This is a genomic window from Clostridium sp. FP1 (genome assembly GCF_011065975.2).
GTDB lineage: Bacteria > Bacillota > Clostridia > Clostridiales > Clostridiaceae > Clostridium_AD > Clostridium_AD tagluense.
The window spans coordinates 4,694,901-4,752,571 of sequence record NZ_JAAMNJ020000001.1; the positions used below are offsets into that span (position 1 = coordinate 4,694,901).

Annotated in this window: 60 protein-coding genes, 2 pseudogenes, 3 riboswitches and 1 other annotated feature (2 of these 66 cut by a window edge); of the genes and pseudogenes, 14 read left to right on the forward strand and 48 right to left on the reverse strand. The window is 30.9% G+C overall.

Annotation, left to right across the window (positions count from 1 at the left end; all coding sequences use genetic code 11):
- Positions 1-203, forward strand: partial view of a transposase gene (locus G9F70_RS22175; RefSeq protein WP_164946668.1) — the 3' portion only. Its footprint begins 709 nt before the window's first position; the window shows 203 of its 912 coding nt (coding positions 710-912); the start codon falls outside the window, past its left edge; the stop codon is at positions 201-203.
- A 300-nt stretch (positions 204-503) separates the two neighbouring features.
- On the opposite strand, the gene G9F70_RS22180 is transcribed toward G9F70_RS22175, so the two are convergent.
- Together G9F70_RS22180 and G9F70_RS22185 are read right to left on the reverse strand one after the other, a co-directional pair.
- Positions 504-1,877, reverse strand: coding sequence for a sensor histidine kinase (locus tag G9F70_RS22180; RefSeq protein WP_164946669.1), 1,374 nt, complete (start codon positions 1,875-1,877; stop codon positions 504-506).
- A 3-nt stretch (positions 1,878-1,880) separates the two neighbouring features.
- Entirely contained in the window at positions 1,881-2,561 is a 681-nt protein-coding gene (locus G9F70_RS22185) for a response regulator transcription factor (RefSeq protein ID WP_164946670.1), read from the reverse strand.
- Between the two features lie 154 nt (positions 2,562-2,715).
- On the opposite strand from G9F70_RS22185, the gene G9F70_RS22190 reads away from it, so the two are divergent.
- Positions 2,716-2,934, forward strand: coding sequence for a DUF1450 domain-containing protein (locus tag G9F70_RS22190; RefSeq protein ID WP_125002434.1), 219 nt, complete (start codon positions 2,716-2,718; stop codon positions 2,932-2,934).
- Between the two features lie 84 nt (positions 2,935-3,018).
- Here the strand turns inward: G9F70_RS22190 and G9F70_RS22195 are convergent, their stop codons facing one another.
- Positions 3,019-4,083 (reverse strand): NlpC/P60 family protein, encoded by a 1,065-nt coding sequence (locus G9F70_RS22195; protein WP_164946671.1) that lies wholly within the window; start codon positions 4,081-4,083, stop codon positions 3,019-3,021.
- A gap of 218 nt (positions 4,084-4,301) precedes the next feature.
- Complete coding sequence (locus G9F70_RS22200; protein WP_164946672.1) at positions 4,302-6,425, reverse strand: EAL domain-containing protein; 2,124 nt, start codon at positions 6,423-6,425, stop codon at positions 4,302-4,304.
- Positions 6,426-6,815: 390 nt separating this feature from the next.
- On the opposite strand from G9F70_RS22200, the gene G9F70_RS22205 reads away from it, so the two are divergent.
- The 3 genes from G9F70_RS22205 to thrS all read left to right on the forward strand — a co-directional run bounded on the left by G9F70_RS22205 (position 6,816) and on the right by thrS (position 10,475).
- On the forward strand, positions 6,816-7,058 hold the full coding sequence (locus G9F70_RS22205; RefSeq protein WP_125002440.1) for a hypothetical protein: 243 nt from the start codon (positions 6,816-6,818) through the stop codon (positions 7,056-7,058).
- A gap of 46 nt (positions 7,059-7,104) precedes the next feature.
- The gene (locus G9F70_RS22210) at positions 7,105-8,001 is read left to right on the forward strand and encodes a polysaccharide deacetylase family protein (protein WP_164946673.1); all 897 of its coding nucleotides are present in this window, start codon (positions 7,105-7,107) and stop codon (positions 7,999-8,001) included.
- 104 nt (positions 8,002-8,105) lie between these two features.
- Positions 8,106-8,311 (forward strand) — a binding site (T-box leader).
- A gap of 226 nt (positions 8,312-8,537) precedes the next feature.
- A complete protein-coding gene (gene thrS, locus G9F70_RS22215; protein WP_164946674.1) occupies positions 8,538-10,475 on the forward strand; it encodes a threonine--tRNA ligase in 1,938 nt (645 codons plus the stop codon).
- A 69-nt stretch (positions 10,476-10,544) separates the two neighbouring features.
- Here thrS and G9F70_RS22220 read toward each other — a convergent pair whose 3' ends face one another.
- From G9F70_RS22220 to G9F70_RS22240, 5 genes are all read right to left on the reverse strand, one after another.
- Positions 10,545-12,197: a glutamine--tRNA ligase/YqeY domain fusion protein gene (locus tag G9F70_RS22220; RefSeq protein ID WP_164946675.1), complete on the reverse strand. Its 1,653-nt coding sequence runs from the start codon at positions 12,195-12,197 to the stop codon at positions 10,545-10,547.
- A gap of 512 nt (positions 12,198-12,709) precedes the next feature.
- Positions 12,710-14,515, reverse strand: coding sequence for an ASKHA domain-containing protein (locus G9F70_RS22225; protein WP_164946676.1), 1,806 nt, complete (start codon positions 14,513-14,515; stop codon positions 12,710-12,712).
- On the reverse strand, positions 14,512-15,540 hold the full coding sequence (locus tag G9F70_RS22230) for a methylcobamide:CoM methyltransferase MtbA (RefSeq protein WP_164946677.1): 1,029 nt from the start codon (positions 15,538-15,540) through the stop codon (positions 14,512-14,514). Before G9F70_RS22230 ends, G9F70_RS22225 begins: the two co-directional genes overlap by 4 nt.
- Positions 15,537-16,208, reverse strand: coding sequence for a corrinoid protein (locus G9F70_RS22235; RefSeq protein ID WP_164946678.1), 672 nt, complete (start codon positions 16,206-16,208; stop codon positions 15,537-15,539). Before G9F70_RS22235 ends, G9F70_RS22230 begins: the two co-directional genes overlap by 4 nt.
- Before the next feature lie 97 nt (positions 16,209-16,305).
- Positions 16,306-17,361 (reverse strand): uroporphyrinogen decarboxylase family protein, encoded by a 1,056-nt coding sequence (locus G9F70_RS22240; RefSeq protein WP_224617739.1) that lies wholly within the window; start codon positions 17,359-17,361, stop codon positions 16,306-16,308.
- Between the two features lie 593 nt (positions 17,362-17,954).
- Here G9F70_RS22240 and G9F70_RS22245 point away from each other — a divergent pair.
- The 4 genes from G9F70_RS22245 (at position 17,955) to rsgA (ending at position 21,672) form a co-directional block, all read left to right on the forward strand.
- Positions 17,955-19,328 carry a sodium-dependent transporter gene (locus G9F70_RS22245; RefSeq protein WP_164946679.1) on the forward strand — a complete coding sequence of 458 codons (1,374 nt, stop codon included), beginning with the start codon at positions 17,955-17,957 and terminating at the stop codon, positions 19,326-19,328.
- 852 nt (positions 19,329-20,180) lie between these two features.
- Positions 20,181-20,471, forward strand: coding sequence for a CD3324 family protein (locus G9F70_RS22250; protein ID WP_164946680.1), 291 nt, complete (start codon positions 20,181-20,183; stop codon positions 20,469-20,471).
- Between the two features lies 1 nt (position 20,472).
- The gene (locus G9F70_RS27140) at positions 20,473-20,601 is read left to right on the forward strand and encodes a hypothetical protein (RefSeq protein ID WP_263484352.1); all 129 of its coding nucleotides are present in this window, start codon (positions 20,473-20,475) and stop codon (positions 20,599-20,601) included.
- A gap of 150 nt (positions 20,602-20,751) precedes the next feature.
- Entirely contained in the window at positions 20,752-21,672 is a 921-nt protein-coding gene (gene rsgA / locus G9F70_RS22255) for a ribosome small subunit-dependent GTPase A (protein WP_164946681.1), read from the forward strand.
- Positions 21,673-21,740: 68 nt separating this feature from the next.
- Here rsgA and G9F70_RS22260 read toward each other — a convergent pair whose 3' ends face one another.
- The 13 genes from G9F70_RS22260 to G9F70_RS22320 all read right to left on the reverse strand — a co-directional run bounded on the left by G9F70_RS22260 (position 21,741) and on the right by G9F70_RS22320 (position 34,460).
- On the reverse strand, positions 21,741-22,172 hold the full coding sequence (locus tag G9F70_RS22260) for a hypothetical protein (protein ID WP_164946682.1): 432 nt from the start codon (positions 22,170-22,172) through the stop codon (positions 21,741-21,743).
- A 342-nt stretch (positions 22,173-22,514) separates the two neighbouring features.
- A complete protein-coding gene (locus G9F70_RS22265; protein ID WP_164946683.1) occupies positions 22,515-23,717 on the reverse strand; it encodes an EAL and HDOD domain-containing protein in 1,203 nt (400 codons plus the stop codon).
- Positions 23,718-23,798: 81 nt separating this feature from the next.
- Positions 23,799-23,984, reverse strand: a complete 186-nt coding sequence (locus G9F70_RS22270; protein WP_164946684.1) for a Spo0E family sporulation regulatory protein-aspartic acid phosphatase — start codon at positions 23,982-23,984, stop codon at positions 23,799-23,801.
- A gap of 274 nt (positions 23,985-24,258) precedes the next feature.
- Positions 24,259-25,941 (reverse strand): ribonuclease J, encoded by a 1,683-nt coding sequence (locus G9F70_RS22275; RefSeq protein ID WP_263484353.1) that lies wholly within the window; start codon positions 25,939-25,941, stop codon positions 24,259-24,261.
- Positions 25,942-26,690: 749 nt separating this feature from the next.
- Complete coding sequence (locus G9F70_RS22280; RefSeq protein ID WP_164946685.1) at positions 26,691-26,936, reverse strand: hypothetical protein; 246 nt, start codon at positions 26,934-26,936, stop codon at positions 26,691-26,693.
- A 256-nt stretch (positions 26,937-27,192) separates the two neighbouring features.
- Positions 27,193-28,374 (reverse strand): cation:proton antiporter, encoded by a 1,182-nt coding sequence (locus G9F70_RS22285; protein WP_164946686.1) that lies wholly within the window; start codon positions 28,372-28,374, stop codon positions 27,193-27,195.
- Positions 28,375-28,438: 64 nt separating this feature from the next.
- A riboswitch (Fluoride riboswitch) is annotated at positions 28,439-28,504 on the reverse strand.
- A gap of 63 nt (positions 28,505-28,567) precedes the next feature.
- Entirely contained in the window at positions 28,568-30,310 is a 1,743-nt protein-coding gene (gene arsA / locus G9F70_RS22290; protein WP_164946687.1) for an arsenical pump-driving ATPase, read from the reverse strand.
- A gap of 108 nt (positions 30,311-30,418) precedes the next feature.
- Complete coding sequence (gene arsD, locus G9F70_RS22295; protein ID WP_164946688.1) at positions 30,419-30,814, reverse strand: arsenite efflux transporter metallochaperone ArsD; 396 nt, start codon at positions 30,812-30,814, stop codon at positions 30,419-30,421.
- A 61-nt stretch (positions 30,815-30,875) separates the two neighbouring features.
- A complete protein-coding gene (gene arsB, locus G9F70_RS22300; protein ID WP_164946689.1) occupies positions 30,876-31,943 on the reverse strand; it encodes an ACR3 family arsenite efflux transporter in 1,068 nt (355 codons plus the stop codon).
- A gap of 117 nt (positions 31,944-32,060) precedes the next feature.
- Entirely contained in the window at positions 32,061-32,489 is a 429-nt protein-coding gene (locus G9F70_RS22305) for an arsenate reductase ArsC (protein ID WP_164946690.1), read from the reverse strand.
- A gap of 31 nt (positions 32,490-32,520) precedes the next feature.
- Positions 32,521-32,748: a thioredoxin family protein gene (locus G9F70_RS22310; protein WP_164946691.1), complete on the reverse strand. Its 228-nt coding sequence runs from the start codon at positions 32,746-32,748 to the stop codon at positions 32,521-32,523.
- A gap of 243 nt (positions 32,749-32,991) precedes the next feature.
- Complete coding sequence (locus tag G9F70_RS22315) at positions 32,992-34,008, reverse strand: permease (protein ID WP_164946692.1); 1,017 nt, start codon at positions 34,006-34,008, stop codon at positions 32,992-32,994.
- A 92-nt stretch (positions 34,009-34,100) separates the two neighbouring features.
- Positions 34,101-34,460, reverse strand: coding sequence for an ArsR/SmtB family transcription factor (locus G9F70_RS22320; RefSeq protein ID WP_164946693.1), 360 nt, complete (start codon positions 34,458-34,460; stop codon positions 34,101-34,103).
- Between the two features lie 244 nt (positions 34,461-34,704).
- Here G9F70_RS22320 and G9F70_RS22325 point away from each other — a divergent pair, with 244 nt between their 5' ends.
- Positions 34,705-35,241, forward strand: coding sequence for a DUF1003 domain-containing protein (locus G9F70_RS22325; protein ID WP_164946694.1), 537 nt, complete (start codon positions 34,705-34,707; stop codon positions 35,239-35,241).
- Between the two features lie 150 nt (positions 35,242-35,391).
- On the opposite strand, the gene rbr is transcribed toward G9F70_RS22325, so the two are convergent.
- The 6 genes and pseudogenes from rbr to G9F70_RS22355 all read right to left on the reverse strand — a co-directional run.
- The gene (rbr, locus tag G9F70_RS22330; protein WP_164946695.1) at positions 35,392-35,976 is read right to left on the reverse strand and encodes a rubrerythrin; all 585 of its coding nucleotides are present in this window, start codon (positions 35,974-35,976) and stop codon (positions 35,392-35,394) included.
- Between the two features lie 94 nt (positions 35,977-36,070).
- Positions 36,071-36,889 carry a MetQ/NlpA family ABC transporter substrate-binding protein gene (locus G9F70_RS22335; RefSeq protein ID WP_164946696.1) on the reverse strand — a complete coding sequence of 273 codons (819 nt, stop codon included), beginning with the start codon at positions 36,887-36,889 and terminating at the stop codon, positions 36,071-36,073.
- Between the two features lie 82 nt (positions 36,890-36,971).
- Positions 36,972-37,616 carry a methionine ABC transporter permease gene (locus G9F70_RS22340; protein ID WP_164946697.1) on the reverse strand — a complete coding sequence of 215 codons (645 nt, stop codon included), beginning with the start codon at positions 37,614-37,616 and terminating at the stop codon, positions 36,972-36,974.
- On the reverse strand, positions 37,617-38,615 hold the full coding sequence (locus G9F70_RS22345; RefSeq protein WP_164946698.1) for a methionine ABC transporter ATP-binding protein: 999 nt from the start codon (positions 38,613-38,615) through the stop codon (positions 37,617-37,619).
- Positions 38,616-38,734: 119 nt separating this feature from the next.
- Positions 38,735-38,837, reverse strand: a riboswitch (SAM riboswitch).
- A gap of 93 nt (positions 38,838-38,930) precedes the next feature.
- A riboswitch (SAM riboswitch) is annotated at positions 38,931-39,051 on the reverse strand.
- A 132-nt stretch (positions 39,052-39,183) separates the two neighbouring features.
- A complete protein-coding gene (locus tag G9F70_RS22350; RefSeq protein ID WP_164946699.1) occupies positions 39,184-39,477 on the reverse strand; it encodes a MazG nucleotide pyrophosphohydrolase domain-containing protein in 294 nt (97 codons plus the stop codon).
- A gap of 32 nt (positions 39,478-39,509) precedes the next feature.
- Positions 39,510-39,874, reverse strand: a pseudogene (locus G9F70_RS22355) (N-acetyltransferase family protein); the annotation flags it as partial.
- Positions 39,875-40,156: 282 nt separating this feature from the next.
- On the opposite strand from G9F70_RS22355, the gene G9F70_RS22360 reads away from it, so the two are divergent.
- Entirely contained in the window at positions 40,157-40,564 is a 408-nt protein-coding gene (locus G9F70_RS22360; RefSeq protein WP_164946700.1) for a DUF2809 domain-containing protein, read from the forward strand.
- A gap of 165 nt (positions 40,565-40,729) precedes the next feature.
- On the opposite strand, the gene G9F70_RS22365 is transcribed toward G9F70_RS22360, so the two are convergent.
- The 13 genes from G9F70_RS22365 to G9F70_RS22430 all read right to left on the reverse strand — a co-directional run bounded on the left by G9F70_RS22365 (position 40,730) and on the right by G9F70_RS22430 (position 50,422).
- The gene (locus G9F70_RS22365; RefSeq protein WP_164946701.1) at positions 40,730-41,335 is read right to left on the reverse strand and encodes a histidine phosphatase family protein; all 606 of its coding nucleotides are present in this window, start codon (positions 41,333-41,335) and stop codon (positions 40,730-40,732) included.
- A gap of 52 nt (positions 41,336-41,387) precedes the next feature.
- Positions 41,388-41,912, reverse strand: coding sequence for an NUDIX domain-containing protein (locus tag G9F70_RS22370; RefSeq protein ID WP_164946702.1), 525 nt, complete (start codon positions 41,910-41,912; stop codon positions 41,388-41,390).
- A 180-nt stretch (positions 41,913-42,092) separates the two neighbouring features.
- Positions 42,093-42,638 carry a DNA topology modulation protein gene (locus G9F70_RS22375; RefSeq protein WP_164946703.1) on the reverse strand — a complete coding sequence of 182 codons (546 nt, stop codon included), beginning with the start codon at positions 42,636-42,638 and terminating at the stop codon, positions 42,093-42,095.
- 82 nt (positions 42,639-42,720) lie between these two features.
- Positions 42,721-43,284 carry a histidine phosphatase family protein gene (locus G9F70_RS22380; RefSeq protein WP_164946704.1) on the reverse strand — a complete coding sequence of 188 codons (564 nt, stop codon included), beginning with the start codon at positions 43,282-43,284 and terminating at the stop codon, positions 42,721-42,723.
- Between the two features lie 8 nt (positions 43,285-43,292).
- A complete protein-coding gene (locus tag G9F70_RS22385) occupies positions 43,293-43,916 on the reverse strand; it encodes an NUDIX hydrolase (RefSeq protein WP_318011007.1) in 624 nt (207 codons plus the stop codon).
- A gap of 202 nt (positions 43,917-44,118) precedes the next feature.
- On the reverse strand, positions 44,119-44,973 hold the full coding sequence (locus G9F70_RS22390; RefSeq protein WP_164946706.1) for a cell division protein: 855 nt from the start codon (positions 44,971-44,973) through the stop codon (positions 44,119-44,121).
- 605 nt (positions 44,974-45,578) lie between these two features.
- The gene (locus tag G9F70_RS22395) at positions 45,579-46,097 is read right to left on the reverse strand and encodes an HTH domain-containing protein (RefSeq protein WP_164946707.1); all 519 of its coding nucleotides are present in this window, start codon (positions 46,095-46,097) and stop codon (positions 45,579-45,581) included.
- 125 nt (positions 46,098-46,222) lie between these two features.
- Positions 46,223-47,218: an HD domain-containing protein gene (locus G9F70_RS27355; RefSeq protein WP_164946708.1), complete on the reverse strand. Its 996-nt coding sequence runs from the start codon at positions 47,216-47,218 to the stop codon at positions 46,223-46,225.
- A 72-nt stretch (positions 47,219-47,290) separates the two neighbouring features.
- A complete protein-coding gene (locus G9F70_RS22410; RefSeq protein WP_224617740.1) occupies positions 47,291-47,884 on the reverse strand; it encodes a GNAT family N-acetyltransferase in 594 nt (197 codons plus the stop codon).
- A gap of 101 nt (positions 47,885-47,985) precedes the next feature.
- The gene (locus G9F70_RS22415; RefSeq protein ID WP_164946710.1) at positions 47,986-48,531 is read right to left on the reverse strand and encodes a GNAT family N-acetyltransferase; all 546 of its coding nucleotides are present in this window, start codon (positions 48,529-48,531) and stop codon (positions 47,986-47,988) included.
- 170 nt (positions 48,532-48,701) lie between these two features.
- Positions 48,702-49,229 (reverse strand): 2'-5' RNA ligase family protein, encoded by a 528-nt coding sequence (locus G9F70_RS22420; protein ID WP_164946711.1) that lies wholly within the window; start codon positions 49,227-49,229, stop codon positions 48,702-48,704.
- Positions 49,226-49,645, reverse strand: coding sequence for an NUDIX hydrolase (locus G9F70_RS22425; RefSeq protein ID WP_164946712.1), 420 nt, complete (start codon positions 49,643-49,645; stop codon positions 49,226-49,228). The genes G9F70_RS22420 and G9F70_RS22425 overlap by 4 nt, the downstream gene beginning before the upstream one ends.
- A 258-nt stretch (positions 49,646-49,903) precedes the next feature.
- A complete protein-coding gene (locus G9F70_RS22430; protein ID WP_164946713.1) occupies positions 49,904-50,422 on the reverse strand; it encodes a hypothetical protein in 519 nt (172 codons plus the stop codon).
- A 304-nt stretch (positions 50,423-50,726) separates the two neighbouring features.
- Here G9F70_RS22430 and G9F70_RS22435 point away from each other — a divergent pair, with 304 nt between their 5' ends.
- Positions 50,727-51,188 (forward strand): transposase, encoded by a 462-nt coding sequence (locus tag G9F70_RS22435; protein ID WP_164946714.1) that lies wholly within the window; start codon positions 50,727-50,729, stop codon positions 51,186-51,188.
- 153 nt (positions 51,189-51,341) lie between these two features.
- Here the strand turns inward: G9F70_RS22435 and G9F70_RS22440 are convergent, their stop codons facing one another.
- Both G9F70_RS22440 and G9F70_RS22445 read right to left on the reverse strand, forming a co-directional pair.
- Positions 51,342-52,094 carry an AAA family ATPase gene (locus tag G9F70_RS22440; RefSeq protein ID WP_164946715.1) on the reverse strand — a complete coding sequence of 251 codons (753 nt, stop codon included), beginning with the start codon at positions 52,092-52,094 and terminating at the stop codon, positions 51,342-51,344.
- A 22-nt stretch (positions 52,095-52,116) separates the two neighbouring features.
- Positions 52,117-52,242, reverse strand: a pseudogene (locus tag G9F70_RS22445) (cytochrome C biogenesis protein); the annotation flags it as partial.
- Positions 52,243-52,385: 143 nt separating this feature from the next.
- Here G9F70_RS22445 and G9F70_RS22450 point away from each other — a divergent pair.
- Positions 52,386-53,030 (forward strand): HAD family hydrolase, encoded by a 645-nt coding sequence (locus G9F70_RS22450; protein WP_164946716.1) that lies wholly within the window; start codon positions 52,386-52,388, stop codon positions 53,028-53,030.
- Positions 53,031-53,181: 151 nt separating this feature from the next.
- Here the strand turns inward: G9F70_RS22450 and G9F70_RS22455 are convergent, their stop codons facing one another.
- The 5 genes from G9F70_RS22455 to G9F70_RS22475 all read right to left on the reverse strand — a co-directional run bounded on the left by G9F70_RS22455 (position 53,182) and on the right by G9F70_RS22475 (position 56,841).
- Entirely contained in the window at positions 53,182-53,598 is a 417-nt protein-coding gene (locus G9F70_RS22455; RefSeq protein WP_164946717.1) for a YjdF family protein, read from the reverse strand.
- Between the two features lie 213 nt (positions 53,599-53,811).
- Positions 53,812-54,132 (reverse strand): carboxymuconolactone decarboxylase family protein, encoded by a 321-nt coding sequence (locus tag G9F70_RS22460; protein ID WP_164946718.1) that lies wholly within the window; start codon positions 54,130-54,132, stop codon positions 53,812-53,814.
- Positions 54,133-54,175: 43 nt separating this feature from the next.
- On the reverse strand, positions 54,176-54,700 hold the full coding sequence (locus G9F70_RS22465) for a PadR family transcriptional regulator (RefSeq protein WP_164946719.1): 525 nt from the start codon (positions 54,698-54,700) through the stop codon (positions 54,176-54,178).
- Positions 54,701-54,850: 150 nt separating this feature from the next.
- Positions 54,851-55,498 (reverse strand): HAD family hydrolase, encoded by a 648-nt coding sequence (locus tag G9F70_RS22470; protein WP_164946720.1) that lies wholly within the window; start codon positions 55,496-55,498, stop codon positions 54,851-54,853.
- Between the two features lie 134 nt (positions 55,499-55,632).
- Positions 55,633-56,841, reverse strand: coding sequence for a hypothetical protein (locus G9F70_RS22475; RefSeq protein ID WP_164946721.1), 1,209 nt, complete (start codon positions 56,839-56,841; stop codon positions 55,633-55,635).
- 740 nt (positions 56,842-57,581) lie between these two features.
- Here G9F70_RS22475 and G9F70_RS22480 point away from each other — a divergent pair.
- Positions 57,582-57,671, forward strand: the start of a protein-coding gene (locus G9F70_RS22480) for a serine hydrolase domain-containing protein (protein ID WP_164946722.1). Its footprint extends 1,917 nt past the window's final position; 90 of the gene's 2,007 nt are visible here — the first part of the coding sequence; the start codon lies at positions 57,582-57,584; its stop codon lies off the right edge, out of view.

Sequence of the window (57,671 nt, forward strand, 5' to 3'; positions counted from 1 at the left end):
GTAGAAAGCTTGTTCATGCAAAAGCATTAACAATTGTTCTAATGAGGAACCTGGGTAATTTTAAGTCCAGTGATATATCGGGCGTGCTTGGTAATATCACACAGGCTAGAATATCAAAATTAAGTAGCATAGGTATTGAATTAATTGGCTCTGACAAAAAATATGAAAGTATTATCGAGGATTTTATTAAATCCTATGCGTAGTCAGTATTTATTTATATGCTTTTTTATAATTTAAAACATGTAATTTGATGTTAGTCATTAAAATTCTTCTTGAATATTTAAGCAAACATATCTATTCCATAATCTGTTGTATTAACTAAAAAAATTAAAAGTGTTGATACTTATTTTTAATTTATTAATAGTGGACAAGCATTCAAAATAAATATTTATCTGTACTCTTAAGATAATTAAAATAAGCTACTAATAAGTGCATTTATAAATTAAAGGGTATAAGCTTTTTTTAAAAAAATTATACCCTCTCAAAAATAGAGTAAATAATTGTTAACCGTCCCTATACCTATTAAAATAAACAGTAACCACGCAACCCTTCCCTTCTTTACTTATAACATCTATGCTTGCCTTATGAAGGTTTAAGATGTTTTTTACAATGGTTAATCCTATTCCCATACCTTCTATTTCATGTCTACTTTTATCTGCTCTATACAATCTTTCAAATATATAAGGTAAGTCTTCATCACTAATGCCAATGCCTGTATCTTCTATTTTTAATATTACTTTTCTATCAGTTTCTTTTAAAGTGATAGAAATTTCACCTTGCTCTTTAGTAAACTTAACTGCATTTGAAAGTAAATTAATAATTACCTGTTTTATTTTATCTGTGTCCCCTAAAATGTTAAATTGTTTACTGGTATTACATTCTAAAGTCATGTTAAGATTTTTATTTTCAGTTATTAATTCAAATTCCTTTACAACTGAGGTTAGAGTGTCCTTCAAAGATATTTCTTCCAGGTTTAGAACTGTCTCTTCTCCTTCTACCTCTTTCAGGGCATTTAAACTATCTAAAAGCTTTCCAAATCTAATAACTTCTTCATTAAGATAAGTTAATCTTTCATTGTCTACGGGAAATATACCATCAATCATAGCTTCAAAATTATTTTGAAGAATATTAAGAGGGGTTCTAACTTCATGAGATATATCTGATATCAGCCTTTTTCTGAGTACATCCTGATGTTGAAGCTTTTCTCCCAGTGTATTTATGCTATTTCTTAAATCTTCAAGTTCTAAAATACTACTCTTCTCCTTTGACATTTCGTGATAATTTCCATTCGAAAGATGAACAGAAATTTTTGAAACCTGCCTAAGAGGAGTAGAGAATTGCTTCGAAATAAACAGACTAATTAATATTGTTATTAAAGTTGAAAGTATAACACTTAAAATAATACTTTCGTTTATTGAAACTTTGAAATTTACATCCTCTTGGGATAATATTACCGGAGCATATTGCCCTATTTCTACGTATCCTACAATTTTGTCTACAGGTTTTATTTGAAAAGTGCTTGTAGTATAAATCCCTTCATTTTTAACATGCATATTAACATTTGGATCTTGGGCCATATCCTTTGGATTCATTCCCCAAACTATCTTTTTATTTTCATCCTTAAGTGTAAGGCAATAATTACTCATATAAGCTTCATGCATAATTTCTATTCCTGATGTTTCATTCCACTTATTAGTTCTTTTATATACCTCTTCTAAATATTTTACTATTCTAGTATTCCTCTTATTTTGTATTTCCACTAAATACTTATCAAAGGTCCTTGATATTGCTATGTTTACCAAAAGGGTGGCTATGAAAAGTACTAATATAGAGGTGCACACTAAAATAATACTTAATCTTTTTCTTATGCTTTGCATAAATTAGTCACCACCAAATTTATAACCAATTCTAGTTACGGTTACTATATATTTAGGGTTCCTACTATCCTCTTCTATCTTTTTACGTATATTTTTAATATGTACATCTATTGTTCTATCAAATCCTTGAAAATCTATTCCCATAATCCTTTCAATGAGCTGTTCCCTAGTAAATACTTTACCCACATTAGATGAAAGAATATATACTATATCAAATTCATTTGGTGTAAGTGCTATTTCTGTGCCACGTACCTTAACTATCCTTTTCTCATAATTAATTTCTAAATCTCCATTATTATAAACTTTTGTTTCAGACTCATGTACATTAAGCCTTCTAAATAATGCATTTACTCTTGCAGTTAGTTCTCGTGGACTGAAAGGCTTAATTAGATACTCATCTGCTCCAAGGTTTAATCCTTCTATCCTATCATCTAATGTACTCTTTGCTGTAAGCATAAATATGTGGACTTCGGAAATTTTTCTAAAAATACTACACACCTCTTCACCAGCTATGTCTGGTAGCATTAAATCCAATATAACTAAGCTGAATGGTATTTTCTCGAAAAGTTTTATTCCTTCCATACCCTTTGTAGTACAATAAACCCCATATCCAGCTTTTTCAAGATATGCTTTTAGTATTTCTGAAACCTTTTCCTCATCTTCAATAATTAATATATTGTCCATGTTTAATTCTCCTTTGTTTAAATTAATTGTTAACCGTCCCCAAGCTATTCATCTATAATTTTCTCTCAGGATTATATTCCCATAATATTTAGCATAGAATATGAATATATATTCTTTTCATCTTATAATTGCTAAATTTTAAGGAGTTGATCTAATGAAAGTTAAATTCTGCAAGCATAATAAATGGAATGATGCTGTTATTACTATGATAACTGAAACTCATCCTAATATAAAGATATCCATAAAAAAATGTTTTGGAAAATGTCATAAATGTAAGTCTCATCCTATAGCCATGGTGGGCAAGGAACTATTAGTGGGTGTTGATGAAGAGGATTTATATAATACTATAATCAGTAAATTATTAATCCCTTAGGTGCCTCAAAATAAATAACAAGTCAATATACTTAGCATTTTGACTTGCTATTTATTAAAATGTGCCTTAAAGAGTAGATATTTTCTAATTTAATCGTCTAGCGGTTATATAATCGCCTCTCGTCATAGGTGAAACTTTAATTACATCTCCTGTGCGAGGAGAATGAATGTAATTATTATTACCAGCGTAAATACCTGTATGCTCAGGCTTGTCTCCAATTCCAAAAAACACCAAATCACCTGGTTGAAGATCACTTTTAGATACTCCTATACCATCATTTATTTGATCATATGTGGATCTTCCCACCGATATTCCAAAATGCCTATATACGTATTGCGTAAATCCTGAGCAATCAAACCCAGTGGAAGGTGATGTACCACCCCATATATATGGTATTCCAATGAAGTTAGAAGCATAGCTTATTATAGAATCTTTTGATAAATTAGTGGCTCCCCTTGAGGACGTATATTTATCTACTGATTTTTCTATGCTTTGATTTACTAATACTTGCTCTTTACCGCTCCTAGTTATAAGGTTATTTTCCTTGATATCTAACTGAGTTATCAATTTGTTTTGTGATTCTTTATCCAAGATTATCTTGTCTAACTTTAGCTTGTTATCTACCTGCAAATTAAGTAATGCAGCCTTTGTATTATTTAGACAATGCTGCTTTTCATTTAATTTATTTTGGATTGCTTCAAACTCACCCATTACTTTTTTGTCAAACTTTATTATGATTCTTACATTCTCTACCCTTGATATAAAATCTCCAAAGCTCTCTGCATTTAGTAAAACACTAGTATATCCATCAAACCCGTTCATGTACATGGTTCGCATTCTAGCATCGAATAATTCTTGTTCCTTTTTCGCTTCATTTCCAACCTTATTTATCTCTTCTACAGCACTTTTAATTGCCTTTTCAGTTTGTAATATTTTAATTTTATTCTCCTCTGTTTTAGCCATGTTTTTTTCAATTTCATTATCATATTGTTCTATTTTTCTTTCAATTGTTTGACTTTCGGTTTGAGCTCTAGTTAGTGAATACTTCTGTGATTGTAACTTCCCATTTACTTTAACCATTAATGCATTTACATTTAAAGTGAAAATTAGAGTTGTCACAACTGCCATGTTTCTAAATACATGCTTCATTTTTACATCCCCCTCGTTCTTTTAGAATTTATAAATAAATCCTAGATAAAATGTATCAAAAACTCATATGTACTTTGTTAGCTTAACTTTATTTGCTTAATTATACATTTATGTATAATTATAGCATAATTATATTCTATTGAACATCCCTTATTATATTTATTATTTTTTTTAAAAAACAAAGAGCAGTGATTTCAAAAATCACTGCTCTTTGTTTTTTAATTATATGGTTTAATCCAATTAGTTTTTAAGAATTTTTCTTCGATTTCATCTGATGGTAGCGGTTTGCTAAAATAATAGCCTTGTATTTGATTACAGCCCATGCTTTGCAATAGTTTAATTTGTTCCTTTGTTTCTACTCCCTCTGCAATAACGTCTAAATCAATTTTTTGTGCAAGTTGTATTATCCCATCTACTATGGCTTTTTCTCTTTCATTTGTAACAATATTATCGATAAAGGACTTATCTATTTTCAGTGTATTTATAGGTAGCTGTTTTAAATAACTAAGAGAAGAATATCCTGTTCCAAAGTCATCTAAGGCAATTTTTATACCTAAGTCTCTAATTTCAGTAAGTAGTTTAACACTCTTTTCAAAATCTTTCATAAGAATACTTTCTGTAATTTCCAGTTCCACGAATCTTGTATTAACCTTTGTTTCAGTTATTATTCTTTTTAAATTTTCTTCAAATTTATCATTTTGAAGTTGAACTGCAGATAAATTTATTGCAATAGTATCATATAAGTACCCTTTACTTTTCCATAAATTATTTTGGAGGTAAACAGTTTTTATAATCCAATCACCCATAGGAATTATTAATCCACTTGCCTCTGCTACAGGTATAAACTCTGAGGGAGGTATTTTTCCAAGCTCAGTACTATTCCATCTTAAAAGCGCTTCAAATCCTTTTATTTTATTATTTATAATATCTATTTGTGGTTGATAATATATTTCAAACTCATTCTTTTCAAGTGCACGCCTTAAGCCTTTTTCTATTTCAACCCTTCTTACCACTATATCACTCATATTTTTATTAAAGAAAGAATATTTGGCTTTACCATTATATTTAGAACTATACATTGCAGTATCTGCATTTTTTAATAGTATATTGGTCTCATAACCATCATCCGGGAATACAGTAATGCCAATACTTGCTGAAGTGTATACTTGCTTACCAACTATGCTTATTTCACAATTCAATGAACTTAATAGTTTTTCGCATTGACAACTTATCTCTGAGTAATCCTCAATGTTTTTCATTAAAATAAAAAATTCATCTCCACCTACTCTTGAAACAAGATCCCCTTCTCTAATGGAAGCTTTAAGAGATATTGCAACATTTTTCAATAATTCATCTCCATAATCATGGCCTAAAGTATCATTAATTTCCTTAAAGTTATCTAAATCAATAAACAATACAGCATGTTTAGCTTCCTTATCTTTTGCTTTAATAATCTCACTCTCCAGGGTATTAATAAATAATTTCCTGTTAGGTATGTCTGTTAATATATCATAGTACTTCAATTTATTAATTTTATTTTCAAAATCCTTTTGTCCAGAAATATCTGTAACAGAGCCTGAAACTTTAGTTGCAAGACCATTTTTGTTTCTCAGACACTTGCCTCTAATTAAAACCCATTTATCTCCGCCACCATTATACTTTATTTTCAAACTGCTTTGGTAATATAATGTCTTCCCATTAATATGATTATTAAAATCATTTATTGCTATTTTTCTATCTTCATCTGCAACTAACTTAATTAAATCCCCCAGTGAAGTTATATCATCTTTGTCACATCCTGTAATATCACTAATTTTATCTGAAGAAAAAAACTCTTTAGTTATAAGGTCAACTTCAAATATAGCATCATTAGCTCCTTCTAAAGCTAGTTTATATCTTTCTTCACTTTTTTCAATTATTGCTTGTTTTTCATTTAATTCATCAAATTGTGCCCGAAGTTCCTCTTGTGCAGCTATTAATTGCTCATAGGTAGCTTGAATTTCCTGATAATTTTCTTTTATTGTATGAGATGAGGCCTTACTTTTCTTAGTAAATTCGTTAATTAAAAAATATATTATAAAAGATGATATTAAAACATAAGACCATCCTTTGATGGTTTGCATACGTACCATTAAAGATTTATTTTCAATAAGAATGTTTAAAATTCTATCTGAAAATAGTATCCAAAATCCACCAATTAAAGCATATACAATAGTTACTTTAAGTGGCATCTTTTTAAGTGCAACATCATCTTTAAACAACCAATCAATATTAAGTAACTCAATATTTGCCTTTAATTGTTTTTTTTCTATCTTATTCAAGTCAATTTTCTTTTCATTCACCTATATTCCTCCCATTAACACTTACAAAATAATTTATCCGTTTTATGTTTTATTTTAACATTATCCTTTATAATTATCGTAAAATTATGATTTTTATTAATAGTTTTTCACAATTTATATTATTTTTTTTATTCTTTCTTATATTTTCTATTTTTAATTGTCATAATACTGCAATTACTTAGTTTTACCATTAATTATGGCAAATATTATTATACAATATAAACCATAAAATTGTATATATTTATGTATAAATTATTTTTTTTAAATTTATCCTATATTTTAGTTAATATTGTTAATATTTATGTTTGTAACTTTATCGTAATGTATTATAATATAATATAGCGTATTATATTATATATCGATAAATTTTTTAACAAAGGAGCTCAAGAAATGAAAAGAAAAAATACTATTGCTACTATAATTTTCAGTATCTTATTTTTAGGTTCAATATATGTCCATTTTACAAATAATAATAGAATTAAAGATACTACAATCGAAAATAATTCTTTAAAAATTGAATTTCAGTCGCTAAAATCTGAAAATCAGACTCTAAAAAAGGTTAATAATCAGCTCCTTGAAACAAATGCTAAGGTTTCAGAAAAGGTTAATAAATTAAAACTTATTATAAATTAATATAATTAATTTAAGCAGATGAAAATAAAAAAAGGACGGTTTTACTATGAGAAATTCAAGAAAAAAGAAAAAAAGCTCATTACCACTTCTATTAGTGAAAATTTTCATTCTTACTATATTTGTTTCTTCAATTGTGAAAGCAGCTATTGGCGAAGTAACCGTTGTAAAAAGTGAAAATGAAACTACTAAATTACAACAAGAAATAACCCAAATGCAGTCCCATAATGAAAAGTTAAAATCAGAAAACAAAAATCTTCAAGACAAAATCAAAGAAAATGAACTATCTTATAAGGAAACCTCCCTTAAAGCAAAAATAGCTTATTTAACTTTTGATGACGGTCCATCAAAAAACACTTTAGAAATATTAAAAATCTTAAAACAATATGACATTAAGGCCACTTTCTTTGTAAATGGTCACCCTACTTTAAGAGATTTATATAAACAAATTGCTGATGGTGGACATGCTTTAGCTAACCATACTTATAGTCATGAATATAAAGATGTTTATACCTCCCCAGATAACTTTAATAATGATGTGAAAAAATTAGATACCTACCTTACTGAAATAACTGGCAAGGAGCCTAATCATATTTTAAGATATCCAGGTGGTTCCAATAATACTATCAGTCATAATTATGGTGGTAAAGAGATAATGACTGGTGTAATTAAAAAAATGACTATAGAAGGATATAAATATTTTGATTGGAATGTGGATTCCACTGATGCTTCTGCTTACCGTCAGGACAAAAATAAAATTGTACATGCTGTTCTAACTGAAAGTTCTCAAACAAAACATGCCATTATTTTAATGCATGATTTAGCACCAAAAACTACAACTGTACAGGCCTTACCAGAAATAATTGAAGGTCTTAAAAGTCAAGGATTTATCTTTGATGTACTTTCTAAGGATACTTATGCACCACAATTTAACGTAGTAAAATAACCAAATATAGTTATTTTTTAAAATGCATATAATAGTTTTAAACTAATATTATTGACACCTTGACATTTTTACCGCAAGTGCTATAATTACTTTAAATTAAATATTTTAACACTACGAAGAGAAAAGTAAGCCCTATCATGTTTACAGAGAGAGAATACATTAGCTGAAATTATTCTTAAATGTCCACTTTGCTGAAGACCACCTCTGAGTGACTCTAATAAAGTCCGGTAATTCCGTTATAATTAATAAGTGGTTTATTTTTATAAACAATTTGGGTGGAACCGCGGGAAATTATAATCTCGTCCCTTTTCTATAGTTAGAATTGGGATGAGGTTTTTTTGTTTTATAAAAAATATGTTTATAAAAACCTGTATAGGATTAATGAAGTGAACTTACAAGTTTAATAGTTCTCGCATAGATATATATTATCTATCACAAAAACTACTACTTAATTTAAAAGAAGGCATTCAGCCACAAGCCTAAAGGCATGCTGGTTTTCTACTAAAAATTCATAAAAAAAGAAGGGAGTAATATATATGATAAATATTAAATTAAAAGATGGGTCAATGAAATCTTATGAATCTGGAATGACTGTAATCGAAATTGCGAAAGATATTAGCGAGGGACTTGCAAGAGTTGCCTGTGCTGGAACTGTAAATGGTGAAACTGTAGACTTACGTTTCAAAATTACTGAGGACTCTGAACTTAGTATATTAACTTTTGATGATGAGGAAGGTAAAAGGGCCTTTAGACATAGCGCTACTCATATTTTAGCTCAAGCAGTAAAGAGATTATTCCCTAGTACAAAACTTGCCATCGGACCTGCTATAAATGGAGGTTTCTACTATGATTTTGATAAACAAGGTTCTTTCTCTGCAGATGAAATTAAAGAAATTGAAGTAGAAATGAAGAAAATTGTTAAGGAAGATTTACCAATAGAAAGATTTGAACTTAACCGTTCTGAAGCTATTGCTTTAATGGAAGAACAGGATGAAAATTTTAAAGTTCAATTAATCGAAGACCTGCCAGTGGATGCAGTTTTATCCTTTTATAAACATGGTGAATTTACAGATCTTTGTGCAGGTCCACATTTAATGTCTACAAAATATATAAAGGCCTTTAAACTTACTCAAGTTGCAGGAGCATACTGGAGAGGTAGCGAGAAAAATAAAATGCTCAGTCGTATATACGGAACTGCCTTCACAAAAAAATCTGATTTAGATGCTCATATACTTCAAGTGGAAGAAGCTAAAAAAAGAGACCATAACAAGCTTGGACGAGAATTAAAATTGTTTACAACGTCAGATGTTATAGGTCAAGGATTACCTCTACTTATGCCTAATGGTGCAAGGGTAATTCAACTGCTTGAACGTTTCGTTGAAGATGAAGAACAAAGAAGAGGCTACGTTATAACTAAGACTCCTCTTATGGCTAAGAGTGATTTATATAAAATGTCTGGTCACTGGGATCATTATAAAGATGGAATGTTTGTGCTTGGTGATGAATCTAAGGATGAGGACGTTATGGCACTTCGCCCAATGACATGCCCATTCCAATTTACAATTTTTAATTCTGATCAAAAGAGTTATAGAGACCTTCCAATTAGATATGCTGAAACTTCAACATTGTTTAGAAATGAGTCTTCTGGTGAAATGCATGGTCTTATCAGAGTACGTCAGTTCACTATTTCAGAGGGTCATTTAGTTGTTAGACCTGATCAATTAGAACAAGAATTTAAGGATGTTGTAGCTTTAATTAACTATTTCATGGAAACATTAGGACTCAAAGATGATATAACTTATAGATTCTCTAAAGGGGATCCAAATGATAAAGAAAAATATATCGACAACCCAAAAGCTTGGGAAGATACTGAAACTAAAATGAAGGATATATTAGACCATTTAGGAATAAACTATGAGACAGCTATTGGTGAAGCTGCATTCTACGGCCCTAAGCTTGATCTTCAAATCAAAAATGTTCATGGTAAAGAAGATACTATAATTACTGTACAAATTGACTTCGCACTACCAGAAAGATTTGACATGACTTATGTTGATAAAGATGGAGTTAAAAAGCGTCCATATGTTATCCATAGAACTTCTATTGGTTGCTACGAGCGAACACTTGCAATTTTAATAGAAAAATATGCCGGTGCTTTCCCAACTTGGCTTGCACCAATGCAAGTTAAAGTATTACCTATTTCTGAAAAGTATCATGATTATGCAGATAAGGTAGTAGCTAAGCTAAAGGCAGAGAACATTAGAGTAGAGGGAGACTATAGAGCAGAAAAAATCGGGTACAAAATCCGTGAAGCTCGCACGCAAAGAGCACCTTTCCTACTAATAGTTGGTGAAAAAGAAGCTGAGCTAAATGAAGTTTCTGTTAGAAGCCGCAGAAATGATGATGAAGGTTCAATTGCACTAGATTCCTTTATTGCACGAATTAAAAATGAAATAGAAACTAGACTATTATAATAATAAAAGCCAGTATAGGAATTATTCCTGTACTGGCTTTTATTACGTTTGTTAAATACTATATTTTGTTTAGATTTTAAAAGAACTTTTTAAAGATACTATTCTATTAAACACTAATTTATCTTGCGAGGTGTATCTAGAATCCACATTGAAATACCCATGTCTGAAGAATTGGAATTTATCTTGTGGTTTTGAAAATTCCATATTTGGTTCTACAAATCCTTGCAGTATTTCCATAGAATTTGGATTTATTTGATCTAAGAAAGTTTTTCCTTCTTCTTGCTCTTCATCTAAAATTAAAGGCTCATATAATCTAAATTCTGCTGGCACCGCATTTGTTGCATCTACCCAGTGGATTGTTCCTTTAACTTTTCTTCCTGTAAATCCAGTACCACTCTTAGTTTCAATATCATAAGTACAATGTATTTCAGATACATTTCCCTCTGAATCTTTAACTAGATCATTACATTTTATAAAATATGCGCCTTTGAGTCTTACTTCATTTCCTGGAAACAATCTAAAATATTTCTTTGGTGGATGCTCCATAAAATCCTCTTGTTCTATATATATTTCTTTTGAGAATGATACCTGGCGAGTTCCCATTGATACATCATCTTGATTATTCTCAATTGTAAGCATTTCTACTTGAGATTCTGGGTAATTTGTAATAACCACTTTTAATGGTTTTAAAACCGCCATAGTTCTAGGTGTTTTTGGGCTTAAATCTTCTCTTATAAAGTGCTCTAGCATTTGTCCATCTACTGTACTGTTAGCTTTTGCAACTCCAATTTCTCTACAAAAATTACGTATAGCATTTGCAGTGTAGCCGCGACGTCTAAGTCCAGCTATAGTTGGCATACGTGGATCATCCCAAGCATCTACAACGCCTTCGTCTACTAATTGTTTAAGATTTCTTTTACTCATTACGGTATTTGTAATATTTAACCTTGCAAATTCTATTTGTCTTGGTTTATTTTCCATTTCACAATTATTTATAACCCAATCATATAGTGGGCGATGATCCTCAAATTCTAAAGTACAAATTGAATGTGTAATTCCTTCAATTGCATCCTCTATTGGATGTGCATAATCGTACATAGGGTAAATACACCATTTATCACCTGTATTATGATGCACTGCATGAGACATACGATAAATTATTGGATCTCTCATGTTTATATTAGGAGAGCTCATATCGATTTTAGCTCTTAGAACCTTTTCTCCATCCGCGAATTCACCTTTTCTCATACGGTCAAATAAATCTAAGTTTTCTTCCACAGTTCTATTTTTGTATGGGCTTTCTTTTCCTGGCTCCCTTAAAGTACCTCTGTACTCTTTCATATCGCCCGCTGTTAAATCACAAACATATGCTTTATTATTTTTTATTAATAGTACAGCACGATCATACATCTCATCAAAATAGTTTGAGGCAAAAAATAGTTCATCCCACTTATACCCAAGCCATTTTATGTCCTCTTCTATGGAATTAACGTACTCTTTATCTTCTTTTGCTGGGTTCGTATCATCAAAACGTAAGTTTGTCTTACCGCTAAATTCATCTGCCAGTTCAAAGTTTAAAATAATTGATTTTGCATGACCAATATGCAAATATCCGTTTGGTTCTGGCGGAAAACGAGTTATGATTTTACTGTGCTTTCCTGTTTCTAAATCTTCCATAACAATATTTCTTATAAAATTTGATGAAATAGTTTTGTTTTCCATATTTGTCACCTTCCTTTTTAGCTTACGCGTAAGTTCACTTACAAGTAAGTGCTTAAGTGTAAGCTAGCATACTTATAATTTTGCGCACTTATAAATTTTCTCTATATTCTAATAAATATATCACAAAAACAGATTTTTTTCTAGGATTTTTATGGTATTTTTTAACGTAACCTGTGATTTACCCACATACTGTGATGATCTGACAAAATTTAAGAATATTTTTCACCTCTTATATAAGTTAGATTACCTACCACAATAAAAATAAAACTTCAGTTGGAATATAAATCTCCTTCTGAAGTAGTTAATATTATAATATCTAAGATGCTTAGCAGCTATGAAGGTTATACTTTAATCTTTAGTTTACCCAATATTCAGGAATAATAAACTTGCAGGTTTCCACCCAAGTGGCAAGTTTATGATGCCACTTGTAACATGGCTGGCCACGGCATCTTAAATAATATAATAATTTTAAGACTAATTCACGTCCTACAGGAATCCATGTGCGTTCTTCTCTAAGAAAAACTCAAGCATTTTGTAAATAATTTCTCGTATCCACCCATAGTAGAAAGTTCAAAATAATTTACATCTTTAGCTATGGTTTCTATATCCTCTCTTACCTGCTGTGATAATAAACACATAACTGCTCCAGATTTAGAAGAGTTTCCAACATAGGTTATTTTGTCCCTTAAGGCTTCCGGAATTATACCTATACCTATTAAGCTATCCACATTTAAATGTTTACCAAATTGTCCTGCAATAATTACCTCTTGTAAATCTACCATATCTATTTCCATTAAATTAAGTAACGCATAAAACCCAGATGAAATAGCACCTTTTGCAAGTTGCACCTGACGAATATCCTTTTGTGTTATGTATATTTCCTTAGCGCCCATTGCAATATGTATCTTTCGTTTCCCATTTTCCTCTATTATTAAATCTTCCAGGCCTGGATTACTTTCCATTACTGACTCTTTCTTTTTTATACGACCAGTTTTTTCAATAAGTCCTACTCGTGCTATCTCTGAAATAGACTCCAAAATTCCACTGCCACAAATCCCTACAGGGGTTTTATCACCTATTACTTTTAAGCTTATTTTATTTTCATGAATTTTTATACCTTCAATGGCACCTTCAGCCGCTCTCATGCCGCAGCTAATATTCATACCCTCAAGGGCCGGCCCTGCAGCACAGGAGCAAGAAGAAAGCTTCCCAGCCTTTGATATAACTATTTCTCCGTTAGTTCCTATATCAATAAATAATATATTTTCATCTGCCTTTTGCAACTTTGAAACTATAATTCCTGCTGTAATATCTCCACCTATAAAACTAGACACTGAGGGAACACAATATACTCTACCAAAAGGTGATATATTTATACAAAGACTCCCTGCTGAAATATTTTGAGCCTTTTTAAAGACTGGTGTATATGGTGCTTTTCCTATAGAATCCGTATTTACACCCAGTAGCAAATGCATCATAGTTGTGTTCGCGGCTATTGTTATTTCATATATACTAGAAGCTGCTATACTATTTTCGTTGCATAACTTCAAAGTTAAGCCATTTATGCAATTGATAATACCTTTATGCAATAACTCTAACCCCTTAGGATTACTTTGGACAAAGGCAATTCGAGAAAGTACATCTAACCCATACTCTGTTTGAGGATTTATTTCACTTACTGAGGCAATTTCTTCCCCCATAGTTAAGTCTACTATTGATGCTACAACCGTTGTGGTTCCAATATCCATAGCTATTCCATAAGTTTCCTTAACAGTATTACCAGGTTCTATGCCTATAATATGGCCACCTAAATAAACTCCAGTAAACTCACCTTGCTTAAAAGCCTCTGGTAAAAGTTTAAGCAAATCAATGTTATTACTCTCTATTTTCTGCTGCACAACATCTTCTATTATTTCCTCATAGGATAAATCATTTTTAAAGTTTTGTTTTATAAGCTTATAAACTTCTTTATGTATCATTGGGCTTATACTTATAGAAGGCATGTAACCCTCTGTCAAAATTTCATGTTTTATGTTTTTGTCTTCTAATAACTCTACCATTAAATCACCCTGTGGTTTTACATGGCAAGCCAGCCTTATACCTTGTTTTATTTCTTCTTTTGTTAAATGACTAGCTTCCTCTTGCGTTAGCTGATTTATTTCACCCTTTAGAATTTTAATTTTACATTTTCCGCAGGTACCTCTCCCACCACAAGGACTTTCCATACCTATTCCCTTTTCTTGTATTATATTTAATAGGGAAGTTTCCACTACAAATTCATATGTTTCTCCAGTACTTGCAATTGTTAAATAACTCATATTATTTCACTATATCCTTTGGCGGCATCCACCATACTACGAATATTATCCATACTGGTTTTTGTACCTATTCCACAGGCTGGGGATAAAATATCACAACCACTGTGCATACAATTCTGAGCTATACTCTTTATATTTTCCTGGGAGCTATTCTCTAGAGCAAAGGTGCTTACATTTCCCATTATAACTTTATTATCAACAAACTCTACCATTTGAGTAACATTAGTTATTGCATCAAAGCTTATAGCATTACTATGTAACTCCTTTAATTCACTGTAAATACTTTTAAGTCTCCCGCAAATATGAATAATGGTTCCACCCGCGCATTGCTGCTTTAGTGCATCAATTATTGTATTTAAATAAGGTAGCGCAAATTCCCTAAACATTTTAGGTCCTAATATTTCTCCAGTACCACTTGGATCAGAAATAGTTAGAACATCTGCTCCAGCTTCTATCTGTGCTTTCCCAAAGGTAATAAGATTTTCTGTAACGAATTTCATAAATTTATGAGCTTCTATAGGATTACGCCTTAACTCCTTATAGTAAACCATAGGTTCCATTAGTGAAGAAGCTAAACTAACAGGTCCTGTCAAATTTGCCACTATAGGCACCAGTGGATTTTTTGTTTTCAGAATTTTAATTGCTTCTAGTACCACTTTTGCTCTGCCCATACTTACATCTATATTATTTAATTTATCCCACTCTGAGGCATAATTAATTGGATAATTAGTAACCCTAGGTTCATTAATTTTTGTGCCCATATATACATACGCTCCCATGGCTTCTGCTTCTACGGTCATGCAAAAAGGCACTCCAAAATTCTCAAAACCACCATTTTCGTAAACTCCAAAGCTAAGCCTAGCCATCATTCCAGCATCACTATGAGCTTCTGGCCAATTAACTCCTGTGATATCCATTACATCTTCTGTTATCATATTCATCATTCCACCTGGACAAATGCAAGGTGGACGATCCACTTTTTCCCCTTTTAAAACCTTAAACAATCTTTCCTTTGGGGTAATCATATTTTAAGTTCTTCCTTTGCCTTATTAACCAATTCCTTTGCCATTTTAGCTGCTCTAGAGGCATCTGCAGTATATACATCTGCTCCTATTTTCTCAGCAAAGCTAGATGATACTGGTCCCCCACCTATCATAACCATAATTTTTTCTCTTAAATTTTCATTCTCTAATATTTTAACAACTTCTTCCATACCACACATAGTTGTAGTCATGAGAGTAGATAAGCATATAATATCTGCATTTATTTCCTTGGCTTTTTCTACAAATTTAATAGCTGGCACATCTCTTCCCAAATCTTCTACATAAAATCCTTCAGTCTCCATCATAATTTTAACTAAGTTTTTGCCTATATCATGTGTATCACCTTCTACTACGCCTATGACTACCTTATGTTTTTTATCCCCCTCTTTACTTTTTAAATGAGGTTTTAATATATCAAGGCCCGCATACATAGCATCTGAGCAAATTAACAATTCTGGAATATAATATTCCTCCTCGTCATATAACTCTCCTGCTCTACGCATTCCATGAGCCAGTCCCTTGTCAATACCCTCGTAAGCATCAAAATTATTTTCAATAAATTGTTTAGTTATTTCTATAGTTTTCTCCTCTTCCATATCTACCACGGAATCAGAAATTGCTTGTAATAATTCTTCTTTTAAATTTGACATTTATTATTCCTCCTCTATATGCAGTTCATCAACTTGCCATTTGTGGAATCGGCAGTTACCGAAATCCCAACTTGCCACCTTGGTGGCACTAGCCTTGCTATCTCTTTTGACCATATATTCTTGCGGAATCCATAAGTGCTATTATTTTATCTGGATGCGTTCCTATAGGTATATCGCAACCTGAGCTTAAAACAAATCCTTTTGGACTGTCATATGCCTTGCTTATACATAACTTACCTGCATTATGTATTTCTTCTATAGTTCCTCTGAGTATAGTTTCAACTGGAGCTACATTTCCTATTAAACAAACTTTATCCCCAAATTGCTCTTTAAGTTCACCTATATCATCTATATTGTCCAAGCTTAAATTTCCAATACCTACATCCACCATATCTGCCCATATTTTTTTAGTTGTTCCACATATGTGAAGGGTGGTCCCACTTCCTCGTCTTTCGATAATTCTATCCATACATTTTTTCAAATATGGCTTTGCGAATTCTCTAAAGGTCTTAGCACTAATCATAGTACCTGACGCAACAGGTTCAGCAATACTTGGACTTAACCCTAAATCGCATACTGCGTCAATATAGTTTATAACACTTTGGGTGGATATTTCGAGTAGTCTATGTACCATTTCAGGATTTCTAGTTATATCCTTTAGAAAATCCTCTGTTCCTCTTAAAAAAGCAGCCGTAGTAAATGGGCCTCCCATGGAACTGCCTACAAATACTTCATGACCTATTTTTGCATTAGCTACTTTAAGCGCTTCAAGGAAATATGATATTCTTCCATCTTTATAAGGATCTATAGGTGATAATTTTCCTATATCCTTATAGTCCCTTAATATAGGTTTACTAAAGTAAGGTGTTCCATTTTCCGGAAATTTAAATTCACTTCCCATAGCCTCAGGTATTCCCTGAAGCCCTGGACCAACACCTATACTATCTGGTCTGAATGTTTCAAAACTTTTCACCGCTACATCTATAATTACTTCTGTTGAAAAATTATGTTCTTTAATTGTATGTCCAAAAAGCGGTGCACAAGCCTCCCCTAAAAATGGACCACATGGGATTCTATCAATTTGTTTTCCAGCTGAAAATGCCTCCATTCTTTCTCTTGGTGTCATTTGATCTGGCTTTATAATTTGATTCATCTTAATTCCTCCTTGATAAATTCTATACTAAATTTTTTAAAACATTAAAAAAAAATAAAATAACATACTGATTTGTTATTTTTTTCAGATACTTTATAGAATTATATAACTACTATAGTGCTCTAACCATCAGAAAGGTTAACTATAAGCTTTTACAAGTACTACATTTAGTACACATAAAGTTTACACTCTACTTTAATCATATGCAAATCAGTTTTTCAAATAGTATTTGACTCATCTATAGCTATTTTTTATCTCTATTGACTTAATAATATATACATGATATTTTGTTAAAGGCATGAAAATATATGTCTATTTTTATGCGGTTTTATGCTATTGCTCAAAATATACATATATACATATGTTAATTATGGTTAGTTTGTGTAAATTTGATTTCTTTTAAACAGAGCTTTAATCCCGGGTATAGAGACCTGTTTAACGACATTTCAGAAGGAAGATCTCCCATTTCTATAAGCGGGAGATATATACTATAGCGAAAATAAAACTTCATAAGGAATCTAAATCCCCTTATGAAGTCGTTAACATTTCAGCTTCGAAGCTGATGATTAAATATAAAGAGGAGTGATTTTGTAATGTCGGAGAAAAAAAAGAGAGAGACCTTTTCATCAGGATTTGCAGTTTTTTTCGCAACATTAGGTTCAGCAGTAGGTTTAGGCAATATATGGAAGGTGCCTTATTTAACAGGATCTAATGGCGGAGGAGCGTTTCTCTTAATATATGTTTTATGTGTTGCATTAGTTGGTATTCCAATTATGGTATGTGAATTTTATGTTGGTAGAAAGTCAAGAAAAAATGCAGTTGGAGCCTTTGAAGAGTTAAAAGCTGCTAAAGGTTGGAAAAGTATTGGATTTATAGGAGTAGTTTCAGCCTTTCTAATTATGTTTTTCTATAGTTGTGTTGCGGGTTGGGTTTATTCCTATGTTTTCAAAGCAATAAAGGGTGACTTTGTAGGGGTTACTTCAGCTACATCCTCAGCAAAATTCGCATCAACACTAGTTGGACCAATGCCTCCACTTATATGGCAATTTATAGTTCTTATAGTTGTTTCTATAATTTTAATTGCAGGAGTTAAAAATGGTATTGAAAGAATAACAAAAACACTTATGCCTGTATTATTCATACTAATTCTTGTATGTGATGTAACTGCATTAACACTTCCAGGAGCATCACAAGGATTAAGATTTTTATTCCATGTAGATTTTTCACAGATAAATGCATCTGTTATATTAACTGCTCTTGGTCTGTCATTTTTCAAATTATCATTAGGAATGGGAATTATGATTACCTACGGAAGTTATTTCACACAAAATAACAATATGATAGCAACTTCAGTAAGAGTTGCATTATCTGACTCATTAGTTTCAATACTAGCAGGAATCGCAATATTCCCAGCGGTATTCTCATTTGGTATGAAACCTAGTGAAGGTGCTGGGCTTTTATTTAAAACAATACCACTTGTATTCTCAAAAATGCCTTTTGGTAATATATTATTAGTAGCATTTTTCTTATTAACTGCTATTGCAGCTACAACGGCAATGATATCTAATGTTCAAGTTCCAGTTGCATATTTTACGGAAGAAAAGGGTATGGGCAGAAAGACAGCGGTATTACTTACAACAGGCATAATGATGTCAATTGGAATTTTGGCAACATTATCTGCTGATTCCGCAAGTGTCCTTGGTAATATTCATATATTAGGACAAAAGGGATTTTTCGCTTCCTTTGATTACCTATCTTCCAATATATTACTTCCAGTAGGGGGACTTTTAACAGCAATTTTCATTGGATACTTTGTTAAAAAGGAAGATTTTAAACTAGAGCTATCAAATCAAGGAACTTTAAATAACGCTAGTATAATAAATGTTTTATATGTATTTATTAAATTTATAACACCAATTCTACTTATAATTGTTTTCTTAAATTCAATAGGAATAATTAAATTGTAAACATAAAATTTTTAAGTTAAACAAGCCTCAACAATTGTTGAGGCTCATTTTATTTAAATATCAGTAAATAAAAATTACTTTACATATTAAAACTCATTGTGAATTTTTAGGAAAAAACAATTATAATAATTCTTTAGCTTGAGAGTTGAACTTACAATATGCAATAATAAACACAGGCAGTAATCTAGTGAAAGGAGATGATAATATTGATAATTACTAGGAGGTGGCTTTTGACCTAAAAAGGTTAAAAGTTACCATTAAATATGAGGTGACTTGTTGGTTACCTCATATGAATACTAGGAGGCGACCTGCCTCCTTTTATATTAACTTGCCATGTGGATGGCACCAATTGTTATTGACACAAACACAGCTTTATAATAGAATTAAATTGTGAGAATAATCAATTTAAGTAAAATAATTCAGATGAAGGAGGATGTTGTTATATGATAAATTTAATTGAGGCTTTTGAGGTACTTTATCAATAACTAAATATTATTCGAAGGCAGTATAAAATTTTGTAGAAAATCTTTTTTTGTTCTATCTATAAAATATAAAACGGGGCTTATTAACCCTTTATTTTGTGTGCTTTCGAAATGTAATTAATAACCGTCATCTGAAACGTTAAAATGAATTTAAAGTTTGGCAGAATGCACGAAGTTATCGTGTTTTTTTTATTGCCTTTTTTAATATTCCCGTGGATGGTTTTTATATCCACGGGATTTTTATATAGAAAAATAAACAGGCTAACAATTCAGATTTGTTATCCATACAAATAAATATAGGAGGCGGTTTCAATGAAAAGTTCTAAAACACTATTAAATAACATTAAAAATAAGGGGGAGGAATTTAATATTGTGTTACAAGAATGGGAAAGATGTATTGCCGTCAGCTCTTTTAAAGGAACTACAAAAATATATTCAAGGTGAAATTATATATATTCCAAAAAAGGATAATGTACGGAAGGCTTGGGGTGAAAATAATGGCACTCGAAAGATTCTAAGACAGCGTAATATGGAGATATATGAATTTTATAAAAATGGAACTACAATTTCTAAACTTACAGAATCTTATAATCTATCAGAAGATAGCATTAGAAAGATAATTTCCAACGGCATTTCAGAAGGTAAGTCCACGGTTTCTTAAAGTGGAAAAAATCACTATAACAGGGTGCAGATTTAAGTGGAACTGTAAATCACCTTCTGAAGTCGTTGGCACAGCAGCACCGCAGGTGATGATTAATATGAATAATGAAAAATTAAAATTAGATGCATAGGAGAGGATATTTATTTATAGTTTAAAACAATTAGGCTGGAACGAATTTTATAAAGAAGAATTTGAGACTTTTATAGAGGATGATTATACCGTAGCAAGAGTTTTTGCAGAGCATAAGCATATTTATAAACTTTATACAGAGCAGGGAGAAATGCTATCGGAAATATCAGGTAAATTAAGACACGGGGCAATGGACAGTGATGAATTTCCAACAGTTGGAGACTTTGTAGTAGCAAGTCTTCGAACTTCTGAAATGAGAGCTACTATTCATAAAGTGCTTCCTAGAAAAAGCAAGTTTTCCAGAAAGGTTGCAGGAATTAATACTAGGCAGCAAATTGTTGCTTCAAATATAGATACAGTTTTTCTTGTTAATTCCTTAAATAAGGATTTTAATGCAAGAAGAATAGAGAGATATTTAATTATGGCATGGGAAAGTGGGGCTGCTCCAGTTATTTTGCTTAGTAAGGCTGACTTATGTGTGGATTTGGCTTCAAAATTAAGTCAAACAGAAAAAGTGGCTTCTGGCGTACCAATTCACATAGTAAGCACCGTTGATAATATAGGTATGGATGATTTAAATCAATATTTGAAGCCCGGTAGAACCATTGCATTACTTGGTTCTTCAGGAGTTGGAAAATCTACCTTGCTTAATTACCTGGCAGGAGAAGTTATTCAAGAGACGAATGAAGTACGGGAGTATGATGACAGAGGCAGACACACTTCAACCTCTAGAGAGATGTTTATTTTAGATAGTGGTGCTATCATGATAGATACCCCCGGAATGAGAGAACTACAGCTATGGGGTGGCACTGAAGGCATAAGTGAAGCCTTTGAGGATATAGAAGCATTAAGCTCTCAATGTAGGTTTTCAGATTGTATGCATAAAAATGAGCCAGGTTGTGCCATAAAGCAAGCTATTGAAGATGAAATTATTGATGAAAAAAGATTTAAAAGCTATTCAGCCCTGCAAAAGGAAGCTAAAATGATTGAAAGAAAACAAAAGGATATAAATAGAATAGCTGGAAATAAAAAAAGCAAAGAATATATAGACCATAAATATCGTGGGCTTTAAGTTTATTCCATTGAAAATTTAAATTTTCCACTATAAAAAAAGTAACATAACTTTTTTTGAAATTTATGTTACTTTTTATTATAAAGTCCTGTCAATTCATCCATTATAGCAGCATCATTAATTTCTTTTATTAAACTTTTAATGTTATTTATATTTTTTTCATTATTCATTATGCTTCCTGTTTGTGATATATCTTTTATCATCTCTACAATATATACCTTATTTTCTATAGTAACAGGAGATGAAATAATAATGAAGATTTTTCCATATGAAATCTCCATCTTTATAAAAGTATCATTTTCAAGACAAGCTTTCATAGAGATGCAGTTGTTGCAAAATCCATCCGTTTTCCAAAAATCAAAACATGATCCTTCTACTATTTCAGTATTATCTTCACCAAAATTCACAACTTTCTTAATATCCGGATTTACAATTCTTACTGTATCATACAAATTTTTAAATATTGACAATCTTTCTTTGATTATTTCAATAATTTCCATACAAGACTCCTTTATAAATCCTCGTTTATAGTAAAATACTTATCATTATTTGTGCATTTTCTATGATTCCTTTAGGATTATTCATAATTTTCATTTATATATGAATGGCTGTGTATTCTTATAACTGATACTAATTATACATTGTTTTTAGTTTAATGCATATATCTTATTCCCTATAATATAGCTAATGTCACAAAAGAATAGATTTTCCTGAAATAAAAAAATGGAATGGTTTATATTTAAAACCACTCCATTTATTCATTTATAAATTATAGCTTACATCATCCTGAAATTATATATCATAATTGGACATCAATATGCCACTTGCCACGTGAGTTGCACCTAAATTTTCATAAAGAAAATAGCCTCATAGTATACATTAGGCAAACAATTTTCATCTAAATTAAGTTCTTTTGAAATTTTTGATACTTGATCCCATTGTCCATTTTCATAGGCTATAATTAATTTAAGTAATCCACTGTAGCCATTATCATTAATGCCATTTAAAGCATCCTTTACTTCAATGGGTATTAATAGCTCCTTGAGTATTTCCTCTAGTGGCCTATCTAATAGCAAATCTATCATAGATAACATTCCTAGCAAATAAGCATTAAAAGGATTAAGTTTTTTTCCAACTTTACTAGCAATTAATTCTGCAAACCTTGCTCTTGTTAAAGAGTTAATTATTAAAATTTCTGGTTTATCTTCTCCCATATTCCTAAAAGCCATTAAATATAGCCACTTTTTTATTTCTTTTTCTCCAAGAAGCGCCAATGCTTGTTTCATTGACTTTATTTCATTTACAAAACTATAATTTGCTGAATTTATAAGCTTTAAGAGTTTAAAAGATAATGATATATCTTTTTTTACTAAACTCTCGATGCCATCTATAGCGAAATTATTGCTACTGATTTCATGTAATAGTTTCATATAAACAGCCTTGTTTTCTGATATTCTTTTACCCGAAAGTATTGTGGGCTTACTAAAATAATAACCTTGAAAATATGTATATCCCAGTGACACCGCTTCATTGAATTCTTCCATAGTTTCAACTTTTTCTGCAAGAAATTTTATATTTTCAGAGTTTACTTGTTCCATTACTTTTTTTCTTTCTGGACCTTTAGTTATTTGAAAATCCACTTTAATAATGTCTACTATCTCTATAAGTTTTATATATTTATTAGAATAAACAAAATCATCTAAAGCTATAGTATACCCTAGTGCTTTTAATCTCTTACATAGCTCTAATATTTCCTCTGTAGGTTCTATATTCTCCAATATCTCAACTATAACTGATTCTGGGGGCAATACCTCAAAAATGTCAGATTTCAATATATTTTCGGTGAAGTTAATAAAAGCCTTTTTACCCCCTGTTACTTTATCCATTCCTATATCTACAAAGCTATTTTTTATAACTGCGATAGTTGCTCTATCGCCATCCTCACTTTGGTATATATTTTTTTCACTCTCTCTAAATAATAGTTCATATCCAAATAATTTATCATATCTATCAAGAATAGGTTGTCTAGCTAGAAAAACATCCATATTTATCCTCCTACATAATATATTATTTTTTTAATTTTCATATTCATGACTTGCTTATATAATTTTCCAAGTGCCTGTCCCCTATTTCTCAATTCCCATCATATATTCAACAATTAATTTGTCTAAACTTCTACTTGTAGCGAGCCTTTCTTCTTCTCCATCGGCATTTTGGTCTGTACAGCATATTTCATTTAAAATATCTCTTAAATCATTTATTCTTTTATTTAGCTCTTCCATTGTAATATTATCAAGAGTTAAATTACTCATACACACCTCGCTTCCAAAATAGTTAAATTACTCTATCTCTATTATATGTATTTATATTAATGGTTGATATTTCTATTATACATATATTTACACGTTTTTACAATATTATATAATATTTTTTTTTTTTTTTAACTATTATAAATACAAATTAAATATAGATTAAAAAAAATGCATTATTGTAAAATATAGGATGTTAGTGATCCATTAAATAAAAACTAAATAAAAAAACCAATTCTTAATTAAACTAAGAATTGGTTTTTTTATTTAGTTTTTATTATATTTCCATTATTATTGGTATAATTATAGGTCTTCTCTTAGTTTTTATATATAAAAACTGACCTAATGCATTTCTTATACAAGATTTTATTACTGCCCATTCTTTAATCTTATTGTTTAAACACTGCTCTAACTCTTTTCTGACAATATCCCTAGCTTCATTAATAAGCTCATTGGATTCTTTCATGTACACAAATCCTCTAGTTATTATATCCGGCCCTGCTAGTATACTATAAGATTCTCTTTCTATAGTAACTACCACAGTAAGAATACCCTCTTCTGCTAAGTGTTTTCTGTCTCTAAGTACAATATTCCCAACGTCTCCTACGCCAAGTCCATCTACCATTATAGCTCCAGTTTGCACTCTTCCAGCAAATTTACATTCATTTTGTGATACTTCTAAAATTTGTCCTGTTTCACCAATAAAAATATTTGCTGGGTCCATTCCTATTTTTTCTGCAAGTTGTGCATGTTGTTTTAAATGTCTATATTCACCATGTACTGGCATAAAAAATTTAGGACGAACTAATGTGTGAATTAATTTTAATTCTTCTTGGCAAGCATGCCCAGAAACATGAATTTCTTCAGTAGTATTATATATTACATTAGCACCCTTTTTGAATAATTCATTTATGACATTGTATATGAATTTTTCATTTCCTGGAATAGGTGATGCAGATATAATAATTAAATCACCTTTTTGTATTTCAATACTCCTATGTGTAGATGATGCCATTCTTGTTAATGCAGCAAGCGGTTCCCCTTGACTACCAGTAGTTACTATTGTTACCTTTTCATCAGGGTAATTATGAATTTCTGCCACGGTAATTATAGATTCCTGTGGTATATACAAATATCCCAAGTCCATAGCCACTTGTGAGATTCTCTCCATGCTTCTTCCACTAAATGCTATTTTTCTTCCAACCGAGATTGAAGCATTAGCAATTTGTTGTATCCTATGGATATTTGATGCAAATGAGGCTACTATTATTCTACCATCTGCTTTTTGGAATAATTTATTTAATGATTCTCCAATTACCTTCTCAGATATAGTAAAACCAGTACGTTCAACATTAGTACTATCAGCCATTAAAAGTAGTACTCCTTGCCCACCTAATTTTGCAAATCGCTCTAAATCTATAACTTGCCCATCAATTGGAGTATAATCTATCTTAAAATCTCCTGTGTGTATAATTCTTCCGATAGGCGTATGTATAGCAATAGAGCAAGCGTCCGCTATACTATGACTAACTCTTATAAACTCTACACTGAGCTTTTCTAACTTTACAATATCACCGGGTTTTACTACATTTAGCGTACAGTCTGCCATTATCCCATGTTCTTGTAACTTATTTTCCACAAGTCCTAAGGTTAAACGTGTTCCATACACCGGAACATTAATTTGTTTTAAAATATAAGGTAATGCTCCTATATGGTCCTCATGACCGTGAGTTAGAAAAATTCCTTTTACCTTATCTCTATTCTCTAGAAGATATGTTACATCAGGAATAACTAAATCCACCCCATACATATCTGCATCTGGAAATGAAATCCCACAATCTATAACAACAATCTCATCTTTGTATTCTATTGCAGTAATATTTTTTCCAATTTCTCCAAGTCCACCTAGTGGAATAATTCTGATTTTGTTTTTAACTTTACTTTTATAATTATTATTCAATATTTTCCCGATTTCTAAATATTAAGCAATCTATTTATCCAATATTTTCGTTCTGTCGACTAAACAGCATGGTGTATCACAGGATTAAACTGCTTAGGTTAGTTCTTTTATACTAACAGGTCTATTATAAAAACAGTACCGTTATAAAAACACACTATTCCAAGTATTTTCTTCCCATTAACTAACCATAAATCAGGATTTTCACCTACCTTTTTTTATATTTTGTTAATACAGTTATTTTTTCCTTTCTTAAATTATTTTTAAATAAACCTATATTTCAAAGTGTTGCTTTTTAAGTAAACATCACTCTCTTTATTTATCTATATATTTTATAATACTTTAATTATCAAACTAAATATGATTAACTTTAATACATTTATAAAGAATTCAATTATACTAATTAAATATAATTATACCATATTACATTTGATTATATTCGATTATAAAATAATAAAGGTTGAGAAATAATTTCTCAACCCCAAAATAACACTTTCTACAGTGTAAATTATTCTTAAAAGCTATTCTCATCAATTTGTTTTAGCATCCTTAAACCCTTGACTTACCGATCATTCATAGGTAATTTTAGCCTTGCTTACGATACTTTTTTCTATTTTAAACTTACTAAAATAGTTCTATATAATAGAACTATTTGTCCACTTTATAACGCTAAAAATGCAACTCGAAAGAAATATACCGCTTAATACTAGTGTGTATTATTTTTCCTGTAAGTTGCATTTTAAGTTATTTAATTATTTTTCTAAAATAAATGTCTTTTTAAATAGTCCACCTTGCTTAGTATAGTGCAAAATACATTCTTTGTCGTAAACATTATGTATCTCTAGATTTGTAATTCCTTTTGTTTTTAGAACTAACTTTACTTTATTAAATTCTTCGATTTCTGGTTTGGAAGTTAGCATAGTGTAGAAAAGCTTTTGTGAATAGGTAACCCAGGTCTCTAACAGGTCGTCAATTGGTGTGTTTACATCTAGATTCATTTATCTTCCTCCTTGTATAATATGAATAATATTATTATATCCAATGCGTGTTTTTTTCTTATGCACTCCTATTATATATATAATCAACTTATATTACAATTTATATTGATTTATAATATTATATTTGTTATAATATCGCTATTTTATAGAGGGCTCAAAATTATTATAATCATTTATAATTATTAACCATTTTATAAATTTTAATACAGGGAGAAAAAACAAATAAGTATGGGATGTTTATTTATTTTCACGTACCTTAATCCTCTGGCAACAATTTTTCTCCTGCTATTCTAATACCAATAGCTCCTAATGGCGCTGTAACAAATATAGATAATACAGCAATTGCTAATATAACTTCCCCAGATTTCACTCCAGCAGCTAGAGGTACCGCTCCCATGGCTGCTTGCACAGTGGCTTTAGGAATATATGAAATCACACAAAATAGTCTCTCTTTTGCATTTAGATTAGTTCCCATGAGTGATACTAATACCCCTATGCTTCTAGCTACTAGCCCAAGGATAATAATAATTAATCCTAATAGACCTGAACTTGCGGCAACGTATATATTAACCTGCGCTCCCACTAATACAAAAAGGAAAATTTCTGCAATTACCCACACCTTATTAAGTTTTAATGACAGCCTATTTGCTACTTTAGAATACTTTTCTAATAAGATAAAACCAATAGTCATTACACCTAGAAGGCTTGCAATGGGTACTATATTCTTAAAAACATCTTCAATTCCTGTGAGCATAATTGCTGAAGCTATTAATATAAAAGTTTTTTTAGTGTCTCTCATGTGATATTTTTTAAATATTAACGTTAATATAATCCCTACAATTACACCCAATGCTATTCCGAGTAAAATAGATATGGGAATATCCAATATTTTCATTGGAATATTTACATTTTTACCGCTATATAACCCTAAAAAGGTTGAAAATATAGTTATTGCAAAAACATCATCAATGGATGCCCCTGCAAGTATTATGGTGGTTATGCCTTTTTTTTCTCCTTTGCCTCTGGATATAAAATTAAGCATAGGTGGTACAACTACTGCGGGTGAAACTGCGGCTATTATAAACCCAAGCATCCCAGCCTCAATTTTCGACATCCCAAGTACATAGCTTGCTATAAATATAATGCTAAGTCCTTCGAAAATGCCAGGTATGCAGCTCATTTTTAATGCAGGGACACCTACTTTATTTAAAGTGTCCTTTTTAATTCCAAGACCTGCTCTTAATAAAATAATAATAAGTGCAATTTTTCTTAGATCAGGGGAAATTTTAAGTATGTCCGGACTTATTATATTTGTTCCATAAGGTCCTAGTAAAACTCCTAATATTAACATTCCAAGCAATCCTGGAAGTTTTAAAGCTGTAAATAATTTATTGAATACTAATCCTAAAATAATTATAATTGCTAAACTCATTGCCATGTTGTAACCCCTACCTTTTCTTTAATATTTTTTGCAAAATAAAAGACTCCTACTTAAAGACAAGCTCTAAGTAGGAGTCATTAATTGCAAAATCACAATAGTTAAGGTGAACTCCATCACCTATTTTATAAGTACATTATACTATATTTCTAATTAAAATCAATAGTTATCTTAGAATATATTATATATACTTTTACACTAATAACTCATTTAACTTGTCACCTTTAATTTCATCAGGGCTCCAAGCTATGACAGCAAACTTACCATTTGCATGTGCATCAACCTTGTTAATCCATTGAATTTCATTGCTTGCCTTTGCAGATAGCAATTTATTGGTTGTACCTGCGGCCTGCAATGATGAGTTTATAACCCACCATTTTGTTGAAATTTTTGCACGTTTCAAATCTTCTTCAAGACGAATTGCTTCATATACAGGTGTAGCTTCAGCAAGAGTTACAATGATGACTTCAGTTTCATCAGCATTACTGAGCCTTGGCAACAGTTTTTTCACATATTGTGGAATATCTCCCTGAGATCGCTTTATTTCTTGGTTATAGCTTTGTGTAGAATCAAGTAGCAAAAGAGTATGCCCTGTTGGAGCGGTGTCTATAACAACAATTTGGTCCACCGCCTTATCTACTATTTGTGCAAAGGCTCTAAAAACTGCAATCTCCTGAGTGCATGGAGACCTAAGGTCCTCCTCTACGTAGGCAATATCCTCATCAGCCATGGTTTCTCTAGCCGTAGAAAGCACTTCATCTTTATATTTTTCTAGTTCAGCTTGCTCATCAATGTGACTCATAGTGATGTTGCTACTCTCATTAATAATAAATTTGAGATGAGCCGCTGGGTCAGTTGTAGTAAGATGTACTTTTTTGCCCTTTGCAGATAATCCTAGTGCAATAGCAGCTGCAATTGTAGTTTTACCTACACCGCCCTTACCCATAGTGAAGATTACCTTTTTATTGCTTTTGTACAAGTCCTCAATAACATCTTTAAGCTCAGGAATAGTTTTCGCCTTTATAGTTTCACTACTGACACTGTAATTGTCTTTGGTAAGTAATGCACGCACATTTTCCATACCAGTTATATTGTAAGCTCTAAGCGGTAACATATAGGTAGTAATACCTTGCAGACCCTCTGGCATTTCTTTAAGTGATTTTTGTTGTTTTTGGTACAGACTCTCAGATACACTATCATCATAAGAAGTCAGTACTCCATTGATTATCATTGTTTGATTGTTTACTCCAATCTGTGAAAGTTCTTTTGCCGCTCTTTCTGCTTCTTTAAGAGGTGTCATTTCAGGGCGAGAAACCAGCATAAGCGTTGTTAAGTCTGCATCTCCCAAGGTTTCTACTGCCTTTTTATAAATTTCTCTTTTACTCTCCAATCCAGAAAGCTGACCTAAGCAAGATGCACCATGTGTGTTTTCGCTAATAAAATTGCTCCAGGCTGATGGTAATTGAAGCATTCTAAGTGTATGACCAGTAGGTGCGGTATCAAATATAATGTGGTCATACTCCTTTTGTACTTTCTCATCCGTTATAAACTTTGAAAATTCATTGAAAGCCGCAATCTCAACAGTGCAAGACCCAGAAAGCTGTTCTTCCATATTATTAAGCACTGCATCAGGTAATTTCCCGCGATAAGGTGCAATAACGCTCTCTCTGTGTCCTGCTGCTGCTTTTATTGGATCAAGGTTCGCAACAACTAGATTTGGTACTTCCTTAATTGGGATACCCTTATTGGTAAGTTCAGTGTTAAAAACGTCCTGTAAATTTGACGCAGGATCTGTACTTATAAGAAGAACTTTTTTCCCTCTATCAGCAAGGTTAACTGCTGTAGCACAAGCCGTAGAAGTTTTTCCTACACCACCTTTGCCTGTATAAAATAAGTATTTTGTAAGTTTAATATTTTGCGGATTGAAAACTTCCATGTTTAATTACCTCCAGTTTCATTATTAATTTAAAATACCAAACCACTCCATAGTGGATTGGTTTGGCATTTTCGTAATTTTTAATTTTCATAAACTACAACTACAGTATTAACAGCAGTTACCGTGGCCACAGCCACATCCTCCTGATTTAGGAGCCACTTTTATTTTAAAACTCTTAGGTTTCTGACCTAAAAAGCTTACTTCTACATCTAAAAGTTTCATTAATTCTTCATTTGTTGGATATCTTCCTACTAGCACAATTTCACCGTCTAAGATAGTAACTGGTAGGTCATCAATACCCTTTTCGTTTATGAACTTATTCACTACTTTATTATCCACAAACTCCTGTGGTGAACTTGAGAGGTTAAATCTCTGCACCTCAACGCCATTCTTTTTTAATCCATTAAGGACAGTTGAAACCCTAAGAAGCTCAGGATCAACCCCTACTCCACAAAGTCCTGTTGAACAACACATTGCAGCTTCAAATATTTGCATTTTTTTCATTAATAATCTCTCCAATCATTTTTTATTACTTTAATACTTTTAGCATTTTTAATACTCTTAATTATTGTTTGTTATGAGCTACTGGCTGCGGAAACCAATTACTAGTTTTGTTTGCTACTTTTACAAGAATTAGCATTACTGGTACTTCAGTTAATACCCCTACAACTGTAGCTAGAGCTGCAGGCGAGTCCATACCGAACAGAGCAATGGCAACGGCAACTGATAATTCAAAAAAGTTTGATGCTCCAATCATTCCAGCAGGTGCTGCAATATCATGTGTTAGTTTTAGCTTTCTACCTGCTAAATAAGCAATAAAGAAAATCAAAAATGTTTGAATAGTTAGTGGCACTGCAATCAATAAAATGTGTAATGGATTATTTAAAATGGTTTCACCTTGGAATGAGAATAGCAATACCAACATAAGTAGTAATCCAACAGTAGTTGCATTATCAAACTTATGGAGGAAGGTATTTTCAAAATATTCCAGCCCGTTTTTCTTTGTTACCATAATCCTTGTCAAAATTCCGAAAGTTAGAGGAATAACAACAAATAAAACTACTGATAAAATCAGTGTACGCAAAGGTACCGCAATGTTGCTAACGCCTAATAGGAGTTTCACTATAGGTATAAATGCAACTAATATAATTAAATCATTGGTGGCTACTTGCACAACGGTATAGGCTGGATTACCTTTTGTAAGAGAACTCCAAACAAATACCATAGCCGTACAGGGAGCAGCTCCTAGCAATATGGTTCCTGCAAGATATTGAGTAGCTAGTTCTGGTGCGATAAATGCTTTAAATACAACAAAAAAGAAAAATGAAGATATTGCATACATGGTAAATGGTTTTATAAGCCAATTTGTTATCCAGGTTATATACAAACCCTTTGGCTCCTTCCTAACATTCTTAATACTTTGGAAATCTACCTTCATCATCATGGGATAAATCATTACCCAAATAAGTATAGCAGTGGGGAGGGAAACCTTGGCATATTCAAACTGATTTAGGAATTCTGGAATTTGTGGAATAAACTTTCCACTAAGCACGCCTACTACCATACAAATTGCCACCCAAACTGTTAAGTACCTTTGGAAAAATCCCATATCCGATTTTTTAACTTCACTCATAATTAATCACCCCTTAATTTTTTAATAATTTTATATTTACAATGCCAATAAATTATGTTTCTATTTTGTTATTACATAAGTCTTGAAGTTTACATTTACACAATCTTTCGCAATACACTACCACACCACTTCTCCACTTAAATCAATTTCATTATTTTCAATTCTTTTCTTTAGATCTTTTATTTTTTCTTCAATTATTCTTGCTGTCTTTATAAATTCGTCATCAGATTTTCCGGTAGGGTCATCTAGTCCCCAATCTTCTACATGCCTGTGAGCCATTATTGGACAAACTACATTACATCCCATTTTTATTACAATATCAGCTTGTGGTATGTCCTCAATTAATTTGGATGTGTGAGTTTCATTCATGTCCATTTTATATAAATCCTTTATTATTCTCACCGCATCTTGGTTAATTTGAGGCTTAGTTTCAGTACCCGCTGAGTACGATTCAAACACCTCTGAGCCAAAGATCACTCCCAGTGCTTCTGCCATCTGTGACCTACAAGAATTGTGAACGCATATAAACGCTACCTTTGGCTTCATAAAATAATCCTCCTTTACTTCGGTGGTTTAATTATAAATATTTCTTAATTTCCTCAGCTGAGGGCACTCTTCCCATTATTTTCACTTTTTCATCAACTACAAGAGCAGGGGTTTTCATAACTCCATAAGCCATTATTTGTTTAAAGTCTTCAACTTTCTCTATAGTTGCCTCAATACCTAACTCCTCTACTGCCTTTCTTGTATTTTCCTCTAATTTCTTGCAACTTGAACATCCTGAACCTAAAACTTTAATTATCATAATAATCCTCCTTGCTCTCCCTTTAGTAGATAGCAACTATTAATTGTTATCCCCGTGAATTTATATTATTGTGCGAATGTAGAGCACAATCTTATTATATTTTTCTAGTACTAAATCATCATCTGCGATGCTGCAATATTAACGACTTCATAAGGAGATTTAGACTCTTACTGAAGTTTTTTTATTTCTTATAGCTTGTAACTCCCACTTATATAAGTGGGAGACTTTCCTTCTGAAATGTCGTTAAACTAATAAAAATGAAAACGCATTAAATAAATATCCTATTATAACTATACCTGTTGCAACTATAGCCACAAATATGGCTAATAATTTAGGTTTAACAACCTTACTAAGCATAATTATTGATGGAAGTGAAAGAGCAGTTACTGCCATCATAAAGGATAATACTGTACCAATTCCTACACCTTTGTCAAATAACGCTTCTGCTACTGGTAAGGTTCCGAATATGTCAGCGTACATTGGTATGCCAACAGCCGTAGCTAGTAATACTGCAAATGGATTGTTATTTCCAACTACAGTTTCTATTATTGATTGAGGTATCCAATTGTGAATTGCAGCTCCAATACCAACCCCTATTAAAACATATAGCCAAACCTTATGAAATACATCTTTAACTTGCTCCTTTGAATAAGATATTCGTTCATTTCTTGTCATCCCAATTATTTCTGCATCCACATTTTCTATCTCTTTCACATAACCTTCTACATACTTTTCAAGCCCTAATTTATCAATAATGCTTCCACCTACTACCGCTAAAATTAGTCCTACAACAACATAGGCTATAGCAATCTTAACACCAAAGAAAGACATTAAAATTAATAATGATGCCAAATCTACTAGTGGCGAAGATATAAGAAAGGAAAAAGTTATTCCAAGGGGTAGCCCTGCTGCGTTAAATCCAATAAATATTGGAATACTAGAGCAACTACAAAAAGGTGTAATTGTTCCAAGTAATGCCCCTAGTACATTTCCCTTGATGCCCTTAATATTTCCAAGAAGTTTTTTTGTCCTTTCTGGTGGAAAATAACTTTGGATATAGGATATAAGGAAAATCAATACTGATAACAGTATAAATATTTTTATGGTGTCATAAATGAAAAAATGTACACTGCCACCTAATCTTTCTTTAATTGATAACCCAAATACATTTTCTACAAGTCCCTTAATAAGATTTGATAGCCAAGTCATTTTTAAAATCTCATTATTTATCCAACTAAATATTTGTGATATTACATTCATTCTTGTCACCTACCTGTATAATATTTTTTTCATTTATATTGTGAAATTAAATCATACCTTCTCAATTGTTCATTATTTTCCAAAATATATCTTTAACTATTAGGATTGCATTTATTTTTAAACATTTCTGTATACTCATCACCCTTTTGAAGGTTTTTTAAATCTTTTTCTATGGTATCGTAATCTTCTAAATTTATGATTATTTTCTCCAATATGTCTTTAAGAAGCTCATTATCCTTATCTATGTAATAGTATATAAATTGTTCTTGTCTTTCATCTTTTACAAAGCCCATATCGCGAAGTTTACCTAAGTGCTTTGAAATTTTAGGCTGACCTTCTTCTAGTATTCCTTGAATCTGGCATACACAAAGTTTTTTATGATATAGAAGCACCAAAATTCTCATACGTGTTTCATCAGATAACACTTTAAACAAGTTCAATAATTTTTCCATCCGTTTCACATCCTTTAAAGCAAATAATAATATAGCATATATCCATATGGGTATATGAGTATAGTATTCTTAAGTAATCCTTTTGTCAACTGCTTTTGAAAAAAAGTGCCACCCAAATTAACCATCTATTTATAAAATGGGAAGTATAGTATAATAACTTAAATAAAGTCATGGACAATAGCGTATTTTTATTTTAAATCAAATTTTATATACATTTTAAAGTTATATAAGGAGGGATATTTACATGGAAAATGAAAAAGAAAAATCAGATACCGAAAAAATCGTAAATGAAATATTAGAACAAGGAGAAATTTTTAACGATATTGAAGAAGAACTACTACATGAATTAATTGGAAATAAAATATCCAAAGATAACGTGATTGCTCATGCACAAACTCTTACTTTTGGAAATAAAATGGCGGATAAAATAGCTGCATCAGTAGGAAGCTGGAGTTTTATAATAATTGCATTATCAGTTATAGTAATATGGATAGTATTAAATTCCATGTTCAAAAATTTATTTGACCCGTTTCCATTTATACTCCTTAATCTAGTGCTATCTTGCACTGCCGCTATACAGGCTCCTGTAATCATGATGAGTCAGAATAGACAGGAAGATAAAGATAGAATAAAATCAACAAATGATTATAAAATAAATCTTAAATCTGAATTAATAATTCAAGATTTGCATAAGAAAATGGATATATTAATTCAAAATCAAAAAATATTAGTAGAGAATCAATCTAAAATGGTAGAATACATTGATAGTTTACCAAAATAAAGTGCCATCCAAGCAGCAATTAGCAAGTTGTATAATTTCACTGTTTTATTTAAAATCAATTTAGAAATTAATAATCATTTTATAAATAAAATAATGGGAAATGGATTATCTTATTAATAATCCATTTCCCATTCTTATATCTACCTTATATTAATAATTTTCAGCTAATACCTCAAAATATGCTTTTGGATGTGCACAGGCTGGGCATATTTCTGGAGCACTTTTTCCCTCAAAAATATAACCACAGTTGATACATTTCCAATTAACTACTGTATCTTTATTGAATACTGAATTATTTTCTATATTGCTTAATAGTTGTCTATATCTTTCGTCATGATGCTTTTCAACCTCAATAATTTTTCTATAAACAAAAGCAACATCAGCAAATCCTTCTTCCTCAGCAACTCTTGCAAATTCTGGATAAAGTTCTGACCATTCTTCCTTTTCTCCATTTGCTGCCCATAATAAATTTGATTTAGTATCTGATAAGCCTACAGGATATGTAGCATTGATTTCTACCACTTCTCCATTTAAACTTGTGCTTAAAAATTTAAAAAATCTTTCAGCATGCTCTTTTTCATTTCCTGCTGTTTCTGTGAATATATTAGATATTTGTACATATCCCTCTTTTTTCGCTACAGACGCATAATAAGTATATCTATTCCTAGCTTGTGATTCACCTGCGAATGATTTCATTAGATTTTCAGCTGTTTTTGTACCTTTTAACATTTTCATAAAATGCCTCCTTCTTTCTCCGAAGAGAAAATAATTGTGTATACTAAAGTATTCTATAAATGATATAGCTTTCCTCTTTTAAGGCATCTTATTTTTAAAAAGTTGGAATTATATTTCCTTTATATTTATCTTCAATAAATTTTTTAACTTCTGGAGAATTTAAAGCCTTTGAAAGTGCCTGTATATAAGGTTTAGTTTTATCTTCACTTCTAACTGCAATCACATTTGCATAAGGAGAATCTTTTGATTCAATTGCTAGTGAATCCCTTGTTGGATTTAATTTAGCCTCTATAGCAAAATTTGAATTTATAACTGCTGCGTCCACATCTTTTAGTATCCTTGGAAGTTGAGGAGCATCTAGTTCAGTTATTTTAAGTTTTTTTAGATTTTCCGTAATATCAAGTTTTGAAATAAGTTCACCACTTTTTAATTTAATGAGTCCAGCATTTTCAAGTACTCTAAGTGCTCTCGCTCCATTCGTAGGATCACTTGGAATAGCTATTTCAGCCCCATCTTTTAAATCACTGAGTTTTTTATATTTACTAGAATACACGCCCATAGGTTCTAGATGAACCTTTACAGTATAGTCAAGTTTTAGATTTTTTTCTTTACTAAAAGATTGCAAATAAGGTATATGTTGAAAGAAATTAGCATCTAGTTGTCCTTCAGCTAGTGAAGTGTTTGGTGTTACATAGTCAGTAAATTCTACTATTTCAAGTGTATATCCTTCTTTCGCAAGGATTGGCGCTGCCACCTCTAATATCTCTTTATGAGGCACAGGCGTGGCACCTACTTTAATGATTTTTTTCTCGGGTGCTACCTTTGCAGGTGCAGCCACTTCTTTTTTTGCTCCACAACCACTTACTGTTAAGATCACAACTATTGTTAATAATACGCTTAATATTTTTTTCATTTTTAATTTTCCCCCTCGTATTTCTGTGGTGTAGATAACAATTATTAATTGTTATCCCCCTCGCATTTGTATAATTTAAGATTTATCTAATCATTTTTCTGTACAATAAATTTCCTAAGGCTTGAATAATTTGCACAACTACAATTAAAATAATAACAGTGTATATCATAATGTCTGTTTTAAATCTATAGTAGCCATATTTTACTGCTACATCTCCCAGGCCACCGCCACCAATTGTCCCAGCCATAGCGGAGTAACCTATAATATTTATTATTGTTAAAGTAACTCCAAGAACTATAGATGGCATTGCCTCTTTTACCATAACCCTAAATATAATTTGATAGGTTTTTGCACCAACAGATTTAGCCGCTTCAATGATTCCGTAATCAACCTCCAGTAGTGCAGATTCTATTATTCTTGCGGCAAAAGGAGCTGCTCCTAGAGTTAATGGAACTATAGCTGCATTAGTACCTATGGTTGTTCCAACAATAAGTTTGGTTAAAGGGAATATAGATATCATTAATATAATAAACGGAAAAGAACGAAGCATATTTACTACTAAGTTTAAGCTTTTATAAATTAGAACATTTGGTCTTAGCCCTTTAGGACTACTTATAATAAGTCCCACGGCTGTTATAAACCCCAAAATCACTGTAAAAATTGTAGACACCCCTACCATATATATTGTGTCTAAAAGTGCAGGTAGTAAAACATCTTTAAATAGCATTTATATCCCCCCCTCCTTATATTCATCTTTCTTCAATAAGTAATTAATAAGCTCCCATTCTATAGATTTTCCATCTAAATATTTTAATATTTTTTCCCTATTTTCATCACTTGCATTTATTATAAGACTTCCCATTACATTATCTCTGAATTTTTCAAGCCTGCCCCATACTATTGAAAAATCTATATTTAACTCCCTGGCTATGGAAGTTATTACGCAACTCTGGCTAATTTCTTTTGGAAAAAATATTTTAATATTATGCCCTGTACTAGGTAATAATTCTTCCTCTCCTATAAGTGTTTTCATTTCACTTGTTGGTCTAATAAATAATTCATCTGTAATACCGCTACTTTTAATCTCACCTCCTTCTAAAAGAATAAATTTATTACAAATCTCTTTTACCACCTCCATTTGATGTGTAACCACGATAATTGTTATATTAAATTTGTTATTGATATCTCTTAAAAGCTCCAATATAGATTTTGTAGTTTTAGGATCTAATGCAGAAGTAGCTTCATCACAAAGTAATATTTTTGGATTAAGTGCCAAGGCTCTTGCAATTCCAACTCGCTGCTTTTGTCCTCCGCTAAGTTCGCGTATATTGCTATTTACTTTATCATTAAGTCCAACTAATTCTATTAAGCTATCTACTCTTTCTTTAATAAAATTTTTGTCATTTCCCCATACTTCCAGTGGAAATGCAATATTTTCAAAAACATTTTTTCTGTTAATCAAATTGAAGCTTTGAAATATAATACCTACATCTTTTCTAAATTCCCTAAGCTCTTTTGAACTTAACTGCTTTACTTCTTTTCCCATTATATTAATGCTGCCTGTATCATAGGATTCAAGCCCATTAAAACATCTAAGTAAAGTGGATTTGCCAGCACCACTGTGACCAATAACTCCATAAATATCGCCTTTATCCACTGTAAAAGAAACACTATTTAATACTTTCTCCTTGGAAAAACTTTTACTTACGTCACAAACTTTAATCATAAAATCTCATCTCCTCTTCATAACTTATTACTTTTTTTATTGCAAGTATCGCTACTCGCAATTATTTTCCTAAAAAAAATAGAACCCAAGAATAAACTTGGGCTCTAATGCCAAACTTATTCTTATCTCGCAGCAATGCTGCAGGATTTAACACCATGTATCATATATGATACTGGTTGTCGGGTTTCATAGGGCCATTCCCTCCACCTCTCTTGATAAGACAATATTAAATTTTATTTTAAATTTATTTTAAAAACCAAAAACCTCTCCCATCAATATAAATGATGAAAGAGGTATAAAATTACAAGGTTACCTCTCTCATCTTCCGCTAAGTTCTAAGGAACTTAGCGCAGGAATTAGCACCTTTTCAGACGAATGATATCTGACGGTTGCCGAGGTGTCATAGGGCCAGTCCCTCTACCTCTCTTGATGAGAATTAATTGATTTATTAAATTAAAGTTATATTATCACCATTTCGAGGAAATGTAAAGGTATTTTTTTATTTTTTCTTATACTGACTTTCATAATCTCTCTGCATATTACTCTCAAATTTTTTAATGTATGTACTTCAAAACTCTTGAGGTGTAATTTTAAATCTGTTTAACGTATCTGAATAATACATTAGCACATCCCCTAGCTCCTCAATAAATCGCTCTCTTATCCTTGGATCATTCATAATTCCATCTTCCGTTTTCTTTTTTATTATTGCAATTGCTTCGCCAATTTCTTCAATCATATAAAGTATGGAAATCTTACCTTGCGCAGGTTCCATTGGACTCCAGGTATCTTTGTGTTTTTCCCATAACTTATGCGACATATCTAACATTTCTGATATTGATAAATCTTGAACAATATTTTCCATTATATTCTCTCCTTTTATAATAATTAAGTTTCACTATTATTGCGAGGTTGTTCCGATTGCAAAGTCCAAAAACCATTTTCTTCAGATGCTTTAATTAACTTTGTTAAAAGAACCTTCCCTATTCCTTGGCCTTTATATTTTTCAGCAATATAAATACTTACTTCCGCTACTCCCTTATAAACACATCAACTTGAGACTTTACTCAGAGCTACCACCCCAGCACATTGTCACCTAAGCGAGCAACTAATCTACATGAATTTATGTGACTATTATCCCAATTTTCGTAAATAGGTACTTCTGTCTGAAATGTTGCTATTCCTGTTTTAATACCTTGCAGATAAATATTTGCTACTTGCTCCCAATCTGATTGTATCATTACTTCAATTTTATATTCCATTTTCCCTCCCCTAGTAGGACCTATTTTTCTATATATCCTTTTACATTTTCAAATATATTTACTTTATTATTAGTGAACCTTATGTTTATATCATCATCTTCCACGCTACAATATTAATGCGAACTTCATTGGAATTTACGTAAACAAACTTTACAACATGCTATAATTATAGTTAATATAGGTACTAAGCAATTTGAATCGCAGCATAGATTAGCTAAATATCAAAAATTGTAAGAAGAAAAAAATAGGAAATTAAAAGAATAATTTGGGATGAGGTTAAATATGATTTATAAACGCAATAGGTTATTTTATGGATTTATGATAATAATTGTAATTATTTTAGGATTATGCTCAAGAAAGATGGCTACTGTCATACCAGATTTTTTGAATACATATTTGGGTGATGCTCTGTGGGCATTAATGATTTTTCTTGCTTTTGGTTTTATTTTTAAGGATATGAAAACAAAGTTAGTTGCATTGATGGGAATATCATTTTGCTATATTATTGAATTAAGCCAATTGTATCATGCTATTTGGATAGATAATATGAGAAAAACAACTTTGGGTGGATTGGTATTAGGATATGTATTTTTATATACTGACTTATTAGCCTATGCTATTGGCATTGGATTAGGTATAATTATTGATTACTACATTGCATTGTATAAATCTAGAATTGACAAAGCATAGCCACCCCATTTTTTTACAGCCGCCATATCCAACTATATCATTATTTTCATTAAATACACCCACCGTAAAACTTTCTAGGCTTCCCTTAATGCCTTAACCTTAAACTAATGGAATCCTAAAATGGATTCCATTAAAATTCTTTATATTATTCACACTAATCATGTTCTAATCTAAATGTGAAATATCCGCCTCTAAAATAATTTCAATTTTCTTATCTTCCACTTCGAGTACTGTTAAACATGTATCATACATAAAGGGTTTACTCCAAAAATCCTCAATAGAATAATTCTTGATTATTGAATAGATTGCCTTTATTACAGCTGTATGGGTTACTATTAAAATATTTTCACCAGTGGTATTATTTATAATATCATATAATGCCTTTTTTACCCTGTGAATCAATTCATGGAAGCTTTCTCCCTCTATAGGTTCATACAATTGAGGCTTGTTCCAGAAATTAAACTGCTGGGTAGGATATAGCTCTTTTACTTTTTCATGGTCCATACCTTCCCATATACCAAATCCCATTTCTTTTAAATCTTCAATTTTAATTATCTCAGTATTTTTATTTCCTCGAATGTATTTTGCTGTGTCAAAAGCTCTCCCCAGTGGACTGCAATAAATATAATCAAAATCTATAGCCTGCAAACTCTCACCTAGCTTTTTAGCGTTATCAACACCTATTTCAGTTAAATTTGAATCTTGCCAGCCCTGCATCCTACCTTCTTTATTCCACTCCGTTGCTCCATGTCTTGTTATATATATTTTCAATTTTCACCCATCCCCTGACTATAATAAAATAATATATAATATCAAATAATTATTATATATTGCTACTGTTTAAAAGACATTTGGCACTCTTTAGAAACATTAAATCTCTACTCTGAATGAATTTTCCAAGATAATTATCTGGTGTATCATTTTCAAGAATAGATATAGCTTCATCTAAGGTCACCCATTTTAGTTGAAAACCACTATTTCTTTCGACCTCTGTAAATGATGGCTCTTTAATATCACCTTTTACCTCAGAATAATAGCAATATGATATTTGTAATAATTCATGCTTATCTCTATATTCTATGATTGTACCAATTTCACCCAAAACATCAATATTAACTCCAGCTTCTTCCATTACTTCACGATTTAAAGCAGTTTTAATGTCCTCACCTGCTTCAATTCCTCCGCCTGGTAGCTTGTGATAGTTATTCTTTGATACAAATAATAAGGCTATTTTTCGTGAATCATTTAGTACAATTGATCTTGATGCTTTCCTAAGCTTATATGAAATATTTATATTTTCATAATTGTAACCAATATCTTTTTCATATATTTCTTTTATTAAATCCATTGCATTTTGCCTCCTTATTTTAAATATGTCATTAATAAATATTTGCTCAATTAATAACTTTCTGCTCTATATTCCCTATTCTAACACACTTTCCGGTTCAAATATACGTCATGATTTTTTCTTACATTGATAGTGCCTACATCAAGACTTAAAGTGACTTTGGTCCTATAAACTTTGAAACTATTTCTGGTTAACTCTTCTTTTTTTTCCATTAGATATTTCTATAATATACTGCTTTGCTTGCCTTCTATTTTTAAACACTATAATTTGTTTATCTTTACTTTTTTCGAGTCTATTTATGTTTACTTGTCCTGAGGCCTTAGGAAAGTTCCAAATATATTTTATAAATTCAAGGTCAAACTTCTCAGGACAACCCTCTGGCATATCTGGTCTTACTTTATTTATATTTGTTATAACTCGTTTAAAATAACTCAGCAAACATACTGTCCTACTTAATTTAAAGCAAATTACTGTATCAGCTTTTTCAAGACGAATATCCATGGTACCACCATAATTACCATCTACTATCCATTCACAGCCTAATATTAAAGACTTTTGTTTTTTTACCCAGTCTTCCTTTGGGGTCTCAATCCAGCCATTATTCCAAAATTCTTTATCAAGATGAATAAGTGGGAGGCCTGCTACCCCTGCAAGTTTTCTTGAAAATGTACTCTTGCCACTACCTGGTGAACCTATTACCATTATTCTTTTTCCTATATTATTCATCTATACCCCCTTTAATCTTTAACATTTTTATTATACAAAATATAAATATAAGTTTAAATCATTTAGAATATTATATATAAACTTATGTTTTATCTTTAAATATTCTTTTTACTCCTGCAAGCTTACTATCATCAAAACTCAACTTATAAATATCAGGCATACTAAGCTGTTTCCAAAATTCATAGTGGTATTTACTATCAAAAAAATTCATTATTAAAACCATAATATTGCCATGAGTACCAATAACAATATTCTTACCATTATGCTTATTTAGCACCTTATTAAGTGAAAGAATCCCTCTGTTTTGTGCTTCTAGATTTGACTCCCCACCCTCAAAAGCATAATTGAAGTTTGTCCACAATTTAGTTATATCACTTTCAAAATTCTCTACTAAGCCTTCTGCTATTTTTCTTTCCTTAAATCCATCCTCAAGTATTATCTCAGTACCAATTTGTTTCGCTATACCTTCAACTGTTTGGATTGCACGTTTATATGGACTTGATAAAACAGTATCTATATTTTCAGTTAATAAAATTTTCGTTATTCTCTCTGCATCTCTATATCCCTTTTCTGATAATGGCCGATTTAATTCGTCTGCAGTATAGATAGACATGGCATGTCTTACTAAATATATATTTGTATTCACTCTTTTTTCTACCTCTCACCTATAAATTTTTTTAATGTGGCTACATGCATTGGATAAAATCCATTTTCATTATTATATAACATATCTTTTAATTCATTTATGGAAATCCATCTAATATTTTTAGTTTCATTTGTTTTATCTAATATTTGTCCTGAAGCTTTACATATAAAAGTCTGAACCATGATAGGATAATTACCCTCTATATTTTGAGAACAAGCAAAAGGAATATAATTTATAACCTTGAACCCATTTGATTTATTAATTACCCCTTCATCTTCTCCTAGGATTTCAATGACCTTAAGCCCTGTTTCTTCAAAAATCTCCCTTCTTAAACAATCAAATATATTTTCAAATTCTCTAATCTTTCCTGCGGGTATTTCTATTAATCCGTTCTCTGCCCCGCCATTCTCCTTGCACCTCTCCTGAATCAAAATATAGTCAATTCCTTTTTCACGTTTAGTTATAATTCCACCAACTGCTGGTTTTGAAAACACTTCCATTTTAAAATCTCCTCTATAAAATTCTATAATAAGCTTTTTTATTTTCCGCCTTTTCATTTGTAATCTTATATCTATTCTACAAGTATTTACTAAATCCTTTCTAATTTTATATTTTCTTGCCTTATGTACCATTTACGTAAATACTATAATAATAATCCTATAGATGTCATTAAAAAAAGCTGACTTTCAACAACCCGTTCCGTTATGAGGTGCAAAATGCAAAAATGATTGTTTTTTGTACCTATAATTGCTTATAAATTCACACGCATAAACCCCCTATATTTAACAAATAATATAGATGGTTTATGTGTAAATAATTCAGACTATATGAACATTATGAATTAATTTTGGATTTTGCGAACCAAGTTATAGATATAAAATATCCTATTATAGGGGAAACTCCGTATCCCATCAATGGAACTGGAAAATTTCCAAATAGAGTAGAAATTAAAATAATTATAAAATACATCCCAATGCTTACTGATAACAATTTATATTTTTTTGGTGAAAAAAATATAAATGGCAGTGGCAATATTACAAGAGAAATAACCCCTAAACTAAGCCATATTATTCCCATATTCGCTACCAAACTAACTATATTTTCAACATAAGATACAGGTGGTAATCCATCTAAAAATACCCATGAAATAATAATCAACGCAGAAAGTAATACTACAATACAAGAACGAAAAATATTGTTATTAATCTTATTCCATAACAATAGTATCATTGAAATAGCAAATGCAGTTAGCATAGAAGCATCTGGTTGCATCGCAAGTAAAATTGATATAACTATTGTAATAGCAGCTGAAAACCACCAATCTCTTATTTGTAACAATTTCCATAGTTCTATAATTATAATAGGCAGTACAATTACTGCAACGTAAAACTTAATTGGCCCAACAGATATCCATCTATGAACTCCTTCTATTCCTGAACTAATAAAAGTTAGAAATAAAAGAATTACTGCAACTATAATAGTAGTGGTATTAGTGCTTGCATTATTTTTAACTTTAGATTTTTTTAATAGTATAAAGTATGAAATCATTCCAGCTAATACTAAATAAAAAATATTTTGACCAAAAATAGCAATTGGTACTTTATTGGTGTACATTGCTATCACCCCAATAATTATTGATGGTACCGCCATCAATAACGGTATAAAATTCAATAACCTCAATTTTTTCATTTTTAACTCCTTACCAAATAAATATATTTTCATATTCTCTAATCTTACCTGCGGGTATTTCTATTAATCCATTCTCTGTTCCACCATTCTCCTTGCATCTCTCTTGAAGCAATATATAGTCAATTCATTTTTCTCTTTTAATAATAATCCCACCAACTGCCGGTTTTTAAAATACTTGCATTTTAAAATCTTGTCTATAAAATTCTATAATAAACTTTGTTATTTTCCGCCTTTTCATTTGTAATCTTATATCTATTCCACAAGTATTTACTAATTTCTTTCTAATTTTATATTTTCTTGCCTTATGTACCATTTACATAAATACTATAATAATAATCTTATAGATGTCATTAAAAAAAGCTAACTTTCAACAACTCGTTCCGTTATGAGGTGCAAAATGCAAAAATGATTGTTTTTTTCACCTATAAGCACTTATAAATTCGCACACATAAACCCTCTATATTCAACAAATAATATAGAGGGTTTATGTGTAAATAATTCAGACTATATGAAAGTTACGAAATACTAGTCTTGCTAATATAAATTTAAGGCTTGCTTTACCATATATTTTTCTTACTATTGGACTTTTCATTCTTAGTGGCTTTCTATTTAAATTTCTCTGGTTGTTTAAATAAATAATGTAAAAATAGACTTGCTACTGCTAACTTATATTTTTTCTCAATGGAAATGGAATTCGCATCATTCATAAAACTCTGCACATCTTCTACCACAAGTCCTGCATATATGGCTAAAGTTTCATAGTTAATTTCAAACTCAGCTATTAATACATCTATTACGGCCTTAACTCGTTCATCTTCATTTATTCTCCCATAAGATAGCACAGAAACTATACTTGATAAAGATATAGGGCTGGGAATATTTGAATTATTTACATTCTCTCTATTATTCTCAGTAAAATTCTTTAAGTTAGTAAAAAAATCAATGAAAATATTTTTTCCATCCATAAAATCTTTTAACCATGCATAATCTATTCCAGTTATTTTACTCAAAGATTTCAGTTCAATTTTATAATTTTTAATCAGGTTTTGTATATCTTCCCTAAGAATAGAATCATTCTGATTTACATTTTTACTTACATTTTGTCTTATAATATCAATCTCCATATATTTTCACCTTAACTTTCATAATATTCTACGATGTTTTTTTCACTGCATAAAAAACTTTATACGTCCTATCCTCAATTGTAAACCATTCATCCATATTAAATCTCCTCTATGAAATTCTACAATCACCCTTCCAAAACCACTTTAGCACATTCATATTTTCTCTTCATAATCTCCTTTGCTTCTGGGCACAATTTGTTCCAGCTTCTTTCAATTTTTCCACTTACCCACTCAGCACCTTCTTTTACCTCCATTTTTTTATTATGATAAGCCAGATGTAATAATGATGGAACCTGATCTATATGAGCCATTGCATCCGCACTTGCTATACATACCGCTTCTTTAGTTTTTTGCTGCTTTTTTACGCTACCCCTGTGACATAGGATGCAGTCTTTTATAATTTCTATTTTTTCCTTTGGATAATCTAACTCTTTAAGAATTCTCTCTGCTTCTATAGCTCCATATATATGATGCTGCTCATACATGTTTTTATCTTTTACACTTGCATAATCATGTAGCAATGCTGCTATCTCAACTAGCTCTTCGTTAGCACCCAACCTTTTCGCCAAAATTTTAGCATATTTAACTACACCAACAATGTGACATGACCAGCCTTCATAACCAAATATATTATCTTTACTCTTACACTGCTCTTCTACTATTTTTGAGATGGTGCTTATTAATTCTCTTGTATTTAACCCTTTTACTGCCCATTCAAGTAAAATAGGTTGAATTTGTGGGTATGTTAAATTCTCTGGCATATCATCAAATAAGGCAATTTCTCCAATTTCTAAATCAGGTAGTTCTTCCAACTCTTCAATTTCTGCATAATATAATCTTCCATAGCTTTCATTAAAATCTTCTTTTCCTTCAAAATACTTGCATAAGTAATCACCTATAGGTTTCATATTAAATTTCACTGCGCCAGTTTCTTCTTTTAATTCCCTTGCTGCAGTATCATTAATATCTTCATTTAATTCTCTATGTCCTCCTGGCGTTTCCCAAGTTTCTCTTTCTTTATGCTTACAGTAGACGAATTTACCCTTGTACTTTGAAACTATGACGGCAAATTTTAACTCTTTATCCTTCACTGTCCCTAAATCATATACTTTAGTTTCCATACATACCCTCCATAAATAATCTTATACTTCTCCCCTATTAAGTTTTCCTTAATAGCATTCATCATTTTTTTATTAACAGCCATACGCACCTTGCAATTCAATAAACCTTTCCTTGGTCATTTTAAATAAAATCTCACTATCAGACCTTGATACTATGTTAAACCCAAAGCTTTGTAGAGCCTTTTGACCTTTTTCATTTATCACATCATCATAAATAACTTGTCCACCGAAATCATAGAAATAGTAACTTAAGAGAAGACTTATTGCTTCTTTACCATATCCTTTGCCTCTATATTTACTTTGTATTTTTATATTGAAATCTGCCTTTTTCTCTTCTGCATCAAATCTATGAAAACTTACTTCTCCAACTGAGACGTCATCATTATTATAGATTAAGCAGTAAAAATTCTTTCCATCTGATGGGTCTACCATTTTTCTATACCATAATTCTCTTTTTTCTGTTGGAAAGGGTACAACTCCACCAACATCATTCATGGTTTCTTCATCTGACCATAACTCCGCTATAAAGTCTAATTCAGCAAAATCAGGCTGCCTTATATAAACTAATTTTTCATCTATTCTAAAGTTATTTAACAGTATTACTCCCTCCAAGCATCTTAATAAAATTTTTCTGACTCTTCCTATTAATATATTCATGATTTTCATAGAATTTATGAGCATTTAATCTATCAGCCCCTTGTATAAACTAAAATTTTGCCATAAAAATTTTAGTCCCCTCCACTTTCCATGAATTTAATGCTAATGATCTAAATATTATATTCAACTTTGGCAGTTCTAATAATCCCCATATAAATATCATTACAATAAACGTCATTAATTAATGCACCTTCTCTGTCTATTCCTTCTTTTACAAATCCACATTTTTCATAACATTTTATTGCCCTTGCGTTATAATCTAAGACTCTTAAATACACCTTATGATATTCTAAAACTTCAAAGGCATAATCTAAAACCATTTTAGTAACCTTTGTTCCAATCCCTGCGCCATACAAGTTGTTGTCATATATTTCAATAGATAATTTGGCTTTGTTATCTTCTTTATATGGCCTAAGGCCAACGATTCCAATACAATTGCCATTATACTCAATAACCCACTTACATGGATGTTGAATTATTCTTTCATACCATTTCATAGCTTCATCTATGGTGAATTCACCTAGCTTACTGATATTACCACCGCACATTATAACGCATTCCATATCTAGTCCTAACTTTTTACGGCTAGCAATATCTTCTTCTATTGGTTGCCTTAATATAATATTATAGTTTTCTAATTTCGGAGCATTATTCACACTATTACCCCCTACAATACTCAATTTAACTTTAATTCAAATATTTTTTCCTTATCATTGCTATTTACTTCTACAAAACCCATAGCTATAAATAAATTCTATGATCGCTTATTCTACATGACTGAATAATATTTTTAATAGCCATCTAACCTCCTTCTTATCACTAAGTCTTATGCTCCTAGCGGAATGTTTAATTCTATTATTGAATCTTCATTTTCATCAATAATTTCAACACTTATTGTATTAACAACTGTCCCAAATACATCATCTATATTCTTGGTTTCCTCTACTGCCATTTCAAAAGCGTCCAAATCACTAATACTACCAACAGTCATATGTGGCAAAAAATCTATCTCCTTTAACCATTGCGGGTAAAATTCTTTTAAAATCCCCTTATACAATCTTTTATGTATCTCTACTATTTGAGCATTACCTTCTTTTATATTTAGAAATAGATAGGTTCCTGCTAGGGTGGAAGCAGTAATTCCACTAAGGCTAATATGAAAAGCTTTTATGTCCAACACCATAATTTCTATATGCTCTTTTAGCTTATTTGTATCTATTTCACTTTCAAAAGGAAACACCAAGGTAATATGAGGTTTTACACACTCTGCAAGTGGATCATATTTTTTTCTTATATCATCTATAATCTCTTCATTTTCAAAATGTGGAAATATCATAATACATCGCTTTATCATATAATTCGCATACCTTCTTCAATCTTTTTCATATCCCAATTTACCATTCTCTCCTTAAAAATCTCATGCATCATGTTAATGCTTACCTCATTAAATTTAAGCCATTCATACTTATCATGTTCATCTGATAATTTAAAATCGCCCTCTTTTATTTTGCATAAATATATAACCCCTGTTATCTGATGATTTTTCGAAATAAAATTCCAGGTATCTAATAATCTTATAGGCTCTACAACAAAATTTGTTTCTTCCTTTAATTCTCTTATAAGAGTTTCTTCTGCGGTTTCTCCAAACTCCATCCTACCGCCTGGCAGTTCATAAAAATCATGCTTTGCTCCAGTCTTGTGTAATGCTAAATACTTACCATCTCTTAGTATAAGTGCTTTTGTAGCAAATTCGATTTTGCTCGTTTCCATTTAAATCACTCCAATATTTATAATTTTTGCTCTCAATTGGGTTAACTTACTTTCAAATTCATATAGCCCCTAAATATTTTAACATGTATACTTGATTATACCATTTTATACTAAATTTCTCTATCCGTTCCGCATTTCTATTTTACAGATTATTTTTAGATAAAAACAAGAGGCACTCCATAAGAGTACCTTTTCTAATCTGAACCAATACTTATATATTCATATAGGTCTTTTTTAATTTCACCCTATAGCCACTTGTTACTTTTCGTCGACTGTCCAATAATCTTTTGGCATTTGTACTACCTTCCCCGTCAGTGGATTAACCATAAAATATTTATTACCAATAGTTGATTTGATTTCATAATAATACGCTCTATTTGATACAAACAATTGTTCTGGGTTATTAACTAGAGGCACAGTATCTTTCTCCTTAGAAATGTCAATAAACACAGTATTTCTACTTGAATGTACATATCGCTGAACAATTTGCTTTCCTTCATCGTATGTATATTTTGGTAAAGTATAGTAAATTATTAAAGGTGAAATAAATAATATTAGCCCAATCGCAATAATTTTTAATTTCAAATAAGCATTTTGGTTTTTAAATAACGCTTTATAGTAAATTGGTTGACCTATAAACAAAATAAAAATTCCAATGTTGTATATTCCCGCATACTTATTGGCGATCTTGTAGGCAAAATACCATTCCAATAATGATATTAATGTAATACAAATAAATATAATATCCTTTGTTTTTTTATCTTTAAATATCTTCATTTATACCACTCCCATCTTCCTTCAATATTAATTCATATTCTCCTTCAATTTTTTTATTACTCATTAAGTCATCACCTGGGGTTATATAGTACTATCCAGGGCTAAATCTTTTCACTATTATATCATCCGTTTGAAATAAAATCCATATTTATAACTAATTTTACATTTCGACCTATGTAGCCCTTCTTTCTTTAGCTATTAAATTAATATTAATGAATAATTCTATGTATACTGAATAAAAAACACTCCTTATTGGCAATAATTGAAGTAAGTTAATTATTAAATATTAAGGGGGAGTATTCTTATGTCAGACATTTCTAAAGAGATTTTAAGAGATTATATCAAGGATCAAAATTTTACAAGTACAAATGAGATTCTAGCTTCTGTAAAGGACATGTTTAGAGACATCCTTCAAGAAGCATTAGAATCAGAGCTGACTTCACAACTTGGATATGACAAATACGATGTATCAGAAAAACAAACACTAAACAGTAGAAATGGACATTCTAAAAAGACCGTAAAATCCGAACTTGGAACAATAGTTCTTAACATACCGCGTGATAGAAAAGGTAAATTTAAATCTAAAATTTTGCCTAAGTATCAAAGAAATATAACCGGTATTGAAGATAAAATATTGGCTCTTTATGCAAGCGGAATGACTACAAGAAGCGTCGCTGAGCAAATTAAAAATCTATATGATGTTAAAATATCCGCTGAAACAGTATCAAATATATCAAACAAGATCATTCCTGTGCCTCTTCCTTAATGATTTTAGGTGTATTTTTTTATTTTAGTCATTATCCCTATATCCATTTATAAAATAAATAAACTGTACAATCTCACCTTTGATGAAGATGTACAGTTTTTATTTTTTTATTTTAAATTCTTTTATAATGGGTGGCACCTTTTTTTCTTATTATTAATGACCCCCTTCCATCAGAATATCAAGCATCCTACTCCTATTATTAATAAAACTCTTCATTATCTGATAGTTTTCAGTTTCCTCATATTCAACAACTTCTATCTTTTCTTTTATTTCATAAATGGTTGATTCAGGATAGGCCATTATAATTGGAGAATGGGTTGCAATAATAAATTGAGAACCCAACTTAATTAACTCATTTATCCTTGTAAGCATAGACATTTGCCTTGAAGGAGATAATGCAGCCTCTGGTTCGTCTAGTATATACAGCCCATTACTGCCAAACCTATTCATAAATACAGCAAAAAAAGACTCTCCATGAGATTGTTCATGTAGTGATTGCCCTCCGTAGGAAGACACCAGCCCTGGACTTTCTCTATCAAGTTCATCAATATTTGTTGCAAGATTATAGAAACTCTCCGCTCGCAAAAAAAATCCATTCTTAGGCTTTTTAACTCCCTTAACTAACTTTATATATTTGTATAATTCTGAGTGCGTATCCATAGATGAAAAGTTGAAATTAATTGTTCCACCTTCTGGATTAAAGCCATAGGCAGTTGCTATGGCCTCCAAAATCGTTGATTTACCCGATCCATTTTCCCCTACAATAAATGTTACTTTTGGATGAAACTCTAAACTTGATAGTTTCTCTATGGCAGGTAAGCAGAAAGGATATTTTGAAAAAGATTCTATATCATCTTTATTAAGTTGTATGCTTCTTAAATATTGACTACACTCTAACAACCCCATATTCATCCTCCAATTTAGTTTTCTATTCAAACAGTTCATTTATAATTGGAATAATATTGATTAATGGTTCTTCATAAGGATGAATTTCTTTAATAACCTTAATGACATTTTTAACGTATTCCCTTTTGCATCTTATCTCAATCTTACATTCTTCACCTTCATAATTTCATTCAAATATAATTTATATTATAGCACGTATTAGTAATATCCTTACATATTACAAAAGCCAAAAGTTCATGTTATAATGTAATTATTAATCCATTTCATGGTTAATGAGGGGTAGTATACGGCATGAATATTTTAAATTCAGGATACAAACATATAATCTGGGACTGGAATGGTACACTACTTAATGATGTAGAAGTGGTGATAAATGTTATGAATTGTCTATTACAAAAAAGAAAAATGCCTATAATTGATAAAGACATATATTTACAAATCTTTGATTTTCCTGTGATTAATTATTACACAAAGTTAGGATTCGATTTCTCATTGGAACCATTTGAAAAAATTGCAAATGAATATGTGGAACTATACAGAGATGCCTATGGAAGCTGCAATTTACAACAAGATGCGCAAAAAATATTAAAATTAGTAAGTGACTCTGATATAACTCAATCTATACTTTCAGCATCACAACAAATTTACTTAGATGAATCTATTGATTTTTACAAAATCAATGATTTTTTTGTTAAACTTGTTGGTTTAAATGATCATTATGCTGTGAGCAAGGTTGAAAATGGAAAAAGGTTGATTCGAGATCTTTCTCTTAACCCAAAGGAAGTGCTTTTAATTGGTGATACAGTTCATGATTATGAGGTGTCAAAAGCTATAGGTTGTGATTGTTTTTTAGTAGCCTGCGGCCACCAGCATTTAGATAAATTTAAAAATTATGATGTACCAGTATATAATTCTTTAAGTGATCTTATACTTTAATAATTACAACGGCCTCCACAAATAATACATTTTTAATCAAAACATGAAGGAGTATGTGGGGGATTATCCCTACATACTCCTTCATGTTTTTGAGCACATTTTATTTTCCAGTGAAATATCTTGTAATACCTACCATAGATTTTTCTACTTATTAGTGACCCCTATGCTTACTTTTCTTATTTTGTTGTCTTGATTCATATTTTCTTTGCTTTTCTTCTTCTTTTTCTTCTCTTGAAACTATCTTTTTTTCTGTTTTGTTTATCTCATGTTGTAGTTGCATAGCAAGTTGAGCTTTTGTACCTATCCCTTTGTTTTCCATTTCTTTTTTTATTTCTCTTTGGTATCTTTTAGGATTTATCCTTCCTTTTTCAACAGATTCAATACATAAAGGACTACTAAACCTTAAATTATAAAAGTTTTTTAATATAAAATCAAACACTTCATAATCTTTTGGTTCAGCCCCAAAGGTAATCTTAGATACTTCATATTTTCCACCATAGACCTTTTCAAATACTCCTACCCAAAATCCCCCTTCAAAAAATACATTTAATTTAATACTAATTTCCATTTAATACTTCCTCCTGCTTATTAATCTTTACTAAAGAGAGTGGACGACCCCAGGAGGGAAGGATACTGCTACCTATAAAACAATAGATAGGTTCGGACTACCAACCGAAGCTGTGATTTTATCTCTATTTAAACCATATTACTATATTTTGTAGATTAAAAAAAAACGCTTTAAACCCTTCTTAACTTTTTTAAAAGTTCATCATATCTAATCCTATTCATTATCATACGCATTTATGGCTATTGGCAATGCTTGGATTACTATATTACCTACTGCAGGCAGTCCAACCAAAACAGCACTTATTATTTCCTCTCTTGTGGCTCCAAGTGATTTCGCATGTTTAACATGGAAAGGTAGCCCTCCCTCAAGTCTTGCCGAAGCTAGCACTGCAATGTATGCCAACTCCTCTGTTTTTGAATCTAGTTTACTTATAGCATCTAATTTTTGTACTGTTTCCATCCATATCTTTTGATATTCTGGTGCTTCCTTAATAAAAGTTTGGAATGCGTTACTTACTGATGACATATCACTCATTACAACTTCCTCCTCATAATATATTTAAATATTTATTATTTCTTTAAAAGTTCTCACTTATAAACTCTTCCAGCCATGAGATTTCAGTATCCAAAAGTGCTAATGGTCTTTCAAATAATGCTTTTATATGCGGCCTTTGCCTCGCTGTAGGATGCTGGTCATATCTTTCAAGTAAAAATTCTTTTCTCTTAATTAAATTTTCTTTGTGATTAGTTAAAGCTTCCTTTAATTCTTCTTTTATTAATAAATAGGAAAACAGCATACCTATGTCAAATTCACTTGGATCACTGTTATATTCACTTATCATCTTGATAATCTGCTCTTTAATAAGTACTTTTGTTTCATCCTTGATCGAATATACTTTCCTCTTAGGTGAACCATATTCTTTTTCGTATTTTGAAACTATATACCCATTCTTTTCAAGTTTGTTTAAAGAATTATAGATTGATGAAAATCCAATATTGGTCCACCCTCTCATATTTCTTTGTTCTATTACAGTTTCAAATTCATACCCATAATAATCTTTGTCACATAAAAGAGATAAAAGTATGACTTCAATCTGCGTCATTTTCTCTCCTCCTTTGCTATTCTAATAATAGAATAGCATTATATGAAATATATGTCAATATTATATGTTGATTAATGTAGCTATCAATATATCATAAAGGATTGCAGTGGAATTATTCCTGCAATCCTTTATATTTTTGAGCAAACTTTATTATTTTGAGTCAAGATTTGTTGTTTGCGCACACTTTACTATATCTGATATTTCTTCAATGATATAGTCATATGCATCTACTTCACCAAATCCATAGCTAGCAAATATAAAAGGTATATTTGCGAGTTTTGCAGCATCACAATCTCCCTGCGTATCTCCTACGTATACAGGGTGTTCAAGATTATTTCTCTTCATAATAACCTTAATGTTCTCACCTTTTACTAAACTTGAATTTCCTGCACATTCAAAGTCTTTAAAATATTTACCGAGTTTATGGTACTCAAGAAAGACTTCTATATATCCACATTGGCAGTTACTTACTATGAATAATGAATAACTTTTAGAAAGTGTTTGTAAAATACTTTCTAGGTCTTTATATAGCATGCCACCTTCCTTTAAAAGTAATTTTCTTTCTTCTTCACAGCAGAGTTGTAAAATCTTTGTTTGTCCAGCTTCCTCTAAATAAGGGAATAGTTTAGCGCCTATCTGCTGAGCTTGTAGCCCCATAATACTTTGCAATACCTCTCGTGTAATAGGACTCCTGACTTCTTTATTATTTTGACATACTCTATCCCAAGCTTTTAACACTGTCTTAGTTGAATCCCAAAGCGTTCCATCTAAATCAAAAATAATCGAATCTATATTCATTGTTTATCTCCTCTATTTCAAATACATATTTGTAAACTTAACCCCTAAGAAAAATCTCATTTTATGATATAACCTCTCAGCTGATTACCCATAGTAATCCATAATATTATTACTGGGATATTTTATTTATTTTTTTATTTTACTATTGAAGCTGCCTCTGTCTTCCCTTCAAGAAACCAACTAAATGGAAGAGAGAATTGAAGATATTTGAATACCCAATTTTGCTTTTCTCGAATAAGTACTGCTTCAAACCTAAATGGCCAAACATATTCTTCTCCTCTAGCATTTTCCTTGAGGGTGCCTGCAATTCTTCTTCTTATGTTAAAAAGCTTATCCTTATCATCTAAATCACTTGTAAATATATTCTTGATTATATCTACAGTATTATCAAAAGCACTGTTTTCGGAAATTATCTTTTTCATAGTGCCATGCGTGACTATCCAAACCACATCTTCGTTGGAATTAATTAAACAATCCTCATAATCTAATTTCATTTCATCGTAGCATGCTCTATGATTTTCTATCAAGTTCTTTATTTCCTCTTGGTTACTATAAACTGTTTTGTCTGTATTAATAATTAATGGATTTTCTGTGAAATATTTACTAGCTATTGTTCCTATCTCATTATGGGCTTCCAAGTATTCATTATTAAAAGCTTGTAGAAGTTTTAATATTTCATCTTTATATACTAATGTATTATTAATAGAATACTCCTTCATTTTGTCTCCTTCTGCATTAAAACTCTCTATATCACCAGAAATATTATCAATTCGTGCATCTGGCATATATCCCACTACCGGCAGTGAAAATTGCATTTGTCTTATTATCCATCGATTTTCTTTCTTGATTAACACAAAAGAAATACGCAAATCCCATAAATAATGTCTTTCCTCACCATCCCATTTATTTAACAAATGACATAGCTTCCAATTGATTTCAGTTAACTTTACTTTATCAGGTTTTTTGCTATCAGAAGAAACTCCATCAAAATATTCTTTAATATAGCCCAAATACCGTGTATAAGTATCCTCATTGCTATAAAAAGAATATTTAATTGTACCTGTAGTGTGGATTAAAGCTGTGTTCCCAAGTGGTATTATAGTAGCTTCATCAGCCTTAATTCTCAAATCTCCCCAATATTCCCAATCACTTAAAAATATATCTTTAACTTCTGCATGACCTAAACACAATTCACCGCAGCTTGTGCCAAGCACAATTACCTTTTCATCTTTATCAAATAACGCATCCATGAAACTATCAACTTTGCTTACATCTCTTTGTATATAAGCCTCTTCAAATATATTTAATACTTCTCTTAATTCATTATTAATTTCATTTTTCATACATATACACCCCTTATTAATATGTTTTTGTTCTTTTAGTTTTATATATCCTAATTCAATAATATTTAATGCTAAATTTACTTCTCTGCATAAACTAAAAAGACTGTAATAAAGCAAAGCCTTATTACAGTCTAAAAAACGTCTACAATATTTTACATAACAAAATAAGCATGTACTAAATAAATTCTAAGGATTCTGCAAGGGTACCCAAAAGAGCAATCCAAGTTCTTGCGATATAATTTCTCAACTTAATATTGAAATTTAACACCACTAATAAACCTGTACCTAGCCTGAATTTATAATAGTAAATAAAATGTAAAACAAAGGATTTTAATTTTAGTCCTATAAATTTGACAGTCTCTACTTGCAAAGCTCTAAAAGAAGTAAAACAAATAAACCTAATGAATTAGGTAATTTAAAACTCTTTTAATTTTAATTTTCTATTTGGAAAATTAATTAGCAAGTAGTAATGATCATTTTATAGCACCTCCTATGTATTTATGTGTAAATTATACCTATTTTAGGGTTAAAAGTCAAGAAATTTATCAATTTTAATCCTTTAGATAATATTTTTTCTGGCTTTATGAGACTGAGGGTCATTCAACCTTACAAAACTGTAAGGTTTTATTATATAAATCAATTTATTAGTTTCCTTAATTCATATACAATTTATTTATGTTTGGAGCCTTTAAATTAACACCAAACAAATCAATTAAGAGAAATTAAGGAGGTCTACTACTATGAAAAAATCTACCACTTATATGCAAAGATTTTTAATAATTTTTATAGTTATTGCATATGTGCTTCCGTCTTTATGCTTTCAAATAAAA

Bases quoted from the DNA above. Each gene is read 5' to 3' on its own strand.
- G9F70_RS22180 (WP_164946669.1), bottom strand. From the start codon at position 1,877: ATGCAAAGCATAAGAAAAAGATTAAGTATTATTTTAGTGTGCACCTCT.
- G9F70_RS22185 (WP_164946670.1), bottom strand. From the start codon at position 2,561: ATGGACAATATATTAATTATTGAAGATGAGGAAAAGGTTTCAGAAATA.
- G9F70_RS22190 (WP_125002434.1), top strand. From the start codon at position 2,716: ATGAAAGTTAAATTCTGCAAGCATAATAAATGGAATGATGCTGTTATT.
- G9F70_RS22195 (WP_164946671.1), bottom strand. From the start codon at position 4,083: ATGAAGCATGTATTTAGAAACATGGCAGTTGTGACAACTCTAATTTTC.
- G9F70_RS22205 (WP_125002440.1), top strand. From the start codon at position 6,816: ATGAAAAGAAAAAATACTATTGCTACTATAATTTTCAGTATCTTATTT.
- G9F70_RS22210 (WP_164946673.1), top strand. From the start codon at position 7,105: ATGAGAAATTCAAGAAAAAAGAAAAAAAGCTCATTACCACTTCTATTA.
- thrS (WP_164946674.1), top strand. From the start codon at position 8,538: ATGATAAATATTAAATTAAAAGATGGGTCAATGAAATCTTATGAATCT.
- G9F70_RS22220 (WP_164946675.1), bottom strand. From the start codon at position 12,197: ATGGAAAACAAAACTATTTCATCAAATTTTATAAGAAATATTGTTATG.
- G9F70_RS22225 (WP_164946676.1), bottom strand. From the start codon at position 14,515: ATGAGTTATTTAACAATTGCAAGTACTGGAGAAACATATGAATTTGTA.
- G9F70_RS22230 (WP_164946677.1), bottom strand. From the start codon at position 15,540: ATGATTACCCCAAAGGAAAGATTGTTTAAGGTTTTAAAAGGGGAAAAA.
- G9F70_RS22235 (WP_164946678.1), bottom strand. From the start codon at position 16,208: ATGTCAAATTTAAAAGAAGAATTATTACAAGCAATTTCTGATTCCGTG.
- G9F70_RS22240 (WP_224617739.1), bottom strand. From the start codon at position 17,361: ATGAATCAAATTATAAAGCCAGATCAAATGACACCAAGAGAAAGAATG.
- G9F70_RS22245 (WP_164946679.1), top strand. From the start codon at position 17,955: ATGTCGGAGAAAAAAAAGAGAGAGACCTTTTCATCAGGATTTGCAGTT.
- rsgA (WP_164946681.1), top strand. From the start codon at position 20,752: ATGCTATCGGAAATATCAGGTAAATTAAGACACGGGGCAATGGACAGT.
- G9F70_RS22260 (WP_164946682.1), bottom strand. From the start codon at position 22,172: ATGGAAATTATTGAAATAATCAAAGAAAGATTGTCAATATTTAAAAAT.
- G9F70_RS22265 (WP_164946683.1), bottom strand. From the start codon at position 23,717: ATGGATGTTTTTCTAGCTAGACAACCTATTCTTGATAGATATGATAAA.
- G9F70_RS22270 (WP_164946684.1), bottom strand. From the start codon at position 23,984: ATGAGTAATTTAACTCTTGATAATATTACAATGGAAGAGCTAAATAAA.
- G9F70_RS22280 (WP_164946685.1), bottom strand. From the start codon at position 26,936: ATGAATCTAGATGTAAACACACCAATTGACGACCTGTTAGAGACCTGG.
- G9F70_RS22285 (WP_164946686.1), bottom strand. From the start codon at position 28,374: ATGGCAATGAGTTTAGCAATTATAATTATTTTAGGATTAGTATTCAAT.
- arsA (WP_164946687.1), bottom strand. From the start codon at position 30,310: ATGGAAGTTTTCAATCCGCAAAATATTAAACTTACAAAATACTTATTT.
- arsD (WP_164946688.1), bottom strand. From the start codon at position 30,814: ATGAAAAAAATGCAAATATTTGAAGCTGCAATGTGTTGTTCAACAGGA.
- arsB (WP_164946689.1), bottom strand. From the start codon at position 31,943: ATGAGTGAAGTTAAAAAATCGGATATGGGATTTTTCCAAAGGTACTTA.
- G9F70_RS22305 (WP_164946690.1), bottom strand. From the start codon at position 32,489: ATGAAGCCAAAGGTAGCGTTTATATGCGTTCACAATTCTTGTAGGTCA.
- G9F70_RS22310 (WP_164946691.1), bottom strand. From the start codon at position 32,748: ATGATAATTAAAGTTTTAGGTTCAGGATGTTCAAGTTGCAAGAAATTA.
- G9F70_RS22315 (WP_164946692.1), bottom strand. From the start codon at position 34,008: ATGAATGTAATATCACAAATATTTAGTTGGATAAATAATGAGATTTTA.
- G9F70_RS22320 (WP_164946693.1), bottom strand. From the start codon at position 34,460: ATGGAAAAATTATTGAACTTGTTTAAAGTGTTATCTGATGAAACACGT.
- G9F70_RS22325 (WP_164946694.1), top strand. From the start codon at position 34,705: ATGGAAAATGAAAAAGAAAAATCAGATACCGAAAAAATCGTAAATGAA.
- rbr (WP_164946695.1), bottom strand. From the start codon at position 35,976: ATGAAAATGTTAAAAGGTACAAAAACAGCTGAAAATCTAATGAAATCA.
- G9F70_RS22335 (WP_164946696.1), bottom strand. From the start codon at position 36,889: ATGAAAAAAATATTAAGCGTATTATTAACAATAGTTGTGATCTTAACA.
- G9F70_RS22340 (WP_164946697.1), bottom strand. From the start codon at position 37,616: ATGCTATTTAAAGATGTTTTACTACCTGCACTTTTAGACACAATATAT.
- G9F70_RS22345 (WP_164946698.1), bottom strand. From the start codon at position 38,615: ATGATTAAAGTTTGTGACGTAAGTAAAAGTTTTTCCAAGGAGAAAGTA.
- G9F70_RS22350 (WP_164946699.1), bottom strand. From the start codon at position 39,477: ATGGAAAATATTGTTCAAGATTTATCAATATCAGAAATGTTAGATATG.
- G9F70_RS22360 (WP_164946700.1), top strand. From the start codon at position 40,157: ATGATTTATAAACGCAATAGGTTATTTTATGGATTTATGATAATAATT.
- G9F70_RS22370 (WP_164946702.1), bottom strand. From the start codon at position 41,912: ATGGATTTAATAAAAGAAATATATGAAAAAGATATTGGTTACAATTAT.
- G9F70_RS22375 (WP_164946703.1), bottom strand. From the start codon at position 42,638: ATGAATAATATAGGAAAAAGAATAATGGTAATAGGTTCACCAGGTAGT.
- G9F70_RS22385 (WP_318011007.1), bottom strand. From the start codon at position 43,916: ATGGTACATAAGGCAAGAAAATATAAAATTAGAAAGGATTTAGTAAAT.
- G9F70_RS22390 (WP_164946706.1), bottom strand. From the start codon at position 44,973: ATGAAAAAATTGAGGTTATTGAATTTTATACCGTTATTGATGGCGGTA.
- G9F70_RS22395 (WP_164946707.1), bottom strand. From the start codon at position 46,097: ATGGAGATTGATATTATAAGACAAAATGTAAGTAAAAATGTAAATCAG.
- G9F70_RS27355 (WP_164946708.1), bottom strand. From the start codon at position 47,218: ATGGAAACTAAAGTATATGATTTAGGGACAGTGAAGGATAAAGAGTTA.
- G9F70_RS22410 (WP_224617740.1), bottom strand. From the start codon at position 47,884: ATGAAAATCATGAATATATTAATAGGAAGAGTCAGAAAAATTTTATTA.
- G9F70_RS22420 (WP_164946711.1), bottom strand. From the start codon at position 49,229: ATGATAAAGCGATGTATTATGATATTTCCACATTTTGAAAATGAAGAG.
- G9F70_RS22425 (WP_164946712.1), bottom strand. From the start codon at position 49,645: ATGGAAACGAGCAAAATCGAATTTGCTACAAAAGCACTTATACTAAGA.
- G9F70_RS22430 (WP_164946713.1), bottom strand. From the start codon at position 50,422: ATGAAGATATTTAAAGATAAAAAAACAAAGGATATTATATTTATTTGT.
- G9F70_RS22435 (WP_164946714.1), top strand. From the start codon at position 50,727: ATGTCAGACATTTCTAAAGAGATTTTAAGAGATTATATCAAGGATCAA.
- G9F70_RS22440 (WP_164946715.1), bottom strand. From the start codon at position 52,094: ATGGGGTTGTTAGAGTGTAGTCAATATTTAAGAAGCATACAACTTAAT.
- G9F70_RS22450 (WP_164946716.1), top strand. From the start codon at position 52,386: ATGAATATTTTAAATTCAGGATACAAACATATAATCTGGGACTGGAAT.
- G9F70_RS22455 (WP_164946717.1), bottom strand. From the start codon at position 53,598: ATGGAAATTAGTATTAAATTAAATGTATTTTTTGAAGGGGGATTTTGG.
- G9F70_RS22460 (WP_164946718.1), bottom strand. From the start codon at position 54,132: ATGAGTGATATGTCATCAGTAAGTAACGCATTCCAAACTTTTATTAAG.
- G9F70_RS22465 (WP_164946719.1), bottom strand. From the start codon at position 54,700: ATGACGCAGATTGAAGTCATACTTTTATCTCTTTTATGTGACAAAGAT.
- G9F70_RS22470 (WP_164946720.1), bottom strand. From the start codon at position 55,498: ATGAATATAGATTCGATTATTTTTGATTTAGATGGAACGCTTTGGGAT.
- G9F70_RS22475 (WP_164946721.1), bottom strand. From the start codon at position 56,841: ATGAAAAATGAAATTAATAATGAATTAAGAGAAGTATTAAATATATTT.